The sequence below is a fragment of the Stenotrophomonas sp. YJH_SMC_79 genome, assembly GCF_059367995.1.
Genome location: NZ_JCAFRK010000006.1, coordinates 57672 through 114838, shown reverse-complemented (window position 1 = coordinate 114838; position 57167 = coordinate 57672). Strand labels below are relative to the sequence as shown.

Here is a 57167-nt window from a genome sequence, read left to right as displayed (position 1 = left end):
CGGTGATGCGCCGCGATGGCATGGGCGAGATCGAACGCATCGCCCGTGAAGCCGGCATGCGCACCATGTACGAGGATGGCCTGGCCAAAGCGCTCAGTGGGCAGACCACCATCGAGGAAGTGCTGCGCGTGACCGAGGAAAGCTGATGCGCGCAGGACGCCGGGGCTGACATGCCGAACTACCGCTACAAGGCGCTCAATCCGCACGGCGAGATCTTCGACGGGCAGATGGAAGCAGCCAGCGAGGCCGAACTGGTCGCGCGCCTGCAGGATCAGGGCCACCTGCCGATGGAGACCCAGCTGGCTGATGGCGGCGCGGTTGGCGGCAGCAGCTGGCGCACGCTGCTGCGCCAGCGCCCGTTGCAGGGCGCGGCGCTGCTGCAGTTCACCCAGCAGCTGGCGACCCTGCTTGGCGCCGGCCAGCCGCTGGACCGTGCACTGTCGATCCTGCTCGGTCTGCCGGAAGACGAACGCTCGCGGCGTGCGATAACCGACATCCGCGACGTGGTGCGCGGCGGTGCACCGCTGTCGACCGCGCTGGAACGCCAGCACGGCCTGTTCTCGCGCCTGTACGTGAACATGGTGCGTGCCGGCGAGGCGGGTGGCAGCCTGCACGAGACCCTGCAGCGGCTGGCCGACTACCTCGAACGCAGCCGCGCGCTGCAGGGCAAGGTGATCAACGCACTGGTCTATCCGGCCATCCTGCTGGTGGTGGTGGGCGGTGCACTGCTGTTCCTGCTCGGTTACGTGGTGCCACAGTTCGCGCAGATGTACGAAAGCCTGGACGTGGCGCTGCCGTGGTTCACCAACGCGGTGCTGCAGCTGGGCCTGTTCGTGCGGGACTGGTGGGTGCTGCTGCTGGTGGTGCCCGCAGTGCTGGCACTGTTCTTCGAACGCAAGGTACGGCAGCCGGCGTTCCGGCTGGCGCTGGATGGATGGCTGCTGCAGCGTCGCGGCATCGGCCGCCTGCTGGGTGAGCTGGAAACCGCACGGCTGGCGCGCACGCTGGGCACCCTGCTGCGCAATGGCGTACCGCTGCTTGGGGCGCTGGGCATCGCACGCAACGTGCTGGGCAACCGCGCCTTGGCCGCCGACGTGGAAGCGGCCGCCGATGAAGTGAAGAATGGTGCCGGCCTGTCGCTGGCGCTGTCACGTGGCAAGCGATTCCCACGGCTGGCGCTGCAGATGATCCAGGTCGGCGAGGAGTCCGGCGCGCTCGATACCATGCTGCTGAAAGCTGCCGACACGTTTGAACAGGACAGCGCGCGCCGCATCGACCGTCTGTTGGCGGCGATGGTGCCGGCGATCACCCTGGTGCTGGCCTCGGTGGTCGGCGCGGTGATCGTGGCCGTGCTGGTGCCGCTGTACGACCTGACCAATGCCATCGGCTGATGATGGCTCCCTACGCAACCCCGACACTCCGCAACTGAAAGGACCGACCATGATTGCTTCCCGTCGACCGATCCGCCTTTCCTTCACCGCCGCGCGCAACCAGTCGGGCATGAGCCTGCTGGAGATCATCATCGTCATCGTGCTGATCGGTGCGGTGCTGACCCTGGTCGCCAGCCGCGTGCTGGGTGGTGCCGATCGTGGCAAGGCGAACATCGCCAAGGCCCAGGTGCAGACCGTTGCATCCAAGGTCGACAACTACCAGATCGATACCGGCAAGCTGCCGGGCTCGCTCAACGATCTGGTGACCGCACCGGCCGGTGTCGGCGGCTGGCTGGGCCCGTACGCCAAGCCGGCCGACCTGAATGACCCGTGGGGCCACGCACTGGAGTACCGCGCGCCGGGCGAAGGCCAGCCGTATGAACTGATCAGCCTGGGCAAGGACGGCAAGGCCGGTGGCAGCAGCGTCGATGCCGACATCCGCTACCAGCCGTAACCGGGCATGACGCATTTCCTGCCGCGCCGGCTGCCTCGCCCGCGCCTGCACGGCAGGCGCGCGGCGGGCCTGTCGCTGCTGGAAATGCTGCTGGTGATCGCGCTGATCGCGGCGATCGGCCTGATCACCGCCGCGGGTCTGTCGCGCGGCTTTGCCGGCATGCAGCTGCGCAGCGCCGGCAAGGACATCGCCAACCAGCTGCGCATGGTGCGCGCGCAGGCCATCGCCCGCGGTGAACCGCAGCGCTTTGTCATTGAGCCGGCAAAGCGGCGCTGGGAAGGCGCCAACCGGCGCCACGGTGATGTGCCGGCACAGCTGCAGGTGCAGTTCGAAGGCGCCGCGCAGCTGGCCACCGCGCCAGGGCAGGGCGTGATCGAGTTCCATCCCGACGGCGGCTCCAGCGGCGGCCGCATCCGGCTGCAGCGTGATGATGCCGAATGGCGCATCGACGTGGGCTGGCTGACCGGTGAGGTCCGCTCCGGCCCCTGGCGGGCGCAATGAAGCGGCGCGCCCGCGGCTTCACCCTGCTGGAAGTGATCATCGCCTTCGCCTTGCTGGGCCTGGCGCTGACACTGCTGCTGGGCAGCCTGTCAGGTGGCGCGAAACAGGTCCGCGAAGCCGAGCTGCGCACGCGTGCGGTGCTGCATGCGCAGTCGTTGCTGGCCGAAGCCGGTGTCGCCTCGCCATTGCAGGTCGGCAGCCAGCAGGGCGACTGGGAACAGGGCCGATACCATTGGGAGCTGCAGGTGCAGCCATGGGTCGAGCCGCGTGCCGGCAACGCGGCACAGGTGCAGGCGCAATCGCCGGGGGCTCCCTGGCTGGCCGAGCTGCAACTGCAGGTGCGCTGGGGTGACAGCGAACGCGAACAGCTGCGCTGGCGCAGCCTGCGCCTGCTGCCGCCGGACCTGGAGAGCGCGCGATGAAGCGACGCGCCGCAGGCTTTACCCTGGTGGAAGTGATGCTGGCCACGGTGTTGTTGGCCGGTGGCCTGGCGCTGGCGTTCGCCAGCGTGCGCTCGGCGATGGCGGTCAGCCAGCGCGGCGAGCAGATTGCCGCCGAGAGTGAGCGCATGCGTGCGGTCGAAGCCCTGCTGCGGCGACAACTGGCCGGTGCGCTGCGCACGCCGCTGGAAGTGCCCGATCCCACCCGCGAACCGATCTTCTTCCAGGGCGAAGAGCAGCGCATGCTGTTCGCCGCCGATCTGCCGGGCTACCTCGGCCGTGGCGGAGCCTACCTGCACGCGCTGCAGGTGGACGGACGCGATGGCCAGCAGCGCCTGCTGCTGGACCTGGTGCTGCTGCAGGAAGGCGAGCGCATCGCCGAGAACCCGCCGCGCCCGCCGGAAGTGCTGGTGGAGAACCTGAAGTCGGTACAGCTGCGCTATCGCGGCATCGATGCCAGTACCGGCCAGATGAGCGACTGGATGCCGCGCTGGGACGATACCCGTCGCCTGCCGATGCTGGTGGAGATCCAGATCGTGCCTGCCAAGGGTGCCCCCTGGCCTGCACTGGTGGTCGCTCCACGCGCCGGCGGCAGTGGAGGTGCGCGATGAGCCGGGTGCGAGGGGCAGCGCTGGTACTGGTGCTGTGGCTGATCGCCCTGATGACGGCGCTGGTGGGGGCGTTCGCGTTGAGCGCGCGGGTCGAGCATCTGCAGCAGCGGGTGCTGGGTGATGATGCGCGTGGCCAGGAGCGTGCACGAGCGGGACTGGAGTACGCGTTGACGCGCCTGTCCGCCGATCCGCAGCGGGCGCCCTGGCGCGCCGACGGCCGTGTCTACCGCTGGCAGTTCGATGACGCCAGCATCGAGATCAAGGTGCTGGACGAGAACGGCAAGATCAACCTGAACCTGGCCGACGTGGCCCTGCTGAGCGCCTTCCTGAAGGCACTGGGTGAAGACGAAACCCAGGCCCGCCAGCTGGCCGGCGCGATCGTCGACTGGCGTGACGAGGACAGCCTGCTGCAGCCCGGCGGTGGTGCCGAAGCGCCCGACTATGCCGCAGCAGGCCTGCCCTATGGCCCCCGCAACAAGCGTTTCGAGACGCTGGGCGAGCTGCAGCGGGTACTCGGCATGCGCGGGCCGCTGTACCAGGCCATGCTGCCGCACCTGACCCTGTACAGCCGCCAGGCGCGACCGGATCCGCAGTTTGCCAGCGCACCGGTGCTGACCGCACTGGGCATGGATGCGGACACCGTGCTGGCGCAGCGCGCCCAGCAGGAGCGTGATGCAGATGCCGCTGGCGGTGCGACAACGCTTGCCAGCAGCAGTGGCACCTATAGTATCGAGTCTCGTGCAACGGACGGCAGTGGACGCCGGTCGGTGTTGCAGGCAGTGGTACGCAATGGCTCGGGCGGGGTTCCCGGGCGGTCCTACACAGTGCTTCGCTGGGAGCAGGGAATGACAGCAAGATGACGGCTTGGCAGGACAGTGTGCGGCAGGTGCAGGGCCGGATCGGCCCCGGTGCCGGCCGTTTCCTGCGCTGGTGGCGACAATCGCTGCTGGCGTGGGTGCCGGCCCGTTGGCAGTGGGCGCTGGGCTGGGCGCAGGCCCGCCTGCTGCTGCAGCGCGAAGGCGACCACCTTCAGGTCTGGCGTGAGGCGGGGGAGCGCCGCGAACCGGTGGTACGGCTGCCGTGGCCGCTGTCCCCGGCCGAACTGGATCGCGTGCTGGAAGCCCGCCTGCGCAGCCTGCCGCGGGTGTGGCTGCTGCCTGCCGGCGATGTGCTGCGCCGGCAGCTGCGCCTGCCAGCGGCGGCGGCTGACCGCCTGCGTGCGGTGGTCGGTTTCGAGATCGACCGGCAGACGCCGTTCGAATCCAGCCAGGTCAGCTATGACGTGCGCGAACGTGGCGCGGCGGGCGAGGGCCAGCTGCAGGTGGAACTGGTGGCCTGGCCGTTGCGGCAGCTTGAGGCCTGGCGCAGCGCTGTGGGCCAATGGGCCGATGCACTGTCCGGTGTCGATGCCATTGATGCGCAGGGCAACATCCTGCAGGTGAACCTGCTGCCGCCCGTGCAGCGTCAGCTGCAGGCCGACCCGATGCGGCGCTGGAACCTCCTGCTGGCGGTGGCCTCGGTGGTGATGCTGGTTCTGGCTGGCCTGCAGCTGCTCGACAACCGCCGCGCGGCAGCGGATGAACTGCGTGCCCAGGTGGAGCGCAGCGCGCGCAGTGCGCGTGGCGTGGCCAGCGAACGTGCCCAGCTGCAGGCGCTCATCGACGGTGCTGCGTTCCTGGAAAAGCAGCGCGGCCAGCGCGCGGGTACGGTGGAGATCTGGAACGAACTGACCCGGCGCCTGCCGGAGGGAACGTACCTGGAAAAACTGGCCATCGAGAACAACAACCTGCAGCTGATCGGGCTCAGCCGCGAGGCATCGCAGCTGGTGCAGCTGCTGCAGGATGCGCCACAGTGGCGCAAAGTGAATCTGACCGGCGTGCTGCAGGCCGATGGTGTCGCCAGCGGCCGCGATCGCTTCACCATGACCGCTGAACTGCAGCCGTTGCCGGCGGCAGCCCCGAACCGGGAGGCGGCCGATGCCGATGCCAAGCGCACGCCGTGACCGCTGGCTGGCGCTGGCACTGCTGCTGGCAGTGCTGGGCCTGGCCTATCTGCTGTTGGTGCACCCGTGGTTCACCCAGCCGCTGCGCGAGATCGATGCCGATGTTGCGACGCTGCGTGAGCGCGAATCGCGCGTGCAGGCACAGTTGCAGCAGAAGCCGCAGATCGAGCAGCGCCTGCGAGCCACCCGCGAAGCCCTGCAGCAACGGCCGGGCTTCCTGCGTGAGGCCACAGCCGAGGCCGCCGCCGCCGCACTGGGCGCGAAGCTGCAGGATGCAGTGGCGATGGCCAGCCCGGGCAACCGCAGCTGCACCATCAGCAACCGCACGCCGCTCACCGACAACCGCCGGGACGCCGAGTTCGTGCGCGTGGCCATGCAGGTGCGCCTGCGCTGTGGCGTGGCCGAGCTGGCCACGGTGCTGCACAGCCTGGAAACCGGCAGCCCGCGCTTGTTCGTCGACAACCTCAACCTGATCGCGCAGCGCTTCCAGCAATCGCCGAATGAATCCGGGCTTGGTCTGGATGTGTCGTTCGAGCTGGCCGGCTACCTGCTGCCGGGCGCTGCTGCCGATGGCAGTGCCCCGACACCTGCCGCCGAAACGGTGTCCGCGCCGCAGTCGCCTTCAGCTGCGCCAGCCCCCGCACCGGCTGCGCCGGTCGAGGGACAGGAGGTGGCCGATGAAACTTGAGCAGATCAGCCTGCGTACCGGTTTCCTGCTGGCCCTGGCCGGTTGGGCCGCGGCGGTCTGGTTGGCCACCGGTTTTGGCCTGGGCAGCCAGCTACCCGGTGCCGACGGTGATGCCGATGCGGCGCCTTCGCTGCCGGTGCTGCCGCCGTTGGCCGCAGAACGCATGCCCAGCGCCGACAGCTACAGCGCGATCGGCGAGCGACCGCTGTTCGCCGAGGACCGCAGGCCGAAGCCCTACCTGCTCGGTGGCAGCGAGCCTGCCGCCAGCGCCGCGCTGCGCTTGACCGGCGTACTGCTGACCGGCGACTTCGGCATGGCTACCTTCACCACCGAACAGAATCGTTCGCTGCGCCTGCGCCTCAATGGCGAAGCGGTGGACGGCTGGCAACTGGTGGGGCTGGCGCCGCGCCAGGCCACGGTGATCGGCCCAAGTGGCAGCCAGGTGCTGGAACTGGCCGTGTTCAACGGCCAGGGTGGCGAGCCACCCACCGTACTGCGGGGTGCCAATGGCGCGCCACCGGCGGGCGCGGTCGTTGTGCCGCCGCCGGCGGGCGCAGCGCCGATGCCACCCCCACCTCCGGCTGCTGCAACCGCAACCGCGCAGCCGCAGCCCGCCAGCAGCGTGCCATCAGCCGCCGCCGCGGCACCTCCTGCCAACAACAACGGCCCCAGCGAAGCGCAGATGCAGGCCATCCGCGAACGCATCCAGGCCCGTCGCCGCCAGCTGCAGCAACAACAGCAGCAACAACCGTCGCCGCCCCCGGGCGATGGCACCAACCGATAGAGTGAATGCATGAGCCTGCGTTTTCTTCCCTGGTCCTTTGCCCTCGCGCTGCTGGTCGGCTGCAGCACCGTGTCCGCGCCGCATGTGCAACGCAAGGGCAACCTGTCGCCCACTGCCGAGGCCGGCCAGGCAGCCGAGGTCGCTGCCGATGCCGCCCGTGACGCCCAGGGGGCTCCGCAGGCCGTGATCCGCCGCGGTACCGGCACCATGATCAACCGCGAAGCCGCACGCGCACCGGCACCGGCATTGCATGGCGCCAGCACCGGCGAGGCGACCTTCAACTTCGAAGGCGAGTCCGTGCATGCGGTGGTCAAGGCCATCCTTGGTGACATGCTGGGCCAGAACTACGTGATCGCACCGGGCGTGCAGGGCACGGTCACCCTGGCCACGCCCAAGCCGGTGTCGCCGGCACAGGCGTTGAACCTGCTGGAAATGGTGCTGGGCTGGAACAACGCCCGCATGGTCTACAGCGGTGGCCGCTACAACATCGTCGCCGCCGACCAGGCCCTGGCCGGCACCGTCGCGCCGAGTACCGCACCGGCGGCCAGCGCACGTGGTTTCGAAGTGCGGGTGATCCCGCTGCAGTTCATCTCCGCCACGGAGATGAAGAAGGTGCTGGAGCCGTATGCGCGGCCCAACGCCATCGTCAACGTCGACAGCGGCCGCAATGTGATCACCCTCGGGGGCACCCGCGCCGAGCTGGAAAACTACATGCGCACCGTCGAGATCTTCGATGTCGACTGGCTGTCGGGCATGTCGGTGGGCGTGTTCCCGATCCAGTCGGGCAAGGCCGAGCAGGTCGCTGCCGATCTGGAGAAGGTGTTCGGCGAGGAGAGCAAGACCCCCAGCGCCGGCATGTTCCGTTTCCTGCCGCTGGAAAACGCCAACGCGGTGCTGGTGATCACCCCGCAGGTGCGTTACCTGGACCAGATCCAGCAATGGCTGGACCGCATCGATACCGCTGGTGGCAGTGCACGCCTGTTCTCCTACGAGCTGCGCTACATCAAGGCGCGCGACCTGGCCGAGCGCCTCAGTGAAGCCTTCGCCAGCAGCGGCAATCGTGGCGGTTCCAGCCCCGCATCGCTGGCACCGGGCGCGATTCCATCGCAGCTGGGCAGCGACGGCGAGCGCGGCATGGACAGCAACAACAGCAGCAGCTTCGGTTCGACCCCGGGCAGCAGCTCCGGCAGCGGCAACAGCGGAAGCATGAACCTGCCGCAGCGTCAGTCCGGCAACGTCAGCGTCAGCCTGGAAGTGGAGGGCGATCGCGTGGGCGTGTCGGCGGTGGAGGAAACCAACACCCTGCTGGTGCGCTCGACCCCGCAGGCCTGGCGCTCGATCCGGGAAGTGATCGAGAAGCTGGATGTGATGCCGTTGCAGGTGCACATTGAAGCGCAGGTGGCCGAAGTCGCGCTGACCGGAGACCTGAAGTACGGCGTCAACTGGTTCTTCGACAATGCTGTGCTCGGGCAGAAGCTGACCGGCGCCCTGGGCGGCGTGACCCTGCCTGCCGCCGCTGGCGGTTCCTGGAGCAGCTTCGCCGGTGCCGTAACCGGTGGCGAAGGCCTTGGCTGGGCGTTCACCGGGCACAACGGCGCGGCGGTGGTGAGTGCGCTGGACAAGGTCACCGACGTACGCCTGCTGCAGACGCCTTCGGTATTCGTGCGCAACAACGCCGAGGCCACGCTCAACGTGGGTGACAAGGTGCCGATCAACACCACCACGGTGAACACCGGCATTGGCACCAGCAGCTACAGCTCGGTGCAGTACATCGACACTGGCGTGATCCTGAAGGTGCGCCCGCGCGTGACCCGCGATGGCACGGTGTTCCTGGATATCGTGCAGGAAGTGAGCAGTGCCTCGGACGTTCCGGAGAACTGCAACCCGACCGAGCGCAACTGCAACCCGCGCATCTCCACCAAGAAGCTGTCGACCGAAGCGGCGGTGCAGAGCGGCGATACCATCATGCTGGCCGGCCTGATCACCGATTCGGCCACCGATGGCAGCAGCGGCATTCCCGGCCTGAGCCGAATTCCGGTGGTGGGCGCCCTGTTCGGGCAGAAGACGCGCACCAGCCGTCGTTCGGAAGTGATCGTGCTGCTGACCCCGAGCATCGTGCGCAACGGCCAGGAAGCACGCACGCTGACCGACGAGTACAGCCAGCGCTTCCGAGCGATGGAACCGCTGAACCAGCCGCGCGCAAAGAAGTAAGGGGTTTACGGCCGGGCTGCGCCCGGCACCCGCAGAGGCCAGAGCCAGAGCCGGAGCAACAGCAACAGCAACAGCAACAGCGGGTCTTCTGAGGGATGGCGGGGCACTGTGGGTTTGCGGGGACGCCGTAAACCCATCCATGGGGGCTTGGTCGCCGCATCCATGCGGCTCACACCCCGCAAACCCACAGTGCCCCGCCTTCGACAGTTTCCTGCGGCTGTTGGTAGGTGTCGACCTTGGTCGACACGGTAGATCCACGCCATGCGTGGATGCTTTTCGATTCCAATTCGAAATATTCGATTCCAATGGAGATTCATCCACGCATGGCGTGGATCTACCGCAGCTCGCAGAAATCTGTCGAAGGCGGGGTGGGTCCGGTTGCGGGGGTGTCAGCCGCATGGATGCGGCTGCCAAGCCCCCAAGGACGGGTTTACGGCGTCCCCCGCAACCGGACCCACCCCGCCAACCCCAGGAACCCAGCTTCTGCTTCGGCTGTTGCTGTTGCTCCGGCCCTGGCCTGAAGCGGGTGCCGGGTGCAACCCGGCCGATACCCTCCCAGTGCTAGGCTGTGACCACCGACAACCACGGAGGCGGGATGGGGGCGATCGTGTTGTTGCCGCTGTGCGTGGACGATGCTGCGCTCGATCGCTGCCTGGCCGCACTGGATGCCGGCACCGCGCCGGGCACCGCGGTCTGGCTGGCCGACGACGCACAGACCGGTCCGCGTGCGCAGGCGGTGGTCGAACACTGGCTGGCGCATACGCCACTGCAGGCCGAGTACACCCGCCGCGCGCGGCCGTTGGGCGAGGTGGCCCACCTGGACGAGATGCTGCGCGCCTGCGACGGCCTGGACGTGGCCGTGCTGGCGCCGGACAGCGTGCCGGCACCCGGTTGGCTGCAGCAGCTGCAGGACGCCTTCGCCCGCGATGCCGCCATCGCGACCGCAACCCCGTGGTGCAATGCCGGCGAAACCGCTGCGTGGCCACGGCTGGGCGAGATCAATCCGGAACCGGACGATGCGGCGCTGCTGGCACAGACCTGCGCCGCTTTGCCGGCGCTGCACCCGGAGCTGCCATCGGCGGTCACCCATGCGGTGCTGGTGCGTGGCAACGCGCGCCGTCGCGCCGGTGGCCTGGACGTGGACAGCTACGCCGGCTGGAACGCGGCCCTGGTCGACCTCAGCCTGCGCATGGCTGGTCTGGGCTGGCGCAACGTGCTGTGCGAGACCGCCTTCGTCAGCCGGGCGGGCGAAGCGGTCAGCCGCGATGGCGACCTCGAGGCGCTGGCTGCGCGCTGGCCTGGCTGGGTGCCGCGCCTGGCCGATTTCCTGATGCACGATCCATTGCACGGTCTGCGCGCCGATCTGCAGCAGCGCATGCGGCAGGCGATAATGCCGAAGGAACAGGGCGACCTGTTCGTTCCTTCCGCGCCGGAGCCACCCGCTTGAATGTTGCCATCGCCGCCATCGTCGTCACCTACCAGAGTGGCAGCACCATCGATGCCTGCCTCTCGCGCCTGCGCCAGGCGCAGGACGTGGCCGAGATCCGGGTGATCGACAACGGCTCGCTGGATGGCACGCTGGACATCGTGCAACGGCATGCCAGCCACGATCCCCGTGTGCGTTTTGTCGGCAATCCTGACAATCCCGGCTTTGCCGCTGCCAACAACCAGGGGGTGGCCGATTCGCACAGCCCGTGGCTGGCCTTCATCAACCCGGACCTGATGGTCGAGCCCGATACCCTGGTCGAGCTGCGTAGCCGTGCCGAAGGGTTGGGTGATTGCCTGCTGGGTGTCGAGCAGCTGGACGAGCATGGCCATGCCGACGAGGCGGTGCGCCGTCGTGATCCGGATTTCCTGTTGATGCTGCGTTCGCCCGGCAAAGGCTCGAAGCTGGCGGTCCCGCGCGACCCTCAGCAGTCGCTGCAGCGGGTGCCGGCACTGTCCGGTGCGCTGCTGATGATGCCGCGTGCGCTGTTCGACCGCATCGGTGGCTGGGACGCTGGCTATCGCCTGCACGCCGAAGACCTGGACCTGTGCCGGCGCGCACGTGAGGCTGGCGCGGTGGTGGCGATCGCCAACGACCTGCAGGTCACCCATGTGCGCGGCGTCTCCAGCCGCTCACGACCGTTCTTCGTTGAATGGCACAAGCACAAGGGCCTGTGGCGCTATTTCCAGAAGTTCGAAGCGAAACAGCGTTCGCTGCCGGTGCGGGTGGCGGTATGGGGCGCGATCTGGGCCCATGCGCTGATGCTGGTGCCGCGCCTGCTGCGACGGTCGCTGTAGCGCCGGGTCCACGCTCGGCTTTACCGTTCGGGCCACCCATCCACGCATGGCGTGGATCGACTGGCGGCGCCCCGGTTCACCTCTCCGGGCGCATAATCCGCCCCATGCCTATCATCCAGTCCCTGCTCGACACCGACCTGTACAAGTTCACCATGATGCAGGCGGTGCTGCACCAGCACCCCGGCGCCCAGGTGCAGTACCGGTTCAAGTGCCGCACCCCCGGCATCGACCTGGCCCGCTACATCGACCAGATCGACGAAGAGATCGACCATCTGTGCAGCCTGCGTTTCAGCAGCGCGGAACTGGACTACATGCGTGGGCTGCGCTTCGTGAAGCCCGACTTCGCCGATTTCCTCGGCCTGTTCCACCTGGACCGCAAGTACATCCAGCTGCGTGCGTCGAAAACCGTGCCCGGCGAGATCGAACTGGACATCACCGGTCCGTGGCTGCACACCATCCTGTTCGAAGTGCCACTGCTGGCGATCATCAACGAAGTCTGGTTCCGCAACACCACCACGCCTGACTTCGCCGAAGGCGAGCGCCGCCTGCAGGCCAAGGCCGCGCTGCTGCGCGATACACCCGGTTTCGAACAGTGCCGCATCGCCGACTACGGCAGCCGCCGCCGCTACTCGCGCGACTGGCATGCGCGCCTGCTGCCGCTGCTGCGCGATGCGCTGGGCCCGCAGCTGGTGGGAACCAGCAACGTGCACTTCGCGCGCCTGTACGGCATGACCCCGCACGGCACGATGGCGCATGAGTACCTGCAGGCGTTCCAGGCACTGGGCCCACGACTGCGCGATTCGCAGGTGGCGGCACTGGAATCGTGGGCGCGCGAGTACCGCGGCGACCTGGGTATCGCGCTGTCCGACGTGGTCGGCCTGGACGCGTTCCTGCGCGATTTCGACATGTACTTCTGCAAGCTGTTCGACGGCGTCCGGCATGACTCCGGCGATCCGTTCGACTGGGGCGACCGCATGCTGGCGCACTTCCAGCAGCGTCGGGTCGACCCGCGCAGCAAGGTGCTGGTCTTCAGCGACGGCCTGGACATCGCCAAGGTCATGCGCCTGTACGACTACTTCCGTGGTCGCTGCCAGGTCGCGTTCGGCGTCGGCACCCACCTGACCAATGATCTGGGTCCGACGCCGCTCAACATCGTCATCAAGATGGTCCGCTGCAACGGCCAGCCGGTGGCCAAGCTCAGCGATTCGCCGGGCAAGAGCATGTGCGACGACCCTGGTTACCTGGCCTACCTGCGCCAGGTCTTCGAGCTGCCGCAGCCGGCATAACCCGCCGGCCTTCAGTGCTGCTTACAGGTAGTCGACCACGACCAGGTAGGCGCCCTGCAACGGCTGCTGCTTCGAGGCCTGCACGCTGTAGCGCTCGGAGAAGGCGATATCGCCGGCGCGCATCGCGCTGGCCGACACCGACAGTTTCTGCCCCTGGCGCTTGCCATCGCGCAGCGTTGCGGCCTGGCCATCGGCCAGCGCCGTCACAGCCACCGTCGAGCCCTTGGCCGACGGCGGGCAGGCCGCCAGGCTCAGCTCGCCCTGGGACAGGTTGGTCGTGCAGCCCGGTTCGACGATGCGGCCGCTGAAGCGGATGCTGCCGCTGCTGGCCTGGGCCACGGCACTGAGGGACATCAGGGCCACGCACAGCAGAAGGGAGGTTCTCATGACACGTTCTCTGGTTCGGTGTGTCCTAGTTAGCGACAGCTTCGACCAGCCTTTAATAGGACGATTCCGAATCTGCTAGGCCCATCACCAAGAAAGAGTGATGCGCATCAAAGAAGCCAATTTCGACCTGAAAAAGGCCTGTTTCCGTGCATGCCGAAAGCGCCACCCGAAGCGTCATCCAAGGTCGTTTCCGACCTGATCCGGCGACCGTCAAATTCCCGCACCTGCAAGGCCAACATTTCGCTTAACACGTCACATTTGCTGCGTCAATGAATTGGCGTTCAGAAAAATAATGAGACTTTCATCACAGTTGTGCCTATACTTGCGTCACGGATTCAGGGGAACGTATGTCCGAATCCGGCCACAGGTGAGACGCAAGGATGGGTCTTGTTCGCCCGGCAGTGCTCCTTGCTTCCTCCTCTACTTCCATCTCTTCAGTAGGGTTAGGTAAAAGCGAATGCACAAGATCAACCTCATTGCCGCTCTGATGCTGGCCGCCGCTCCGCTGGCCGCCAGCGCCGCCGACGGCACCATCACCTTCAACGGCAAGGTGACCGACAAGACCTGCACCATCTCGACCCCGGGCGGCAAGGACTTCGCCGTCAACCTGCCGACCGTGTCCAAGAACACCCTGGCCGCCGCCGGTAACGTTGCCGGTCGTACCCCGTTCGCCATCAACCTGACCAAGTGCAGCGCCGGCAACGTCGCGACCTACTTCGAGCCGGGTTCGACCGTTGACTTCAACACCGGCCGCCTGCTGAACCAGGCTTCGGCCAACGCTGCCACCAACGTGCAGCTGCAGCTGCTGGGCTCGAACAACCAGGTCCTGCCGATCAAGGCTGCAGGCGCTGGCCAGGCCCAGACCAACTCGCAGTGGGTCACCGTCGGCACCGACGGCTCGGCCGACCTGAACTACTACGCTGAGTACTACGCCACTGCCGCCGCCACCCCGGGCGACGTCACCAGCAGCGTCAAGTACACGATCATCTACAACTGATCGTAGCCGTACCCGCACTGGCCGGCGTACGCGCCGGCCAGTGCCTCGCGGCCTCTGGCCCCATACCTCGAGCGTAGTACTTCCGATGAAAGCACTCTTTCCCCGGGCGCTGCTGCTGGCAGCGTTCACGCTGCCCTTCTGCCAGGACGCACTGGCCGGCGTGGTGGTCAATGGCACGCGGGTGATCTATCCGGCGCAGGCGCGCGAAGTCACCGTGCAGGTCGACAACGTGGGCGATTCACCGGCGCTGGTGCAGGCCTGGATCGACAGCGGCGACGCCAACCAGACCGCCGATACCAGCGATGCCCCGTTCGTGCTGACGCCGCCGATCGCGCGTGTCGAGCCGGGCCGCAGCCAGGCGCTGCGACTGATCTTCTCCGGCGCGCAGCTGCCGACCGACCGTGAGTCGGTGTTCTGGCTCAACGTGCTGGATGTTCCGCCGTCCCCGGACAACGCCGACAGCGGCGAACAGAATTACCTGCAGGTCGCGTTCCGTTCGCGCCTGAAGCTTTTCTACCGGCCGCAGGGCCTGAAGGGCGTCGCCAACGACGCGCCGGCAGCGCTGCGCTGGACCCGTACGGGCGACCGTCTGCGGGTGGAAAACCCGAGCCCCTTCCACGTCACTCTGGCCGAAGTACATGCCGTGACCGGCAGCAGTGAAAAGGCCGTCGAGGACAAGGGCGCAATGGTCGCGCCGAAGCAGAGCCTGGAGTTCGCCGCACCGGCGGGCACCGACCAGGTCCGCTTCATCACCATCAACGACTACGGCGGCCGGGTGGAACACACCATCCGCCTCGGCAGCACCGGGGGCTGAACGCGCCGCGCTGGCCCCTGGCCTGCGCATCCCGCCACCGCCGCTGTGCGGCGAATTGAAGGAATGTCAGTGTGATCGGAAACAGATTGACATTGTCGATCCATCAGGCGCTTTGCCTGCTGGTTGCTGGCGTGGCCTGCCCAGGATGGGCGCTGGCTGCCCCGGCCAATCTCGGCGAACAGGCGCTGATGGCGCAGAGTGGTGCGGCCAACGCGCGTGCACCGGAATCGGCCCAGTTCAACTCCAGCTTCCTGTCCGGCCAGGCCAAGCAGGTCGACCTGGCGGCCTTCAGCAACGGCAATCCGATGGTGGCCGGCAACTACCGTGTCGACGTGTACGTCAACGGTGCCTGGCAGGGCCGCCGCGACCTGCAGTTCAAGGCCGATGCGCAGGGCCGTGTCGACGCCTGCCTGCCGCTGCCGATGCTGGAAGAAATGGGCGTGGACAGCGAGGCCGTGCTGCTGCAGCAGGATCCGTCCGTGCCTGCCGACAAGACCAGCTGCGTGCCGGTCCAGCAGCGCATGGCCAATGCCTATGGCGTCTATGACAGCGGCAACCTGCGCTACGACCTCAGCATCCCGCAGGTGTTCCTGCGCCGCGAGGCGCGTGGCTACGTCAACCCGGCACTGTGGGACCGTGGCATCAATGCCGGCTTCGTCGGCTACAGCTTCAATGCCATCGACAGCGACAGCCGTGTCGATGGCGGCCAGCGCAACCGCAGCGCCTACCTGGGCCTCAACGCCGGCCTCAACCTGGGCGGCTGGCAGTTCCGCCACGACTCGAACCTGACCTGGTCCGAGGGTGACGGCCGCCATTGGCAAAGCATCGCGACCTACGCCCAGCGCGGCATCCCGCAGGTGCGTGGCATGCTCACCATCGGTGAGGCCTACACCACCGGCGAGCTGTTCGATTCGATCGGTTACCGCGGTGCCAGCCTGGCCAGCGACGACCGCATGCTGCCCGATTCGCTGCGCGGTTACGCGCCGGTCGTGCGCGGTATCGCCGAGACCAACGCGCGCATCGAAGTGCGCCAGAACCAGCAGCTGATCTACTCCTCCACCGTATCGCCGGGCAGCTTCGTCATCGACGACCTGTACCCGACCGGCTACGGCGGCGACCTGGAAGTGAGCGTGATCGAGGCCGATGGCCGCCGCCGCGAATTCAAGGTGCCGTTCGGTTCGGTGCCGCAGATGCTGCGCGAAGGCGTGTCGCGTTACTCGCTGACGGCCGGCCAGGTGCGCAACAAGCTGCTGGCCGATGAGCCGTGGCTGGTGCAGGGCACCTATCAGCGTGGCATCGGCAACCAGTTGACCCTGTACGGCGGCAGCGCACTGAGCGATGGCTACCTGTCGCTGCTGTACGGCGTCGGCCTGTCCACGCCGGTTGGCGCGTTCGCCGCCGACGTCACCCACGCCCGTACGACGTTCGACCACTATGGCAACCACACCGGTGCCAGTGTGCGCCTGAGCTACAGCAACATGATCGGCGAGACCGGGACCAACCTGACCCTGGCCGCCTACCGCTATTCGACCGAAGGCTTCTACAGCCTGCAGGACGCGCTGTACGGTCGTGATTCGGACAAGCGTGGCATCGATCCGACCACCCGCGGCCGCCAGCGCAGCCAGTTCCAGGTGACGCTGAACCAGCCGCTGGGTCGTCGTGGCGGCGCGCTGTACCTGACCGGTTCGGTGCGTGACTTCTACGATCGCCCCGGTACCTCCAAGCAGTACCAGGTCGGCTACAACAACGCCTGGCGCTCGGTGAACTATGGCTTCTCCGCGCTGCGCACCGAAGAGGGCGTGCTGGGCCGTTCCGACACCCAGTACCTGCTGTCGATGAGCGTGCCGCTGGGCCGTGGCACCCACCCGGTGTCGTTCAGCGCCGATCTCGGCGTGCGCGACCGCGGTGGCTACGACAACAGCCGCGTCGGCATCACCGGTTCGGCCGGCGTCGACAACAACTTCAGCTATGGCGCAGCCCTGTCCGACTCGCGCGAGGGTGGCACCACCGCGGTCGGCAACGTCGAGTACCGCAGCCGCTACTCCGCGTTGAACGCCACCTACAGCCATTCGCGTGATTTCCGCCAGGCCTCGGTCGGTGCCAACGGCAGCGTGGTCGTGCATCCGGGCGGCTTCACTTTCACCCCGCAGCGCGGCGACACGATGGTGCTGGTGGAAGCGCCGGGCGCACGCGATGCCATCGTCAGCAACGCCCCGGGCCTGCGCGTGGACGGCCGCGGCTACGCCGTGGTTCCTTATGTCTCGCCGTACCGCCTCAACACCGTCACCCTCGACCCGCAGGGCATGGCCCACGACGTCGAACTGGAGAGCACCAGCCAGGCGATCGCGCCGTTCGCCGGTGCCATCAGCTACCTGCGCTTCGATACCCGCAAGGGCAACGCGCTGCTGATCCAGGTGCGCAACACCGATGGCCGCACCATGCCGTTCGGTGCGCAGGTCAAGGATGAGCAGGGCCAGCCGGTGGGCATGGTCAGCCAGGGCGGCCGCCTGTACGTGCGCAGTGAAAAGAACCAGGGCCGCCTGCTGGTGGAGTGGGGCGCCGGCGCCGACCAGCGCTGCACCGTCGATTACCAGGTTCCGGCGGGCGCTGATGCGTCCAAGACCGGCTTCATCCCGCTGGAGGCAGCATGCCGATGATCTCTTCCCGTGGCCGCAAGGCGCTGAGTGCCCTTGCATTGCTGGGCGGCGTGCTGCTGGCTCAGCAGGCCAGCGCCGCGTGCCGTATCCAGGTCAGTGGATTCGTTGCGCAGGACGTGCAGATGGACATGGGTCAGATCGTCATTCTGCCCAGCACACCGGTCGGCGGCGTGATCAAGGAAATCAGCGTGCCGATCAACCAGCAGAACAGCGTCGCCCGCTGCGACTACTGGTATGGCGGCAGCTCGACCGGCGAGTATGTCAATGCGCCGCAGAAGCGGCCGGTGGCCGGCTTTGCCAACGTCTACGAGACCGGTGTTTCTGGCGTGGGCATCCGACTGTTCCGCGACTCCGGCGCGATCCAGACCTACTACCCGCATTCCATCAACTTCGGCGCCAACTCCACCATCTCGCTGATCGGTGGCCAGTTCCGCATCCAGCTGATCAAGACCGCCGCGCAGACCGGTTCGGGCGTGATCGCACCCAATGGCCGCTTCACCACCTATTACTTCGACGGGGATGGCCCCAGCCGCCCGGTACTGACCTCGACCTTCAGGGGCTCGGGCACCACCGTGGTCAGCCCGACCTGTGAAGTGCAGGCCGGCAGCCGCAACATCGCGGTCGATTTCGGCAGCGTGGCCAATACGACCTTTACCGGTGTTGGTTCCAAGGCCGTCGACCGTGACTTCGAGATCCGCCTGAACTGCCAGGGCAGCAATGTGGCCGCATACCAGAGCAAGATCGGCATCCGCCTGGATGCCGACCAGGACAGTTCGAACATGCCCGGCGTGCTGAAGCTGAGCGCAGCCACCAACAGCGCCACCCGCATCGGCATCCAGATGGTCCAGCGCGACGGCAGCACCGAACGCGAAGTGCGCTTCGGCCAGACCATCAGTGTCGGCACCACCACCACCGGTACCAGTGTCATGAGCCTGCCGCTGCGGGCCCGCTACGTGCAGACCCAGGCCGGTACCGTCGGTGCGGGCACCGCCAACGGGCAGGCGACGTTCACGATCCAGTACGAGTAGTACGCGCTTTCCATTGCTGAGTTTCGAGCCTCACGTCGCCCGTTCTGCGGGCGGCGTTGACTGCGTCTTGATCCCGCAAACGTGAAGATCGGGGCTATCATTGCCGTACAGAAACATGAATGTGATGTACGTCATGGAAATGACCTCCTTTTCACCGCAATGCCTCCACTGCCGGGCTTCCCGCCCGGATGAGGGGCAATGAAAGGATCCGGCGTGCCAGCGACCCACCTTGCCATTGCCGGATTGCCCGCCGAGTTCGTCGAGATGCGCAGCGGAGGCCTGTACTGGGTGGTGGCTGCCGGCAGCGCGCCGACGGACCTGCTTGGTGCCGGCGTGCTGGCCACGGCCGACGCACTGGACGAGGCCGTGCTGGTCACGCTGGGGCGGGGGGCCGAAGCGATGCTGGCGCTGCTGCCTGCCGACCAGGGACCGTCCCGCCTGCGCCTGTTCCAGCGCTCGCACCACGGCATGCAGCAGGCGTTGCGCGGGCTGATCGGCGATCTGCCGCGCACCGCCTCGGCGCGTACCCGGCTCAGCCTGGTGCAGTTCCCGGTGGCGGCGCTGGACGGCTGGGATGATGCCCGCCTGGCGCGCTGGTGCCAGCAGCTGCAGGAATGGGCCGTGCAGGCGCAGCAGGTGCTGCTGTTGCTGTGCCATGGCGAAGTGGCGACGCTTGCGCCACGTCTGCTGGCGTTGAACCGCAGCTGCGCCGGCGTGGCCCAGCTGCATCCGCATCGCGGCGCCCTGCAGCTGCTGCTGCATTACTGGTCCAACAGTCATGGTGTGGTGGCCCAGCGAGCGTTCGGCGTCGAGCAGGAAAGCCGAGGGCTGCGCCATCTGGCCGAGGCCGATGCCGCCGGGACGGCGATCGGTTCGGCCAGCGGCAGTGACCGCGATGTCTACCTGGCCCAGACCGAAGTACTGGAAGGTGCGCCGCCACTATCGGCGGCCTGGCGCCTGTATGACGGCTGGGGCGGATTGCTGCCCGCCGCGCTGCAGGCGCGCGAGGCCACCGTGGTGCTGGCCATCGACGAGAATGCCCAGGTGGATGCACTGGCCCGCCTGCTGCACCGCCTGCGCCGCGAACGCGGCAACGCATTGAAACTGGTGGTGCGCGAGCTGCAGCCCTGCCTGCGCTATGCCGATGAGCGCCTGCTGATGCAGTGCGGCTGCAGCCTGGTGGTGCCCGCCGACACCCCGTTGCCGCGTCTGTTGACCCTGCTGGATACCGTGCAGCGTCAGCGTTGGCAGGGGCAGCTGGCTGAAGATCCAGAGCCGCTGATCCGTGCGCATCGACCGCCTTCGGTGAGTGGCCTGGTCAACGCCGCACGATTCCGTCAGGTCGCAGGTGAACGCATCGATCAGGATGGCAGCGCGGTGGAAAGCGCCGTGCTGGCGCTGCAGCCGGTGGCCGGCCTGCGTGCCGAGCAGACCCTGCAGCAGCTGCGCATCCGCCGCCAGGGCGATCTGGCCTGTGTCTATCGCGGGCAGGTACGGCTGTTCCTGTTTGGCTGCCGGCGTGATGCGGTCGAGCAGGCCCTGGGCAATCTGTTCCGCCTGCCCTGGCGCGAATTGTTCGATGGCTACCAGCGTCTGGCCGAGTACGACATTGCAGCGATGAATGCGCGCAGCAGCGATCCGGAGGCCGAGGTACTGCCTGAAGCCCCTGCGATCCTGCCGGCCGTGGCCCCGGCGCTCGAGGCGCCGGTTCTCACCGCCCCGAGGCCGCTGCGACTGGGAGATCGCGCATGACTACCGACCAGCAACTCTGGACCCTGATCGTCGCCTGCGCACTGGTGATGATTCCCTTCGGTGCCATGCTCGGTACGCTGTGGCGCGGGCTGCGCCGCCGTGTCGCGCGCTGGCTGCCGCCCCGCCACCTGCGCCGTGCCGGTGTGCGCCAGCGCGCACCGCGGAGGGCGGCATGAGTCCGCAGGCAGTTCCCGCATCTCCCTTTGCCTGGGCCGACCTGCGCGGCTGGAACCTGTATTTCCTGTCCAAGGTGGTACTGGCCTGGATGGGCGCGCTGGATCTGAAGATCCTGCCCAACCTGCTGTTCCTGGGCGCGCTGCTGATTCCACTGCGCTGGCGCTGGGCACGCATCGCGCGCACTGTCGTCGCGGTACCGGTAGGCGTGGCCCTGTACTACCAGGACACCTGGTGGCCGCCGTTCCGGCGCCTGTTGGTGCAGCCTGGCGTGCTGGACTTCTCGGCGGACTACTGGCTTGAGCTGGCCCAGCGCTTCATCAACTGGCAGATGGTGGCGGTGCTGGCGATGCTGGTGCTGGCCTACGTACTGCTGAAGCCGTGGCTGCGCATCACCACCCTGAGCGTGCTGGGCATGCTTGGCCTGGCAGTGATGGCGGTACCGGTGCCGGCGGGCTGGAACTGGGGGCAGGGTACCGCCACCGCGGCTACCGCCAGCGCCGGCGGCACCCCAGGTGGCGGCCTGCCGCCGGCCAACAACGAGACGCTCAATGCATGGCTGGCCAGCTTCTACCAGCAGCAGGCCAGCCTGAAGACCAGTTTCCCGGCACCGGGCAGCGGCGCGCCCTTCGACGTCATCATCCTCAACATCTGCTCGCTGGCATGGAGCGATCTGGATGAAGTGGGGCTGCGCCAGAACAACCTGCTCGATCACATGGACGTGGTGTTCGACGACTTCAACTCGGCGACGGCCTACAGCGGTCCGGCGGCGATCCGCCTGCTGCGCGCCAGCTGTGGCCAGACCTCGCATACCGGGCTGTTCGATCCGGTGCCGGCCGAGTGCCAGCTGTTCTCGAACCTGCAGCATCTGGGCTTCCAGAGCGAGCTGGCGATGAACCATGACGGCCACTTCGACGATTTCATCGGTGAACTGCACCAGTATGGCGGGCTGCAGGCGCAGCCGATGGATATCAGCGCATTTCCGACCGCGCTGGTGGCCTTCGACAAGTCGCCGTTGCGCCGCGATGGCGATGTGCTGATGGCCTGGTGGAAGCAGAGGATGGCCGGTTCCAGCCAGCAGGTGGCGCTGTTCTACAACACGATCTCGCTGCACGATGGCAACCGTATCGTTGGTGCCGATGGCCGCTCCAACGCCGCCGACTACAAGGCACGTGCGGAAATGGTGCTGGGCGACATGGCCGGATTCGTCGACGCGGTGGAAAAGAGTGGCCGCCGCGCGATGATCGTGGTGGTGCCCGAGCATGGCGCGGCCCTGCATGGCGACCGCATGCAGATTCCGGGCATGCGTGAGATCCCCAGCCCGTCGATCACCCACGTGCCGGTGGGCGTGAAGCTGATCGGCATGGGCGCACCGGCGGCCGGCGGCCCGCGTCATGTCCCCGAACCGAGCAGTTACCTGGCGGTGTCCGAGCTGGTGTCGCGTGTGTACGCGTTGAACGCCCAGTCGCCGCCGAGCGAGCGCAACTGGGACAGCCTGCTGAAGGGGCTGCCGCAGACGCCGTCGGTATCGGAGAACGAAGGCGCCAAGGTCATCGAGTACGCCGGCAAGCCCTGGCTGCAGCTGCAGGGCAGCCAGACCTGGAGCCCCTACCCGGAGGAGGCCCGCTGATGCCTGCCGACATTCTTGCCGTGCCGGTCACGCTGTCCGTGGAAGAGGACGACATCGACCTGCTGCGCCGCAGCCTGGACATGCCGGGGCTGCCCTATGTGGACTTCTCGGCCCAGCGGGAACGCGCACGGGCACTGGCGCGCTGGCCGTTGCTGGCCGAGCTGGAGCCGCGCCGATGAACACCTTGCTGTCGCTGCAGGGCATCCATGGCGGAACCGGCGTCACCACGGTGCTGGCCGCGCTGGGCCAGGGCCTGCATGCCCAGGGGCAGCGTGTGCTGCTGGTCGAATGCAGCCCGGACCAGATGCTCGGCCTGCACCTCGGCCTGCCTGTCGACGTGGACACCGGCTGGGCGCGCGCACAGCTGGACGGTACGGACTGGCGTGATGCCGCCTACGCCGTCGCAGCAGGACTCGCGGTGCTGCCTTATGGTCGTGTCGACGCCGAGGCCGCGATGCGCATCGAACAGCAGCTGCAGCAGGCACCGGCCACCTGGGCCGAGCGCATTCCGCTGCTGGAGACCCAGTTCGACTGGATCCTGTTCGACCTGCCGCAGCGCCTGCCGGCGCACGCTGCGGCCGTCAACCAGCACGCGCGCTGCACGCTGCCGCTGCGCCTGGCCTGTGTCGATCCGGTCAGCCATGTGTTCCTGCAACGGCAGCCGGATGACACCCGCCTGCTGCTGGCCAACCGCTACGATCCGGTCATTCCGGTGCAGCGCGACCTGATGCAGCTGTGGCTGCACGCGCACGGCGCGCGGCTGGTGCCGCAGCCGCTGCACGAGGATGCGCGGGTGCCCTCCGCACTGGCCAGCAAGCAGCCACTGGGGCGCTATGCGACCGATTCGCTGGCCGCTGCCGATGTCGATGGCCTGGTGCTGTGGTGCCTGGCCGAGGCCGCACGGCGCCAGGCCGCGATGGGGGCACGCTGATGGGCGCCCGCGTCTACTACCTGGGCTGGGGGCGCCTGCGCGAACGCGTGCATGCGTCCTGGCCGACCCGGTCGCTGCTGTGGTTGCTGCAATGCGTGGGCTGGGCATTCCTGCGCCTGGAAGGGCCAGCGTGGCAGGCACAGGCCCCGCGCCTGCGCAACGCCTTCCCGCAGATCCAGGGCGACCGTCGCTGGCGCCCTGGCGATCCACTGCGGTTGCTGATCCAGGCCATGTGGCTGTCGGTGGTGCGGTTGGTACCGCAGCCTTCGCTGAGGCGGCAACGGTTGGCTCAGGCCCGTCGCGAACGCATTGCCGAACTGCGTGGCGCGGCCGGTCGCGGCCGCCTGCGCTATCTGCGCGCGATGCGCGATGCGCCCAGTGAATTCTGGAACAGCCGTGTGGCGGCCTGGTTCGGCCGCAAGGTGGGCAGCCTGTCGCCACGTTCGCGGCATGTGCTGACCCTGCTGGTCGGGTTGGCCACGCTGGGGCTGGCGGCGCTGTGCATCACCCAGCCGTTCACCTATCTCGCGCAGTTCGTGTTCGTCTTGCTGCTGTGGGTCATCGCGCTGCTGGTACGGCGCATGCAGGGGCGCTATGCGACGCTGGTGCTGGTGGTGCTGTCGATCACCGTGTCCTGTCGCTACCTGTGGTGGCGCTATACCGCCACGCTGAACTGGAACAGCACCTTCGACCTGGTCTGTGGCGTGGTGCTGCTGGCGGCGGAAACCTATTCGTGGCTGGTGCTGATGCTGGGCTACGTGCAGGTGGCCTGGCCGCTGCGTCGCCGCCCGGCGCCGCTGCCGGCCGATATCCACCAGTGGCCGACGGTGGATGTGCTGATTCCCACCTACAACGAAGACCTGGCGCTGGTGCGGCACACCGTGTACGCAGCGATGGGCCTGGACTGGCCGGCCGACAAGCTGCGCATCCATATCCTCGATGATGGCAAGCGTGAGGACTTCCGCGAGTTCGCCGAGCGCGCCGGGGTCAACTACATCACCCGCTCGAACAACCATCACGCCAAGGCCGGCAACCTCAACCATGCGTTGACTCTGATTGATGGTGAGCTGGTGGCCATCTTCGACAGCGATCACCTGCCGGTGCGTTCGTTCCTGCAGATCACCTGCGGCTGGTTCCTGCGCGACCCGAAACTGGCGCTGGTGCAGACCCCGCACCACTTCTTCTCGGCCGATCCGTTCGAACGCAATCTGCAGGTGTTCCGCAGCGACCCCAACGAAGGCGAGCTGTTCTACGGACTGGTGCAGGACGGCAACGACCTGTGGAACGCGGCGTTCTTCTGCGGCTCCTGCGCAGTACTGCGGCGTAAGGCCATCGATGCCATCGGCGGGTTTGCCACCGAAACCGTCACCGAAGATGCACACACCGCGCTGCGCCTGCATCGCAAGGGCTGGAACTCGGCCTACCTGCGCATTCCGCAGGCGGCCGGCCTGGCCACCGACAGCCTCGGCGCGCACGTCAACCAGCGCATCCGCTGGGCGCGCGGCATGGTGCAGATCTTCCGCATCGACAACCCGCTGCTGGGCAAAGGCCTGAGCCTGTTCCAGCGCTTCTGCTACGCCAACGCGATGCTGCATTTCCTGGCCGGCATTCCACGCCTGGTGTTCCTCACCGCGCCGCTGGCGTTCCTGCTGCTGCACGTCTACATCATCTATGCGCCGGCGCTGGCCATCCTGCTGTTCGTGGTGCCGCACATGGCCCACGCCAGCCTCACCAACGCACGCATCCAGGGCAAGTACCGGCGGCCGTTCTGGGGCGAGGTGTACGAGACGGTGCTGGCCTGGTACATCGCGCGTCCCACCACCGTGGCACTGTTCAGCCCGGGCCGTGGCAAATTCAACGTCACCGACAAGGGCGGCACCCAGGCCGGCGACCGATTCGACTGGCGCGTGGCGCAGCCCTACCTGGTGCTGGCGCTGCTGAACGTGCTTGGCCTGTGCTTTGCCGTGTGGCGCTTCATGCACGGGCCGCTCGATGAACGCGGCACGGTGGTCGTCAGCTCGCTGTGGGTGCTGTACAACCTGCTGATCATCGGCGGTGCGCTGGCGGTGGCCGCAGAAGTACAGCAGGTGCGGCGCACGCATCGCGTCACCACCCACCTGCCGATGGCGCTGCAGGTGCCTGATGGCCGCCGCCTGCGCGGCGTGCTGCAGGACTATTCCAACGATGGCGTAGGCGTTGAACTCGGCGAAGACGCACAGCTGGCCGAGGGCCAGCGCGTGCAGGTGCTGCTGGGGCGGGGCCGCCGCGAATTCGCGTTCCCGGCGCGGGTGCAGCGCACCGTCGGCCAGCGACTGGGCCTGCTGCTGCTGTTCGAGGACGAACGCCAGCGCGTGGAGTTCGCCCAGTGCACGTTTGCCCGCGCCGATGCCTGGCTCGACTGGCACGCCGGTTACCAACCCAAGAGCCTGCCGCGCAGCCTGTGGAGCGTGCTGGTCCTGGGCTGGCGCGGCTATCGGCGGATGGGTGATTTCGCACCGTTCGACCTTGACCGCCCGGCACACTGGAACCGTCGCCTGCTGCGATGGCTGGCCAGTTTTGCTCCGCAACGTCCGCTTCCTTCCCACCCGGCTGACCCAGCCGCTGATCCAGGGCTTCGTCCATGACCCTTCCGTCCTCTCTGCGCTGGCTGCTGCTGCCCCTGCTGGCCCTGCCCGTGGCGTCAGGCAACGGCGCGCCTGCTCCGGCACCGGTCGCCCCTCCTACCACAGCGCCTGCCGCGCCGCCGGTGCCGAGCGTGCCGGCCGCGCCAGCCACCCCTCCCGCCGCCGGTGCCGAGCCCGCGCTGGCGCAGACCTGGACGGGCAGCGCCTGGCCCTGGCAGCGGCAGAACACCTTCGCGCAGCTGGGGCGTCGCCAGGACACGCTGTTGTCGGGGGTGCGCAACGCCACCACCTTCGAGTTCCAGGTCCGCCGTGACCGCCTGGTCCGCGATGCCGAGCTGGATCTGAGCTTCACGCCGTCACCGTCGCTGTTGCCGACCCTGTCGCACCTGCGGGTCTACCTCAACGACGCGATGATGGGCGTGGTGCCGATCAGCAACGACCAGCTGGGCCGCCCGGTGCAGGCCAAGCTGCCGCTGGACGCGCGCCTGATCGCCGATTTCAACCAGGTCCGGCTGGAGTTCGTCGGCCACTACACCGACATCTGCGAAGAGCCGACGCACAGCTCGCTGTGGGTCAACCTGTCCAGCAACAGCACGCTGCGCCTGGGCGGCCAGCCGCTGGCGATGCAGGACGACCTGGCCAACTTCCCGCTGCCGTTCTTCGATCCGCGCGATACCGCACGGCTGGAACTGCCGGTGGTGTTCGCTGCCGCACCGAGCCTGGCGCAGCAGCGTGCGGCGGCGGTGATGTCCTCGTACTTCGGCAGCCTGTCCGGCTGGTGGCGCCAGGCGCGCTTCCCGGTCAGCTTCGGCACGCTGCCGGACAAGGGCCACGCGGTGGTGCTGGCGGTCAACGGCAGGTTCCCGCCAGTGATCGCCAACCATGCCCCGGTCAAGGGCCCGGTGATCGAACTGATGTCGCTGCCGGAAGACCCGCAGCGCAAGCTGCTGCTGGTGCTGGGCCGCAACGATGACGACCTGCAGAAGGCAGTGGCCGCGATGGCTGCAGGCAACGTGCTGTTCCGTGGCCGCCAGGTCAGCGTCGACGAGATCAAGCCGCTGGCCCCACGCAAGCCGTACGACGCACCGAACTGGGTGCGTACCGACCGCGCCGTCCGCTTGGCCGAACTGCTCGATTACCCGCAGCAGCTGCACGCCAACGGCGTGTCGCCGCAGCCGATCACGGTCAACCTCAACCTGCCGCCGGATCTGTTCATCTGGCGCAACCAGGGCATTCCGCTGAACCTGCGCTACCGCTACACGCCGCCGTTCGGCAGCGATGAATCGCGGCTGGGCGTGGCGATCAACGATCAGTTCATCTCCAGCTTCCCGCTGGTGCGTCGCAACGGCAAGCAGGGCCTGGAGGAAATCCGCCTGCCGGTGCTGGCCGGCGATGCCGGTGCCGACGACGGGCGTCTGCTGATTCCGGCGCTCAAACTGGGCGACCGCAACCAGCTGCGGTTCGATTTCAACTTCGCCAGCGTGATGGGCAGTGCGCAACGCGACCACTGCCAGACCGTGCTGCCGCCCAACCTGCAGGCAGCGATCGAAGAAGACTCGACCATCGACTTCTCCGGCTTCCATCACTACATGGGCCTGCCGGACCTGTCCGCATTCGCGCTCAGTGGTTTCCCCTTCACCCGCATGGCCGATCTGTCCGAGACCGTCGTGCTGGTGCCCTCCAGCGCCAGCGAAGCACAGGTCAGCCTGCTGTTGAACCTCATCGGTGGGCTGGGCGTGCAGAGTGGCTACCCGGCCTATGGCCTGCGCCTGTCCAATGACTGGAAGCAGGCCAGCGCGCTGGATGCGGACCTGCTGATGCTGGGCGCCCTGCCGGCCGAGCTGCGCGGCAGCCAGCAGCTGTCGCTGCTGATCGACGACCAGCGCACGCGTCTACTCAACGGCCAGTCGCCGTCGCCGCAGCAGGCGATGGAACAGGCCCGCCGTGGCAGCCGCGATGGCGACCCGGCGGTGACCGAAGTGGCAGTGAGCGCGCAGGCACCGTTTGCCGCGATCATCGGCATGCAGTCGCCGAAGCATGCGCAGCGCAGCATCGTTTCGCTGGCCGCCAGCAATGCCGCCGACTACGGCCTGCTCGACGATGCGCTCAGCGATACCGGCAAGCGCGAAGCCATTGCCGGTTCGGTGGCGATCCTGCGTACCTCGGGCATTCACAGCCAGTTCGTCGGCGATCACTACTACGTTGGCGCGCTGCCGTGGTGGCTGCTGCTGTGGTACCACCTGGCCGATCACCCGGCGCTGCTGGCGGTGCTGGCCACGGTGGTGGTGCTGATGGTCGCCTTCCTGCTGTGGCGCACGCTGCGCTGGGTCGCGGCCAAGCGCCTGGACCCGGGGCACTGATGATACGTACGCGGCATCCGCTGATCACCGCTTCCGGCCTGGTCCTGTTGGGACTGGCCGGTGCCGGGCCCTGCGCGGCGCAGGCCTTGCCCGATACACCGGGCGGAACCGTCGCCGAGCAGCGCCAGTGGCTGCTGCAGCAGGTGCGCATTGGCGAGGCCACCGGCCGCCAGAGCCTGATCGAAGACGCGCTGGCGCGGCTGCGCATGCTGGCACCGGATGATCGCGGCACGCTGGTGGCGATCCTGGAAGTGCAGCTGTCGCAGCAGAAGCTGCAGGATGCCGAGGCGACCCTGAAGCGCCTGCGCGAGATCGGCACGGGTACCCGTGAACTGGCCGCCGGCGAGCGCCTCTGGCAGGCTTATCGCGGTGACCTGCAGCAGGATCTGCAGCAGGCGCGTCTGTTCGCTGCCGGTGGTCGCAGCGCCGAAGCACTGGCGATCTACCGGCGCCTGTTCAACGATGATCCGCCCGGCCTGCAGCTGGGCCTGGAGTACTGGCGCCTGCGCGGCGCCCAGGCGGATGGGCGTGCACAGGCGATCCGCGCGCTGAGCGAACTGGACCGCAGTTATCCGGGCAATGTGCCATTGCTGCAGGCGCTGTCGCAGATGCTGTTCGCTGCCGGCCGCGATGCCGAGGCGCTGGCCGCGCTGCAGCGCATGGGGCGCAATCCGGAAGCCCGCGGCATGGCGGCGGATGCCGAGTGGGCCTACCTGAAGGATCAGCCGGCCGATGACCGCAGCGTGCGCAGGCTGCAGGACTTCATCACCCGCAACCCGACGTTTGCCGACATCGCGTTGGTGCGCGAGCGCTACACCGACCAGCACAAGCGGGTCAGCGACCCGGCGTGGCGCGCCGGCCTGCGCGGCCAGCAGTTGCTCGATGCCGGCCGCAATGAAGAAGCCGAGCGCGCTTTCCTGCAGGCGCTGCGCGGCTATCCGCGCGAGCCCGACCTGCTGGGTGGGCTGGGCATGGCGCTGATGCGACAGGGCCGCCGCGAGCAGGCCATCAACTATTTCCAGCGTGCGGTCCAGGCCACCCCGGCCGGTGACAGCAACGACAAATGGCGTGACCTGATTGCCAGCACCCGCTACTGGCTGCAGCTGGACCAGGCCGATGCGGCGCTGGCGGCCGGCCGGCTGGACGAGGCCGAGCGACTGTATGCGCAGGCGCGTCGCCAGCAGCCCCGCGACGTCACTGCTGCACTGGGCCTGGTCGACGTGGCCGTGGCCCGCGGCGATGACGCTGCAGCCGAACGCCAGTTGCAGGTTGCCCGTCGGGTGGCGCCCAACGACGCCAACGTGATCCGCAAGCTGGTGCAGCTCTACGGCCGCACCGACCCGCAGCGGTTGGAAGCCTTCATCAACGCGTTGCCTGCCGCCCAGCGCAGGTTGTATGCCGAAGACCTGCGCCAGCTGCAGATCAGTCGACTGCGTGAACGCCGCGAGCAGGCGTTGGCTGCCGGTGATGCAAGCACCGCGATCACGCTGGGACAGCAGCTGCGCGGCGAACTGCCAGGCGATGCATGGCTGGCCTATGCGCTCGGCAACGAGCTGCGCGCCGCCGGCCGGCAGGAGGAGGCCGACGTGGTGGTGGCCGACATGGCCACGCACAACGACAGTGCCGAGGCGCGCTACGCGCAGGCGCTCTATCTGTCGGGATCCGATCGGCTGCCGCAGGCGCTGGCGGTGCTCGATGGGCTGCCGCAGGCGCAGTGGGACGACGACATCCGCGCGCTGTCGGCGCGCCTGCAGCGGCAGCAGCTGGTCGATCATCTGTGGGATCTGCGTGCGCAGGGCAGGGAGGCCGAAGCCATCGCGCTGCTGCAGCAGCAACCGTCCAGCACCGACAATGATCTGCTGATGGCCGAGTGGGCGCGCCTGCGCGGCGATCATGCGCAGGCACTGCACTACTACCAGCGCGTGCTTGTTGCACAGCCGGACAATGTGGATGCGCAGCTGGGCCAGGTACAGGCCTGGATCGGCACCGGCGATCTGGCCAGCGCACGCCGCCAGATGCACGACGCACCGCCGGCAGTGGACGATGCCGGGATCGGCCAGCAGCGCCAGCTCGCCACCATCTGGACCGACCTGCGCGAGGACACGAAGGCCCTGGCGATCCTGCGCGCGCTGCTGGCGCGCAAGGCCGGGCCCGATGCACAGTCCTGGCGTGACGCGGCACGACTGGTGCGCCGCGATGATCCACAGCAGGCGCTGGACATGTACGCGCAGGCGATGGCCGACAACGGCCTGTTGGCTTCCAGCCAGGCCACGCCGCGCGACAACCGCGCGCTGACCCTGGCCAGCCGCGAGACCGCAGGCGACGACTGGTTGCGGCGCAGCCTGCGCAGCGACGTGGAAACCCTGTACCAGCAGGAGAACCCCACCCTGACGGTGATGCAGGATACGGGCCGCCGCAGCGACGGCACACCCGGCATCTCGCGGCTGTCGCGTGATACCCGCATCGCGCATCTCGACGCACCGTTTGCCGGTGGCCTGGGCTGGGCGCGCATCGAACAGGTGAGCTTCGACGCCGGCCGCTTCCAGACCGACGGGAACGGCGCCTACGACGAGGATTTCGGCAGCTGCGACCTGGATCTGCTGCAGGCCGACAACAGCCGCCTGCGCGCACCAGGGTGCACCCGTTTCGTCCATCAGCGGCGCACCTCCGGCGCTGGCTTCGCCGTCGGCTGGCGCACCCTGGACGACCGCTGGAACCTGGATATCGGCCACACCCCATCCAACTACGTGGTCGGCAACTGGCTCGGCGGTGTCACCCTCAATGGCGACCTCGGGCGCTTCGGCTGGGGCGCCACGGTGTCGCGGCGGCCGATGACCAATTCGCTGCTGTCGCAGGCCGGCGCGGTTGATCCGCGCAGTGGCATCAGCTGGGGCGGCGTCACCGCCAACGGCGTGACCTTCAGCCTCGGCTACGACCAGGGCGGCCGTGATGGGGTGTGGTCGAACTGGAGCTGGCATCGGCTGACCGGCCACAACGTGGCCGACAACACCCGCGCACGCGCGATGGTGGGCTGGTATCACAAGCTGATCCAGCGCCCCGACATGCGGCTGGACGTGGGCACTACCGCGATGTACTGGCGCTACCAGAAGGACCTGGGCGGCTACTCGCTGGGCCAGGGCGGTTACTACAGTCCTCAGCGCTATGCGTCGCTGAGCCTGCCGGTCAGCTTCGCCTGGCGCAACGACGTGTGGTCGGTGCGCGTGGATGGCTCGGTCAGCGTGTCCAGCGCGCGCACGTCCTCGATCAGCCGCTTCCCCGACCAGGCCTTGATCGATCGCGTGATCGAGCAGCTGGAGCCGCAGTATGGCCCACTGCGGCTGGACGAGGCCGGCCTGTATACCGGCGACAGCCGGAGCACCGGCACCGGCTACCGTCTGTACGGCGCGGTCGAGCGCCGCCTGGGCGACCACTTCGTGCTTGGCGCCGCCGGCACCCTGCAGCGCAGCCGCGATTTCTCACCAAACTCGTTCCAGCTCTACCTGCGCTACACCTTCAAGCCCTGGCAGGGAAACCTGCCGTTGCCCGTATCGCCACTGGTGCCATATGGCGAGTTCCGCTGACCTGCAGCGACGGCGCCTGCTGCAGGCGGCCGCCACGCTGCCGCTGCTTGGCTGGCGCCACGCGCAGGCCGCGCCCGCAGCGCGCTGGCCGGCCTGGCAGGTACTGGTCGACAGCAGCCTGAGCCGCGACGGACGCATGATCGATCGCAGCCAGGACGATCAGCGCAGCACTTCCGAAGGCCAGTCCTATGCGTTGTTCTTCGCCCTGGCCGACAACGACCAGGCGCTGTTCGACCGCATCCTGGGCTGGACCCAGGACAACCTCGCCGGTGGCGACATGCGCCAGCATCTGCCCGCCTGGTTGTGGGGGCGGGATGACAAGGGAAGCTGGCGGGTACTGGACGGCAACCCGGCCTCGGACTCCGATCTCTGGCTGGCCTACGCGCTGCTGGAAGGCGCGCGGCTGTGGCGGCGTCCCGCGTTGAAGGCCATCGCCGAGGGCATGCTCGCGCAGGTGCGGGCACGCGAGATCGTGGACCTGCCCGGGCTCGGCCCGATGTTGCTGCCGGGCCCACAGGGATTCACCGAAGGGGACGCCACGCGGGTCAACCCCAGCTATCTGCCACTGCCGCTGCTGCGCCGCTTTGCAGTGGAGGATCGTAGCGGGCCGTGGCAGGCGCTGGCGCGCAACAGCGTGCAGCTGTTGCAGCAGACCAGCCCACACGGGTTCGCACCGGACTGGGCGGCGTGGAAAGGCGATCGCTTCGTCGTCGATCCGGTGCGTGGCGCGGTCGGCAGCTACGATGCCATCCGCTGCTACACCTGGGCAGGCATGACCGCACCGCGCGATCCGTTGTTCCGTGCGCAGCTGGCGGCCCTGTCCGGGCCGCTGCAGCGCCTGCGCAGTGGTGCACCGATGTGGGAGAAGATCGACACCCGCAGTGGCCAGGGGCAGGGTGAAGGCAACTACGGATTCCGCGCTGCACTGCTGCCGTATCTGATCGCGCAGGGCGAAGCGGAGCGTGCCGATGCATTGTTGGCCAGTCTGCCCAGTACGGAGCAGCAGCGTGCTGACGCACCGGCCTATTACTCGCAGATGCTGGCGCTGTTCGGTCGTGGCTGGGCCGAAGGACGATGGCGTTTCGCCGCCGACGGCCGCCTGCAGCCCAAGCGCTGAGCGTGCTATCCGCCGGGCATGGCCCGGCACTACCGATGGGATCGGATCCCATTGCGCAGCAATGGGCTCTGACCCTCAGCCAGGCATCACTCCAACGCGTAGCGCAGGGTAAACAGCACCGCCACCAGCCACACCGCCGGATGCACTTCGCGCCAGCGCCCGGTACCGGCCTTCAGCGCGGCATAGGCGATGAAGCCGAACGCCAGGCCGTTGGCAATCGAGTAGGTGAATGGCATCGCCAGCGCACACAGCGCCGCCGGCACCGATTCGGTCAGGTCGCTCCAGTCCACTTCCACCAGTTCGCGCAGCATCAGGCCGGCCACGAACAGCAGCGCCGGCGCGGTGGCATAGCTGGGCACCATCGCTGCCAGCGGCGAGAACAGCAGCGCGGCCAGGAACAGCGCCGACACCACCAGCGCGGTCAGGCCGGTGCGGCCGCCCACCTGCACGCCCGAAGCGCTTTCGGCAAAGGCGGTGGTACTGCTGGTGCCCAGCATCGAGCCTGCAACAATCGCGGTGCTATCGGCCAGCAACGCACGGCCGAAGCGCTTCTGCGCGCCCGGCAGCTTCAGCAGGCCGGCGCGGCCGACCACGCCATACAGGGTGCCGGTGGCATCGAACACTTCCACCAGCACGAACACCAGCACCACCTGCAGCAGCACCGCCAGCGGCGCGCCGCCGTCATGGTGCAGCAGGCCCGGCAGGTCCAGCTGCAGGAAGGTGGGTGCAAGGCTCGGCGGCAGCGAGACCAGGCCCTGGTACTGCACGTCGCCCAGCGCCCAGCCCGCGCCGGTCACAGCCAGGATGCCGATCAGGATCGCACCACGGATGCGCCGTGCTTCCAGCACCGCGATCAGCAGGAAACCGGCCAGGGCCAGCAGCGGCGGTGCCGTGTTCAACGGGCCCAGTGCCACCAGCGTGTCTTCATTGCCGATGATCACGCCGGACTTCTGCAGCGCGATGATCGCCAGGAACAGGCCGATACCGGCCACGATGGCCGAGCGCAGCGATGAGGGAATGCCCGACACCAGCCATGCGCGCACACCGGTCAGCGACAGCACCAGGAACACCAGGCCGGAAATGAACACCGCACCCAGCGCCTGCTGCCACGGCAGGCCGGCCGCGCCCACCACCGTAAAGGCGAAGAACGCGTTCAGGCCCATGCCCGGCGCCATGCCCACCGGGAAATTGGCCGCCAGTGCCATCACTGCCGAACCCAGCGCAGCGGCCAGGCAGGTGGCAACGAACACCGCACCGGCATCCATGCCCGTGGTCCCCAGGATTTCCGGGTTGACGAAGACGATGTAGGACATCGTCAGGAAGGTGGTGACACCGGCCAGCAGCTCGGTGCGCACGGTGGTGCCGTGCTGCTGCAGCTGGAACAGGCGCTCGAACAGGGACATGGGGAAATCTCAACCCGTTGGTCGTGGGTACCGACCGTTGATGGTGGGTACCGACCGTTGGTCGGTACGCCTTCCGTCACCACCAACGGTGGTGACCTACCAGAATGCAGAACGGCCGCGCAGAGCGCGGCCGTTCTTTCTTTCTTTCTTATTTCAGCGCCTTGAAGCGCAGGCGCTTCGGCGCAGCGTCGTCGCCCATGCGGCGGCGCTTGTCCTCTTCGTATTCGCGGTAGTTGCCCTGGAAGAACTCCACGTGCGAATCACCTTCGAAGGCCAGGATGTGGGTCGCGATGCGATCCAGGAACCAGCGGTCATGCGAAATGACGAAGGTGTTGCCCGGGAACTCCAGCAGCGCATCTTCCAGCGCACGCAGGGTTTCGATGTCCAGGTCGTTGGACGGTTCGTCGAGCAGCAGCACGTTGCCACCCTGCAGCAGGGTCTTGGCCATGTGCAGGCGGCCGCGCTCACCACCGGACAGCGAACCGACCATCTTCTGCTGGTCCTGGCCCTTGAAGTTGAAGCGGCCGATGTAGGCGCGCGACTGGATCTCGATGCCGTTGATGTTGAGGATGTCCAGGCCGCCAGCGATTTCCTGGAAGACGTTGTGGTTGCCTTCCAGCGCGTCGCGGCTCTGGTCCACGTAGGACAGCTTCACGGTCGGGCCGACCACGATCTCGCCGGTATCCGGCTTTTCCTGGCCGGTGATCATCTTGAACAGGGTCGACTTGCCGGCACCGTTCGGGCCGATGATGCCGACGATGGCGCCGGCCGGCACCAGGAAGCTCAGGTTGTCGAACAGCAGGCGGTCGCCGAACTTCTTGGAGACATTCTTGAACTCCATCACCGCATTGCCCAGGCGCTCGCCCGGCGGGATGAAGATTTCGTTGGTCTCGTTGCGCTTCTGGTAATCGACCGACTGCAGCTCTTCCAGGCGGGCCAGACGGGCCTTGCCCTTGGTGCGGCCGCCCTTGGCGTTCTGGCGCGACCACTCCAGTTCCTTCTGGATCGCCTTCTGGCGAGCCTTTTCCTGGTTGTCTTCCTGCTTCAGGCGCTCGTCCTTCTGGGTCAGCCAGTCGGTGTAGTTGCCCTTCCACGGAATGCCGCGGCCGCGGTCCAGTTCCAGGATCCACTCGGCGGCGTTGTCCAGGAAGTAGCGATCGTGGGTAACGGCCACCACGGTGCCGGTGTAGCGCGCCAGGAACTGTTCCAGCCATTCCACCGACTCGGCGTCGAGGTGGTTGGTCGGTTCGTCGAGCAGCAGCATGTCCGGCTTCTGCAGCAGCAGGCGGCACAGGGCCACGCGGCGCTTTTCACCACCGGACAGCTTGCCGACCACGGCATCCCACGGCGGCAGGCGCAGCGCATCGGCGGCCACATCCAGCTGGTTTTCCAGCGTGTGTGCATCGCCGGCGGCGAGGATCGCCTCCAGGCGCTCCTGTTCCTTGGCCAGCGCGTCGAAGTCGGCGCCTTCCTCGGCGTAGGCCAGGTACACCGCGTCCAGCGCGGCCTGTGCCTGCAGCACTTCGCCCACGCCTTCCTCGACCGCTTCACGCACGGTCTTGGTCGGGTCCAGCTCCGGTTCCTGTGCCAGGTAGCCGACCTTGATGCCCGGCTGCGGGCGGGCTTCGCCCTCGAAATCGGTGTCCACGCCGGCCATGATCTTCAGCACGGTGGACTTGCCGGCGCCGTTCAGGCCCAGCAGGCCGATCTTCGCGCCCGGGAAGAAGGACAGCGAGATGTCCTTGATGATCTGCCGCTTGGGCGGGACCACCTTGGACACGCGGTTCATGGTGTAGATGTATTGCGAGGACATGCGGTCTCCGTAGGCGCGGCCCTGCGCCCGACCCGTCACGGGAACATCCCGTTACGGCAGCGGGCACAGACTGGAATGGAATACCGCCAATTATAGCCGGAACCGGTTCCGGGCCGCGCCCGGGAGGGGCCCCCGGGCTGGCCGTGGCCTGAATACTTCGTCACAGTCCTGCAGCGGGAAGCGTTTCCAGCCGGAAACGGTTCAGATCGGGTGCGCAATATGGGTTCACCACCCACCCGAGCAGAGGTCTGACATGCGCATCAATCGAGTAATGGCCGGCGCCGTGGCCTCTGTGCTGGCGCTGGGCGCCGTGGCCCCGGCATTCGCCGACAACGACCACCGTGACCGCCGCGAATGGCGGGAGGACCGCCGTGAGTGGCGCCAGGATCGCCGTGACTGGGAGCGCGACCGCCGCGAGGCCCGGCGCGACTACCGCCAGGACCGCCGTGAGTGGCACCGCGACCATGACCGCTACTACCGCCCGGCACCGCCGCGCGTGGTCTATCGCCCGGCACCGCCGCCGCCGCGCTATGGCGGCTACGGTTGGCGGGTCGGTTCGCCCTACCGCGATTACTACCGTGGCCCGGTCTACGTGGTGAATGACTACCCGCGCTACCACCTGCGCCGTCCGCCGTACGGGCACCACTGGATCCGCGATGACCGCGGCAACATGCTGCTGGTGGCCATCGCTACCGGCGTGATCGCCCAGTACGTGCTCAGCGGGCGCTGACCCCGCAACGCCAATCGAAACCATACGGGGCCGGATTCCTTCGGGGATGCCGGCCCCGTCTGTTTCGGCCCCAGCGGGCCGGTGCGGGGCTACAATCGGGGGCTGAGTCGTACCCCTTTTCCCTGCCTGCTGGAGTACCCGATGTTCCCGCGTGACGTCCGCATCGAATCCTACGATCCCGAACTGGCCAAGGCCATCGCCGCTGAGACCCAGCGCCAGGAAGACCACGTCGAGCTGATCGCCAGCGAGAACTACACCAGCCCGGCGGTGATGGAAGCCCAGGGCAGCCAGCTGACCAACAAGTACGCCGAAGGCTACCCGGGCAAGCGCTACTACGGCGGCTGCGAATACGTTGACATCGCCGAGCAGCTGGCGATCGACCGCCTGAAGCAGCTGTTCGGTGCGGACTATGCCAACGTGCAGCCGCACAGCGGCTCGCAGGCCAATCAGGCCGTGTACTTCGCCCTGCTGCAGCCGGGTGACACCATCCTCGGCATGAGCCTGGCCCACGGCGGCCACCTCACCCACGGCGCCAAGGTGAACGCCTCGGGCAAGCTGTTCAACGCCGTGCAGTACGGTGTGAACGACCAGGGCCTGATCGATTACGACGAAGTCGAGCGCCTGGCCCTGGAGCACAAGCCGAAGATGGTCGTGGCTGGCTTCTCGGCCTACTCCCAGGTGATCGACTGGGCGCGCTTCCGCGCAATCGCTGACAAGGTCGGTGCGTACCTGTTCGTCGACATGGCCCACGTTGCTGGCCTGGTCGCCGCTGGCGTCTACCCGAGCCCGCTGGAGCACGCGCATGTGGTCACCTCGACCACCCACAAGACCCTGCGCGGCCCGCGTGGCGGCATCATCGTCGCCAAGGGCGCCGACGAAGACCTGGTCAAGAAGCTGCAGTCGATCGTGTTCCCGGGCATCCAGGGCGGTCCGCTGATGCACGTCATCGCCGGCAAGGCCGTGGCCTTCAAGGAAGCACTGGAACCGGGCTTCAAGGCCTACCAGCAGCAGGTGGTGAAGAACGCCCAGGCGATGGCCAACACGCTGATCGCGCGCGGCTACAAGATCGTCTCCGGCGGCACCCAGAATCACCTGATGCTGGTCGACATGATCGGCAAGGACGTGTCCGGCAAGGACGCGGAGGCCGCGCTGGGCAAGGCCCACATCACCGTCAACAAGAACTCGGTGCCGAACGACCCGCGTTCGCCGTTCGTGACCTCGGGCCTGCGCCTGGGCACCCCGGCGGTGACCACCCGTGGCTACGTCGAACAGGACTGCGTGAACCTGGCCAACTGGATCGCCGACGTGCTTGATGCACCGAACGACGACGCTGTCATCGCCCGCGTGCGCGACGCCGTCAGCGCGCAGTGCCGCAAGTACCCGGTCTACGGCTGATCGAAACAGGGGTCGGATCCCTTCCCGCAGGGAAGGGCTCTGACCCCAGCACCGGAGTGTTCGCGCATGGATGAGCGCCGCCTCAAATATGTGTACGCCGTGCTGGCCGTGCTGTTCGGCCTGCCCAGCCTTTTCATGGGCGGCGTCGGCGCCTGCATCGCCCTGGTCATGGGGGTGATCGGCCTGGTCTCGCTGGATGCTGACAAGCTGTGGTTCGCTGCCGTCATGTGTGTCTGGGGAACGGCCGCGCTTGCCGGCCTGGTGGCCTGGGCCGCGCTCAGCGTCATCTGGTTGCGTGATGGACTGCAGGGCCTGCGCACGGCCTCGCCACGCTGGTGGTGGTTGCTGGGCATGGGCGTGCTGGCGGGCCTGCCGTTGCTGGGATTGGCGATATATACCTTCTCCGGGCTGGGCCCGGCGGTGGTGAGCGGTCTCTTCGCTGGGCCGTCGCTGCTGGTGCCCACCGGCATGCTGATGCTCCTGCGTGCGCGTGCCGATGCCGTGGATGTGCCGCCCGTGCGAGCACGGGTATCGGAGTAACCGCTCATGGATGAGCGTCGCCTCAAATACCTGTACGCCGCGTTGGCGGTACTGCTCGGCCTGCCCAGCCTGGCGATGGGCGGCGCGGTCGCGGTGATGTTCTTGGTTGTTGGCCTGCAATCCTTCGGCGGCAACCGCTCCCCCGATCTGGTGCCACTGCTGTGGGGCCTGGCCGGCGTGGCGGGTTGCCTGGCCTGGCTGTGGATCAGCGCCGGCTACCTGCTGCAGGGCCGGGCCGGCCTGCAGGTGCGCGCGATCTGGTGGTGGCTGCTGCTGGCCGGTGGGCTGGCCGCGCTGCCGGTTCTCTGGATGACCGCATGGTTCGGCTTCCAGCAGGGGGGCGCCGCGTTGGAACTATTGCTGCTGGGGCCGTCGATGCTGGTACCGGCCGCCATGCTGGTGTGGCTCAAGCGCCGCGCCTGACGCGGCCAATCAAAGGGAATGGAACGCATGGATGAGCAGCAGCACAAACGATGGATGGGGATAGCAGGCCTGCTGGTAGGCCTGCCCACCGCGGCGGCAGGAGGCACCGTGGCGGTGCTGGGCCTGATATACGTGGTGGACGGCAAGTACCTGGCCGGCAACGAGTCTACGGTGATCGCGCTGTGGTCGTTGGCCGGACTTCTCGGTCTGTTGTCATGGATGTGGCTGACCGGGCTCTTCCTGTGGCGCGGCCGCGATGGTCTGCGCCAATCCCCGCTTGTCGCTTGGATTGGGCTGCTGCTGGGGACCCTCGCCGCGCTGGGCGTGGTCGCCGCCACGCTGTATTTCACCTTCAAGCATGGTGAGATAACGACGCTGGGCTTCCTCGGGCTTGGCCCGCCGTTGCTGGTGATGGCAGGGCATCTGGTGTGGTTGCGTTGGGCACGCGCGGCCGCGGCGCCGCCGGCACCCGGTTGAGCGCACAGCCCTGGCCGCGCTGAGGGCTCTGTTCGGCTGAAATGCAGGCACTTCCGCGCAGACAGCATTTGCTGCGGGGGCCTTTCTCAGGTACCTTTGCGACGCTGCCATGACCATGGCAATTAGGTTGCCCCCTGAGCCAGGCGTTCCATGCATTGCCCCTTCTGCCAACATGCCGATACCCGGGTCATCGACTCGCGCGTCTCTGAAGACGGCGCGACGATCCGTCGTCGGCGTGAGTGCGAGGCTTGCGGCGAGCGCTTCAGCACCATGGAAACGGTTGAATTGAAGCTGCCGGCCATCGTCAAGAGCGATGGCACCCGCGAGGCGTTCGACCAGCGCAAGGTCCGCGCTGGCTTCGACCGCGCGCTGCAGAAGCGTGCGGTGGCCGAAGACAAGATCGAAGCAGCGGTGCGCGCGGTGGTTCACCAGCTGCGCATCAGCGGCGAGCGCGAAGTGCCCTCGATCAAGGTCGGCGAGTTCGTGATGAACGAACTGCGCAAGCTCGATCATGTGGGCTATGTGCGCTTCGCATCGGTGTACCGCAGCTTCGAGGACGTTGCCGATTTCCGCGAGGAGATCGAGAAGCTGGAACGCGACCTGCCGTCCAGTACCGAACAGCTGCAGCTGCTGGGCGACGTGATTGCCCTGACCAAGAAGAAGAAGGGCTGACCACCTCTGCCCTGGTGGGTGCCAACCTTGGTTGGCACTGATGGCATGGATCAACACCGGCGGCGTTACCATGGCCGCATGAGCACCCCGTTCTCCGTCCTCGACCACCTGCACATGGCCAACGCGCTGCGCCTGGCCGAGCGTGCTGCCTACACCACCCGCCCGAACCCGATGGTCGGCTGTGTCATCGCCCATGGCGAACGTGTGGTCGGGCAGGGCTGGCACCAGCGTGCCGGTGGACCGCACGCCGAAGTGTTCGCGCTGCGCGAGGCCGGCAACGAGGCCCGCGGTGCCACCGCCTATGTCACGCTGGAACCCTGCGCACACTACGGTCGCACGCCACCGTGTGCGCTGGCACTGATCGAGGCGGGCGTGTCGCGCGTGGTTGCCGCGATGCGCGATCCGTTCCCGAAGGTCGATGGCGGCGGCTTCGATCTGCTGCGCAACGCCGGCATCGAGGTCGCCGAAGGACTGATGGCGACACAGGCGCGCGAGATCAACAAGGGCTTCCTGTCGCGTGTGGAGCGCAACCGCCCGTGGCTGCGGGTGAAGCTGGCCGCCAGCCTCGATGGCCGTACCGCGATGGCCGATGGCAGCTCCAAGTGGATCACCGGTCCAGCCGCGCGCGAAGATGTGCAGCATTGGCGCGCGCGTGCGGGCGCGATCCTGACCGGCGCCGATACCGTGCTGGCCGACGACCCGATGCTGACCGTGCGCCTGGCCGACACCGAGGTGATGCCGCCGCTGCGCGTCGTGCTCGATTCGCGCCTGCGTTCGCTTGAATGCAGCCGCGTGCGCGAGGGCGGGGCACCGACGCTGTACCTGCACGATGCAGCGGTGAGCGCCCCGGATGCGGCCGACGCCGAATTCGCCAGCGTGCCCTGCATTGATGGGCGGCTGGACCTGGGCGCGGTGCTGGCGCTGCTGGCCGAGCGTGGCATCAACGAAGTGCATACCGAAGCCGGCGCCACCCTGGCGGGCGCGCTGCTGCGCGGCGGCTGGGTGGACGAACTGCTGCTGTATCAGGCGCCCACGCTGCTGGGCGACAGCAGTCGTCCGCTGCTGGCCGGCCTTGGCATCGAGGCGATGGACCAGCAGCGCCGCCTGCGCGTGGTCGACCAGCGCCAGGTGGGGGATGACCTGCGGTTGCTGCTGCGCCGGTAGTCGAATCCGGTCGTGCCGGGCCATGCCCGGCGGAAGCCATCAGGGATCGCAGGTCTCTTCGGCGCCTTCCGACAGAGGTGCATCCAACCACGAATCGAATGGAAGCAGTCGCCCCAGAATGGTCTGGTACAACTGCTGCGCGCGCTGGGCGTGTTCAGATCCGGACCGCGCCTGGTACCTGCTGATCACCGGAGTGCAGCGCGCCACGTCCGGCGCATTGCGAAGCAGCGACGCCCAGCGCAGGAAGAATGCATCGACGCGCGCCAGCCGCTCACTGTCCGGGGCCGCATGCATCGCCAGATAGTCGCTCCGCAGCGGCTCGATGTCCGGAAGCTGGCACACCAGACGGTACAGGCCGATTTCCGGTGATCCCAATGGGGTGAAGTCCAGCGCAGTACAGCGAACCCTGGTGAGGCGGGCGGCCAATGCTTCCGCAAAGGTCACGGTAGTAGTCACTGCAGGCGTGGGGAAGGCTTGGCGCGAAAGCCATGCAGGCACATCTTCGATGATGGGCTGCCAGTCGATGGCCTGGGAGGGCTCGGCGTGTCCATGCTGCGTCCTGAGCACCTGCCGGGCTTCGGCATCATCCTGCAGGAGCACGTGTGCTTGGAGGGTGTACTCCTGTTCGGGTGACAATGATGCGCCCGAAGCACCGCAAGATATGACGCTCAGGATAAGTGATGCGACCTGCATCCGTGTTGTCGTCCAGCGAGCCGTTGCCCTTGAAATCATCATTGCCACCCTTCCGGTGCCTCTTCACAATGCAGGGACTGAACGGGCACTCTGAAGAGCCACGCTTCGATGGCGGCTCCGACATCGCGCCGCGGTGGGAGTGAATCTCGCATTTGCCTTCTATTGGTGCTGACGGCGCTCGAGCTGCCGGTGCACGAAGGATGCGACGGGGATGTTGCGGTAGTCGACAAGCTGGTCCTCGTCCATGGCGAGAGCAGCCGGACGTTGGCGATCACGATCTTTTCCGAGGCAGGGTCGGTTGCGGATGCCAGTTGAGCGTGAAGTCCGGGGGCCAGGGGTGTCAACGTCAGTATCAGGAAATGACGCGGCCGCACGAACGGGTCCGCGCGTGGACCGCAGCAGAGCATGCAACGATTCAACTCCGGCTGCCATGCAGAACATCCGAAAGCCTGTCAGGTGACAGATGCCGGGGGCTGCTCATCTGCAATCCCGGTTCCACAATGCCTCCACTCTGGGGCGAAGGGCTATGCACTGCTGTACCAGCTCGGTCTCGGAAACCTCCTTGTGCTTTGTGCTCAGTGCCCGGGCCAGTTCGTGGGCGCCGGCCAGTTCCTGCGGCGCGATGCGGGCCATGCAGCGACGATGCCGATCGACAAGGTTGTCGCATTCGTCCAGGCCGGTGGCGTGCATGATGGCGGTGCGCATGGTCTCGTTGGACTGGTCACGAAGTTGCATGATCAGCGCTTCAATCAGCACCTCTCCCACATCGCGTTCGATGCGGCCGTAACGCAGTCGTTCACCCCGGTATCCATCCTGTGCGCTTTGCCAGCCGTGATCGACTGCAGAAGATACAAGCCGGGTGGAGCCGCTGATGGTGCGGTAGGGGCCATCGCGCAATATCGTCATGTACGCCTTCCAGAGTCGTTCCTGGCCTTGATCGGTTCCGCCGAACAGGGCGGCATCAGACAAGGGGCGGAGGCGCTCCACGTCACCCACGCGGCAGGTGAAGTGGACATCGGCCACCCGCGTGCCGGCAATCACGTCGTGCCAGATCTCGCTGCGCTCGGCCCTGCATCGGGAGCCGGCCACAACGTCTGACGCCCAGGTCTGGTGTGCCGAAGCGTCGGCAGCGTCTGGGCCGGTGTTCCGCTTGAGGCTCTCCAGGCGTGTGACCAACAGGCCTGGCAGCGTGAACGTGTCGGTGTCCGCATCGGCTGGCGGCCCGCCCAGCGCCTGCACGGCGCCGGTGTCGTTCTCGTACATTGCCTTGATCAGGAGATCGAACGTCTGCTCGGGCGTCGGCTCCCGCGCTGCTGCCAGGCGCAGGGGCATGGCCAGAACAATGAGAAAGCACAGGGCGTAGCGGCGCATGGTGGCACCATCAAGGCAGGGGCGGAAAGACTGCTGCCCCTGCTCTTGGCGGTCCATGCAATTTATTGCAGATGTCGATGCCGTTGCCGTCAGCGATGTGCATCGCTGACGTTGCCATCGCGTCAGCTTACGCGCACGCGTCGGTCCACATCATCTCGGCGATCGGGCGCAGCGCCTTGCACTCCTGCGTCATCTCGTCGGCCGACTTCACCTGGGCCTTGGCCTTCAGTTCCTCGGCCATCGCGTCCACGCCGCCGATCTGGTCCGGTGCGATCTTCGCCACGCAGCTGCGGTGCTGCTGCAGCAACAGGTCGCAGCCCGGTACGCCGGTTACCTTCGGCGCGTTGGCCGCCTGCGCGTCCTGCATCCAGTCTTCGAACGGTGCCAGCGCGCCGGCCACGATGCCCACCAGGTCATCGAAGTTTCCGCTGTACCAGTAGCCGTTGTCCTTGGCCGGGTACAGGGTGAAGGTGCCGCTGACCGGCACGCGCGCGCCACTCTGCAGTGCCTGGGTGTAGGCATCGGTGAACTGCTTGCGCGCGGCCGGGCTGGCATCGGCGGCCAGGCTGGCGGCGAACAGCGGGCGCACCTTGCCCAGGTCGGGCACCTGGCAGCTGAAACTGATGCGCGCCAGCTTCTGGTCTTCAACGTATTCGTTGTCTTCGATCACGCTCTTGGTCGCGCGGCACTTCGAATCACGCAGCGCCTTGGCATACAGCGCTTCGGTGGCCGCTGCGTCGGCCTGGGCACCGGTGCTGGCAAGTACGGTCTGCCAGGGTTCGGCCAATGCCTTGGCCAGCGCGCCCGGGGTCGGTGTCACCGCGTCCTGGCCTTCAAAGGCGGGTTTCAGCGCGTCGTTGAGCGTGCGGGTAGCAGCAGCGTCGTCTTCCAGCAGGGTACGCGCGTACAGGTCGAAGGCCTGCTCGGGGGTCAGTTGGGCCGATGCAGCGCCGGCCATCAGCGGGGCGCACAGCAGGGCGCTGGCCAGCAGGGTACGGGTGAAGGTCTTCATGACGGTGTTTTCCTGTTCCAGAGGCGCGCAAGCCTAGCGCATCCAGCGGTACTTTCGATGGCGGCCCGAGGTCACATGGCGGTTTACTCCGGCCAAAAAAACGGGCCCCTTGCGGGGCCCGTTCGATCGCACGACGAGGAGCGATCGTTGGATCAGAAGCTGGCGCGCACGCCGACCGAGTACTGGGTGACGTCGCGGTAGCCGGAGATCTCGCCCACCAGGCCCCAGGTCCGGGTGAAGTTGACCTGGCCGCCGACGGTGCCGACCCAAGTGCCCTTGAAGTTGTTGCCGCCATCCATGTAGCCGGCCTTGGCCCAGGCTTCGGTCATGCGCGACGGCTTGCCGCGGATACCCATGGTGATGCGGCCCAGATTGGTGTGGTCCTTGCCGTGGTAACGCACGCCGTCATAGCGCAGGGTCGATTCGGCGTTCTGGCGCACCCAGGCGGCATCGGCGGTGAAGTCCACGCGGTCGCTCCACGGCATGTGGTAGCCAATGCCCAGCTCCGGCTGGTTCAGCTCCAGCTTCAGCGAATCTTCGCCGTAATGGCGGGTCTTGCTGGTGCGCGACCAGCCACCGAACACGTAGACCTGTTCGGCGATGGCCACCGAGCCACGCAGGTAGCCGCCGTCGACCTTGGGGTCGTCCAGTGCGTTGTCGTCAACCTTGACCTGCGTCCAGCCGCCTTCAACGTAGGTGTAGCTCAGGGCGTCGGCCGAAGCCGAGAACGGGGCGGCGGCCAGCAGGGCGGCCACGATCAGCATCTTGCGCATGGGAATTCCTGTGAGTTTCAGTCCTTTGGCGGGCCTGCCCAGTGGGCTGCCCGTGGCGACCTCATGTCGTCCGGGGCAGAATTTTAATGAAAGTTTTACAAATTGCGAGCGACGGCCGTCACAGCTGTGGCATCCGACCCCGTTCAGCCCGGGCTGGTACACTGGCCACGCCGGTTCGCCGGTACACAAACGTCTTCAGGGCGGGGTGCAATTCCCCACCGGCGGTAGGTGCGCAAGCACGAGCCCGCGAGCGCCCCGGCCCACGGCCGGGGGTCAGCAGATCCGGTCCAATGCCGGAGCCGACGGTCATAGTCCGGATGAAAGAAGACGGTGCCACAGGGCTCATGCCCTGTGTGCGCCTGTTTGCCTTGCGGCGTTTTTCGCTCACATTCCGCGGAGAACGTTACTTGTTTACTGGAATCATCGAAGGCGTCGGCCGTCTGGCCGCACGCGAACCCATCGGCGGCGATGTCCGCTTCACCTTCAACGTCGGGAATCTGCCGTTCGACAACGTGCAGATGGGCGAGAGCATCGCCATCAACGGCGTCTGCCTCACCGTCATCGCATTCGACGCCAGCAGCTTCCAGGCCGATGCCTCCACCGAGACCCTGGGCCTGACCACGCTGGGCCAGCTGGGCGAGGGCGCGGTCATCAACCTGGAGCGCGCCATGCGCCCGACCGACCGCCTTGGCGGTCATCTGGTCAGCGGCCACGTCGACGGCCTCGGCCAGGTGCTGTCCATCCACGAAGATGCGCGCGCCCAGCGCTGGCGTTTCGCCGCACCAGCCTCGCTGCGCCGCTACATCGCCAGGAAGGGCTCGATCTGCGTGGATGGCGTCAGCCTCACCGTCAACGAAGTGGACGATGAAGGCTTCGAAGTCGCCCTCATTCCGCACACCGTCGCCAACACTGCGTTCTCCGCCACCGGCGTGGGCAGCGCGGTCAACCTTGAAATCGATCTGGTCGCCCGTTATGTGGAGCGGCTGATCAGTGTGCCGACCAACGGTCAGCACCCACAGGGAGATGTCGCATGAATTTCGCCCCGATTCCGGAAATCCTGGAAGACATCCGCCAGGGCCGCATGGTGGTCATCGTCGATGACGAGGACCGCGAGAACGAAGGCGACCTGATCATGGCCGCCGAGCTGGTCAAGGCCAGTGACATCAATTTCATGGTCACCCATGGCCGTGGCCTGGTGTGCCTGCCGCTGAACCGTACCCGCGCCGCCGATCTCGGCCTGGCGCCGATGGTGCAGGCCAATACCGCCCAGTTCCAGACCAACTTCACGGTCAGCATCGAGGCCGCCGAGGGCGTCACCACCGGCATTTCGGCGCATGACCGCGCCCACACCATCCGCACCGCGGTGAAACCCAATGCCAAGCCGTCGGACCTGCACCAGCCGGGCCACATCTTCCCGCTGATTGCCCAGCCGGGCGGCGTGCTGACCCGCGCCGGCCACACTGAAGCCGCCGTGGACATGGCCATGCTGGCCGGGCTGGAACCGGCCGGCGTGCTGGTGGAGATCCTGAACCCGGATGGCAGCATGGCGCGCCGCCCGGAGCTGGAAGTGTTCGCCCGCGAGCACGGCCTGAAGATGGGCTCCATCGCCGATCTGATCGCCTACCGCCTGGCCACCGAAAAAACCGTTGAACGCGTGGACGAGCGCGAGATCGACACCGAATTCGGCCCGTTCAAGCTGGTCACCTACCGCGACCGCATCGCCCACGACCTGCATTTCGCCCTGGTCCGCGGCACCCCGGATGCGGAAACCCCGACCCTGGTGCGCGTGCAGGTGGAAAACCCACTGGCAGACCTGCTGCACTGGCGCCGTGACGACTTCGGCGTGGCCGCCACCGATGCCCTGCGCGCAATCGATGCCGAAGGCGCCGGCGTGATGGTGGTGCTGCAGGCCCCGCGCGACGGTGAGTCTCTGCTGGCCCGCCTGCGCCAGCAGCCGGCGCCGGTGGTGCCGGGCAAGGACAAGGATGTGAGCCAGTGGCGCCGCAACGGCGCAGGCGCGCAGATCCTGTCGGACCTGGGCCTGGGCAAGCTGCGGGTGCTGGGCACCCCGCGCCGCCAGATCGGCCTGGCCGGCTATGGCCTGGAAGTGGTGGAGACGGTGACCCTGTAATGGGTAGTGCCGGCCGCTGGCCGGCAACCGCATCCCCGGGATTGCCGGCCAGCGGCCGGCACTACCACACCTCCGCCAACGGTGGGTGCCGACCCTTGGTCGGCACGCCCTGGGCCCCGCCGATCACCGCCGGGGCCCATCCACGCTAGAATTACCCCCTTATCGAGTCCCCCAAGCCGCATATGAGCCACTACGAAGGCGATCTTCGCACTCCCGAGTCGGCGCGCTTCGCCATCCTGGCCAGCCGCTGGAACGCCCGCATCACCGATACGCTGGTCGCTGGCGCCCGCCAGAGCCTGGCCGGCAATGGCATCACCGAAGCCAACATCGACGTGATCCGCGTGCCGGGTGCCTGGGAACTGCCGCTGGTCGCCGCGCGCCTGGCCGCCGCCCACGAACATGCCGCCATCCTCACACTGGGCTGCGTGATCCGTGGCGATACCCGCCACTACGAACACGTGGCCGACCGCTGCGCCGAAGGCCTGATGCGCGTGCAGCTGGACTTCGGCGTGCCGGTGCTGAACGGCGTGCTGGCGGTGGAACGTGTTGAAGACGCCGAGGCCCGCGCAGGCGGCAGCCACGGCAACAAGGGCGAGGAAGTCGCACTCGCCGCATTGGAAATGGTCAATCTTCTGGAGCAGCTGCCATGAACAAGAACACCCAGGGCAAGCCCTCCGGTAAACCCGTCCGCCGCGATGGCGTCGATCCGGTGCTGCGCTCGCGCGCCCGCCGTCGTGCCGTGCAGGCCATCTACGCCTGGCAGATCTCCGGCGGCAACGCACAGTCGCTGATCGCCCAGTTCGCCCACGAGCAGGCCCGCGAAATCGCCGACCTGGCGTACTTCGAGGCGCTGTTGCACGGCGTGCTCGACAACCGTCGCGACATCGACGAAGCGCTCGGCCCGTATCTGGACCGTGGCATCGAAGAAGTGGACGCGATCGAACGCGCGGTGCTGCGCCTGGCCGGCTACGAGCTGCATTACCGCCTGGACGTGCCGTACCGCGTGGTCATCAACGAAGCCATCGAATCGGCCAAGCGTTTCGGTTCCGAACATGGCCACACCTACGTCAACGGCGTGCTGGATCGTGCCGCCGTGGAATGGCGCAAGGTCGAATCGGGTCACTGACCCGATTCCTGTAGAGCCGAGCCATGCTCGGCTCACCGTGCAGCGCACGGTTGCGTCCGGCAGTGCGGCGCGTGATCGAACTGCAGCCGAGCATGGCTCGGCTCTACATGAAAGCAGAACGCCCCCATGTCCCTGGCCGAATTCGCCCTCATCGACCGTATCCGCGCCCGTACCACCGAGCGCGACGACATCCTGCTCGGCATCGGCGATGACGCCGCGCTGCTGCAGCCGCGTGCGAACGAACAGCTGGTGGTCACCGCCGACACGCTCAACAGCGGCGTGCATTTCCCAGCTGAAACCCCGGCCTTCGACATCGGCTGGAAGACCCTGGCGGTCAATCTTTCCGATCTGGCCGCGATGGGCGCGCGCCCGGCGTGGTGCACGCTGGCGCTGTCATTGCCGGAAGCATCCGAAGACTGGATCGATGCCTTCGCCGATGGCTTCTTCGCCCTGGCCGACCAGCACGACATCGCGCTGATCGGTGGCGATACCACGCGTGGCCCGCTATCGCTGACCGTCACCGCGATGGGCCAGGTCGGCCGTGGCCAGGCGTTGCGCCGCGACCGCGCGCAGGTGGGTGACGATATCTGGGTCAGTGGCACCCTGGGCGATGCCGCCGGTGCACTGCGCCTGTGGCAGCAGGGCGCATTGAACGTGGCCACCGCCACCCTGCTTGCCGATTACGAAAGCCTGCGCCAGCGCCTGCTGCGGCCTACGCCGCGGGTGACCCTGGGCCTGCGCCTGCGTGCCTTCGCCCATGCGGCGGTGGATGTGTCCGACGGCCTGCTGGCCGACCTGGGCCACATCGCCGCGCGCAGCAGCGTCGCTGCAGAGGTCGATGCCGACCTGCTGCCCATCTCGCACGCGCTGCGCGAACTGCTGGGCCGTGACGACGTCCGCGACTGCGCACTGCGCGGCGGCGATGATTACGAACTGTGCTTCACCGCCGCCGCCAGCCAGCGCGACGCGCTGCACTACTTGGCCGAATCGCTGGAGATTCCGCTCACCCGCATCGGCCGCATTACCGAAGGGCAGGGCGTGCAGGTGGATGGCGAAGCCAGCCACGGCGGCTACCAGCACTTCACCCGTTAGGGCCACGCCATGGGCGGGTGAGCCCTCCGGCCATGCGGGAGGCTTTTTCCCGCAAATCTGCAAGTTATTGCATGGGAAGCGGGCTGCTGCGCCCCTAGTCTGGAACGCTACGATACGTCGGAGTTCTTCCATGGGCCGCCCTCATTCCGCCCCTTGGCCCATGTGGCCTGTGCTGCTTTCGCTGGCTGTTCCCTCCATGGCCATCGCATGTCCGGTGCAGGTGCCCGATGGGTTGCTGGATCGCGTATTCGACGTCCAGTACACCGACGTGCCGGATGTGCGGCTGGCAACTGCATGGGGTGCTGCCTATGTGGAACTGGGGCGCTGCAATGGCGACATCGATCTGGACACCGTGCCACAGTTCGCCGGGCTTCAGTACGTCCGGCACATCGGTGGGGCGCCAGCCTATGCCTTCGTCGGCTCACCCGGTGCACCGCTTGTCACGATGGAGCTCGATGTCTATGGCCCAATGGACAGTCCGGATGAGGAAGGCGTGGGCTTCACGACATTCATCTCCGCCCATGTACCCAGTTCCTTCAGAATGTGGGTGCCGGGGCCGAACATGCAGCTGCGCTTGAACATCGTACTTTATTCCCCGGGCGGGCCTGTGCGCGGGGTCGCCTCCACCGATCTTGGATCATTCACCCATACGGTCCGTCAGCAACCGGGCAGCCAGCTGCGTCAGCGCCTGCAGTTGGGCGTCAACGTGCAGGGTCCTACCTGCACGCTGTCCGATACCAGCGTCACGCTCGATCCGGTTTCTGCCGATGAACTGCAGGGTGGCGGCAGCACTGCCGGTGCCAAGCCCTTCGATGTGCTGATGAACTGCCCCTTCGCCGGCACGCCGGTCAAGCTGACCGTGACCGATGTGAACCAGCCCGGTAACCGCACGACGGGGCTGCTGCCCGCACCCGGCAGTACTTCCGGTGGCGTACGTGTGCAGCTGCGCCGGGGCGGCACGCCCATCACGGTTGGGCAGCAATGGGATCACGGGGTCTCCGAGGCCGGAACCAACCGGATTCCGCTGGAAGCGCGCTACCTGCGCACCACCGGCACGCTTACCCCGGGTGAGCTGACGGTGCAGGGCGTGTTGACCGCGGACTACCGCTGACACATGAAAAGGCCGGGAAACCCACAGGTTCCCGGCCGCATCATGCTTCAGTGAACGATGGTTGCCTGCGCATCGCGTGCGGTGCCGTAGTCGTCCAGCCATTGGAACGACAGGGTCGCCGGGGCAGGATCGCCCGCAGGCATCGGCAGTTGCAGCACGGCGCCGGGCGCGACCATGTCTGCGTCCAGCGTGCGGCCATCGGCCAGGGTCACCTTGCCCAGCGTCACGTGGTAAGCCGTCGGATTGTAGGCGTGCAGCGCGCCCGCCTGCAGGCGCCACTGCAACTGCGCGGCGGCCTCGTCGGGCCGGCCCGGCAGGCCCGCGGGCCGGTGGAACAGCTTCACGCGGGTGCGCACGGCAAACTGCAGCAGGTTGCTGCCGTCGCTGCCGACAGGCTTGGGTGGCACATCCAGCAGATTGAAATAGAAGACCGACTCACGGCTCGAAGGCAGCGCCGGATCCGAGGGGCGCGGCGCATGGGTGATGCGGTAGGCCTGGCTTTGCTGCGCCTGAAGCAGACGTGGCTCGGCCGGCGTCAGCCGGAAGGGCGTACGCACGTCTTCAGGCCGTGCATGGCTGTCGCCGGCATCGATCCAGACCTGGGTCAGTGCAGGTGACGTGCCGACATTGGTGGCCTTCACCGTGACATCCCGGCCTTTGCCGGCATCGTGGACGATGCGGGTACCTTGCAGCGTTACTGCCGCAGCGGTGGAAAAAGAAAGCGCGGCGGCCAGCGGTGCGACCAGCCACGCGGTGGCGCGACGATTCATGGGCATTCCTGGAAGAGGGCGGGAAGCCGTTGTGCACGGGCTTCCCGCCGGTGGCCTTACTTGTAGATCACCACGAAATCGCCGGATGCATTGGCGGTACCGGCCGTGGCGTTCTGCGCCGGCGATGCATACCAGGCGCTGTAATCCAGCTGGCTGCTGCCGCCGGCCGGGATGGTGACGGTATAGGTCGGGTCATCGCCGATCTTCTGGTGGTTGCCCACGGCGTCATACAGCGCGACACCCACATTGGTGGCCGCCGATGCTGCGGTCAGTGCCAGGTTGCCGGTGCTGCCGTGCGGGGTGCCGCCGAAGCGCACACCGACTTCCTGCGCTGCACCCGAACCGGTGCAGTCCAGCTGGATGCTGAAGTTCTTCTGGCCCGCACGGGTATTGGCGTTGACCGACACCAGGTCGACCTTGCCCATGGGTACGGTCACGGTGCCGCCGGTGGACTGCACTGCGCAGGTGGAGGTCATCAGTTCGCCGGTGATCTCCAGCTTTTCAGCCATTGCCGACGGCGATGCAGCGGCGGCGACCAGGCCAGCCAGCAGCACGGAATGCGTGATTTTCATTTTGTTTTCTCGATGGATGAATGGAACTCGATGCACGCCGGGCCGATACCCGACCGCAACGATGCGCAAGTTTCCGTTCGGCTGCCTCCAGCGGGAATGCAACTAATTGCAATTGAGGGATTGGGCGCTGGGTCGTGCGCCCTGCCGTGGTGGGAGCGCTGCTTCTGCAACTTCTTGCATGGTCGGCCGCCGGGCGCCTTCCTAGACTTCCGCCTCCGGACGCTCCCTGCCGTGCTCCTGCAGACCCATGATTTCCTCCAAGCCCCGTCTCCCGTGCATGGTGCGCCTTGCATCGGCCATCGCAGCTTCGCTTGCACTCACTCCCACCCACGCGGCCCCGGTCGCGGATGTGGAGTTCAGTGACGGCTTCCTGCTGGGCGGCAGTGCCATCGATGTCTCGCGGTACGCGCAGGGCAATCCCGTCGTGGCTGGCGAATACGCCGTGGACGTGCTGCTCAATGATGCATTCCTGCAGCAGGCCGACATTGCCTTCATTGCAGGCGATGACCCACTCAATGCGCAGGCCTGCCTGCCTGCATCGCTGCTGCCGCTGCTGGGCCTGGGCGCTCGGTATCTTGAAGCGGGTGCCGAAGAGCAGGGCCCCTGCGTGGACCTGCCCACCCGCGTGCCGGGTGCCACGGTCACCTTCGACAGCAGCACCCTGCAGCTGCGCCTGACCGTGCCGCAGGCGGCGCAGGAGCGCCTGCCGCGCGGGCATGTACCCGCAGCGCACCGCGATGCGGGTGTCAGCGCGGCCTTTGTCGATTACGCCGCCAACCACTACAGCAGCCAGGGGCGGCAGCATGGCCATCTGGGCCTGCGTGCAGGCGTCAATCTGGGCCATTGGCGGCTGCGCCACCGCGCCTCCATCACCCAGGGCGCCGCTGGACTACGTTCCCGCACCCTGGGCAGCGACCTGCAGCGTGATCTTCCCGGCTGGAACAGCCAGCTGCTGCTCGGCCAGGGCAGCACCGGGGGCGAACTGTTTGAAAGCCTGCGCTTCACCGGCGTGCGCGTGGCCACCGACGAACGCATGCTGCCCGATTCGCTGCGCGGCTTCGCACCGGTCGTGCAGGGCATCGCCGAAGGCAACGCAGTCGTCAGCATCCGCCAGAACGGCACCGTCATCCACGAAAGCACGGTGGCTCCGGGCCCGTTCGTCATTGACGATCTGTATCCCACCAGCTTCGGCGGCGATCTGCAGGTGACCGTCACCGAAGCCGATGGCCGCAGCCAGCGCTACACGGTCAACTTTTCAGCGGTTCCGCAGGCACTGCGCGCCGGTTCATCGCGCTTCAGCGCCACCGCCGGCCACCTGCGTGATGACGGCGCGCGCCTGCGCAGGCTGCCGTTCGCCGAAGGCACCTACGCCCATGGCATCAGCAATCACCTGACGCTGCTGGGCGGCGCCCAAGTGGCGCAGCACTATCAGGCCGCCCTGCTGGGCGCGGCGGTGAATACGCCAGTGGGTGCGTTCGGCGCGGACATCACCCACTCGCGTGCGCGGCCTGGCACGGGCGAGCAGGTGCACGGCAACAGCTACCGGCTGAATTACCAACGCTACCTGGCCAGCAGCGGCACCCATGTCGGCCTGGCCGCCTACCGCTTCAGCACGCGCGGGTTCCGCACCTTGAACGACACCGCTACGCGGGCGGATGACGCGTGGGTCGATACCGGGCGCACGCGCCAGCGCTACCAGATGAATCTCTCCCAGCGGCTGGGCGAACGCACCTCGCTGCAGTTGAGCGGTGGCCACGTGGCCTACTGGGACAGCGGACAGCGCCGCAACGACGTGCAGCTGGCGCTGCAGACATCCTGGCGGCGTGCGAATGTGGGCGTGTCGGTGCAGCGCTACCGTTCCGAACGCGGCGACCAGGACACGCGCTATGCCTTGAATGTCAGCGTGCCACTGGGTACTGCACCGCAATCGCCGCGCCTGAGTACCCAGCTGAGCCATTCACCACGCACGGACCAGGCCCAGCTGTCGTTGAATGGCACGCTGGGCGCACAGCGCAACACCCACTACAGCCTGTCGGCCGGCCACGGCAGTGATGGCGTCCGCAACCAGAGCGCCTATGTGGGGCACCAGGGCGCACATGGACACTTCAACGCCGGCTACAGCCATGCCGCAGGCCAGCGCAGCCAGACCCTGGGTGCCAGCGGCAGCGTGGTGCTGCACCGGGGCGGGGTGAACTTCGGCCCGCCGCTGGGCAATGGCTTCGCGCTGGTGCAGGCCAAGGGCGCCGAAGGCGCGCGTATCGGCGCCGGCCACAGCGTGCGTGTTGGCCGCAACGGCTATGCGCTGCTGCCGCACATCACGCCGTACCGATGGAACCAGATCGACCTGGACCCGGCAGGCCTGCCGCTGGATGTGGACGTGCTGCAGACCTCGCACCGCATTGCGCCCACCGCGGGCGGCATCGTGCGTGTTGCGTTCGAGGTGCGCCGCGAACGCACGCTGTTCATCGATGCCACCGATGCGCTGGGCCAGCCCTTGCCTTTCGCCGCGCGCATCGTCGATGACGCCGGCCAGCCGCGCGGTGCCGTGGGGCAGGGCAGCGTCATCCAGTTGCGCGGTGCGCAGGAGGCCGGTGCGCTGATTGTCGACCCGGAAGGCCCCGCGCGCTGCCGCCTCGATTACCAGCTGCTGGACGCCCCCGACGCCTACGGCCTGTCGTGGACCCAGGCGCAGTGCCTGCCGCACCCGCCGCTGCCCGCCGCGCTGCAGGTCAATGCCCGGCAACTGCACGCCGAACCCACCGACCACGATGGCCAAGCGGCCACCCCCCGATGACTGGAGCCCGAATGAAACACGCCCTGCTTGCACTGTTGCTGCTGACCCCCGCTGCGGCCTTTGCCGATACCGCCACCCTGACCATCAGCGGGCGGGTGCTGCCCGGCACCTGCACGCTGGCCGCGCCGGCCATCACCCTGGACCCGGTGAAGGCGGATGAGATGACCGCGGCCACGCCCAGCAAGCTGAAGACCGGCGCGCTCAACTTCACCGGTTGCGTGGGTGTTTCGCGCGCACGCCTGTCGTTCGACGGTACGGCTGCCGACGGTGATGCGCAGCGCTGGAAGAATACCGCCACCGCCACACCCGCCACCGGGGTATCCATCGCGCTTTTGTCCGGTACCAGCGGCAACACCTATCTGAAGAAAGGTGATGCCGATATCCCCGTGGCCGTCACCGGTGCAACTGCCAGCTTCGCGCTGCGTGCGGGCTATTACATCACCACCACCAGCGGGATCAATGCCGGCAACATTTCGACCGAGATCGTGGTCACCGCCGCCTACGACTGAGGCCAGTGTCAGCGCAGGGCCTCAATCGCGTCCACGCTGGCCGTGGTCAGTGCGATGGCCTCGGCAACGCATGCCATTGCCGCCGCATCGGCGGTACCGCAGGTGCGTAGTGCCTGCTCGGCCTGCTGGCAACGCTGCGCGGCCTGCGCCTGCCCCAGGAAGACCAGTGCGCCGCTGAAGCTGTGCAGCAGATCGATCATCGCCGTGCCATCGCCCGCTTCCAGCGCCCGGCGCAGTGCAGCCAGATCCGTGCGTGCCGTTTTCAGGAACGCTGCGCGCATCTGCGCCTGTACTGCCTCGCTCATCAGCGGTGCAGCTGCCGCCGCCGTGGCCGGATCCGGTTCAAGGGAATGCAGCACGCGCTGCAGTGCGCCCAGGTCCAGCGGCTTCAACAGCAGCTGGGTCATGCCGGCCGCCCGTACCCGCTCTGCGTCGTTGGGCAACGCACTGGCGGTCAGTGCCACGATGGGCACGCGGGCGTTGTCCGCGCGCAGCCTGCGAGCAAGCGCATGGCCATCCATGCGCGGCATGTTCAGGTCGGTCAGGACGATGTCGAATCGGCCCTGGCACCAGCGCTCCCACGCCTCATTGCCGTCTGCGGCGGTGGTCACCTGCCAGCCCAGCGCCTGCAGCTGCGCCAGCGTCACATCGCGGCTGATCACGCTGTCATCCACCAGCAGAGCATGGCCGCCCGGCGGTGGCCTGCTTGCAGCAGTATCCCCACCGGGCACATCCGCATCCACGACAGTGGCACGTTCTACAGGAACGTCCACGTGGAAGCGGCTGCCCGCCCCAGGTGTGCTGTGCACGCCCACCGTGCCACCCATCAGTTCGGCAAAGCGCCGGCACAGCGCCAGGCCCAGCCCGCTGCCTCCCTGTTCGCGGCCGGCATGGGCCTGCACGAAGGGTGAGAACAGCGTGGCCTGGTCTTCGGCAGCGATGCCAGGCCCGGTGTCGCAGACCTCGAAGTACAGGTGTTCGGTTCCTTCGGGTCGAACACGGGCATCCACGCGGATCGTGATCGTTCCCGCAGTGGTGAACTTCACTGCGTTGCCGACGAAGTTGTGCAGAATCTGCGCGAGCCGGCGTGCGTCGGCTGTATAGGCCGGTGCCATCGCATCGCCTGCCTGTACCACCAGCTGCAGGCCTTTGTCGGCGGCCTGCGGCCCGAACAGCGTGGCGGTCTGCTGCAGCAGCGCGCGTGGATCAAACGCCACCGGCTGCAGCTGCATCAGGCCGGCCTCCATGCGCGACAGGTCCAGGGTATCGTCCACCAGCCCCTGCAGCACCCCGGCGGCGCTGCGCGCGCGTGCCGTGTGCGTCTGTGCCGACGCCGACATGGGCTGCCGTGCCAGCAGTTCCAGATGGCCCAGCACGCCGCTCAGGGGCGTGCGGATTTCATGGCTGATCATCGCCACGAAGGCGCTCTTGGCCTGGTCGGCCGCTTCTGCCGCATGGCGGGCGTCCAGCAGCCGTTGCCGGGTTTCTTCCTGTGCGGTCACATCGGTCACCGCGCACACCCAGATCGCTCGCCGCTGGTAGCGCGAAGGAGCCACGATGGCGCGCAGGAAGCGCGGCGGGGTGGTGCCATCGGCGGCGGCAACCGCGAAGGGTTGGCCGGGCTCTGGCGCGCCCACATCCTGCACCAGCCGCTGCACCACGGATGCCAGACCGGGCGCCGTGCCACCGGCCAGCTGTTCCAGTGCCTGGTTGTGCAGGATCAGCTGCCCGCTCTGCTGGTCCAGCAGGCACAGGCCCACCGGCGAGGTTTCGATCAGGGTGCGGCTCAACGCCTCGCTTTCATGCACGCGTGCGGCCTGTTCCAGCGCCGGCCGCAACACGCGCCGGTCCACC

Annotated in this window: 52 protein-coding genes and 1 riboswitch (2 of these 53 cut by a window edge); of the genes, 42 read left to right on the top strand and 10 right to left on the bottom strand. The window is 67.4% G+C overall.

Annotated features, from left to right (window positions below):
* From gspE to pncB, 14 genes are all read left to right on the top strand, one after another.
* A protein-coding gene (gene gspE, locus AC5P57_RS20000; protein ID WP_005408024.1) for a type II secretion system ATPase GspE crosses the window boundary here: on the top strand, window positions 1-146 show its 3' portion. It extends 1576 nt beyond the left edge of the window; 146 of the gene's 1722 nt are visible here — the last part of the coding sequence; the start codon falls outside the window, past its left edge; its stop codon occupies window positions 144-146.
* 24 nt (window positions 147-170) lie between these two features.
* Window positions 171-1391: a type II secretion system protein XpsF gene (gene xpsF, locus AC5P57_RS19995; protein WP_099553795.1), complete on the top strand. Its 1221-nt coding sequence runs from the start codon at window positions 171-173 to the stop codon at window positions 1389-1391.
* A gap of 49 nt (window positions 1392-1440) precedes the next feature.
* On the top strand, window positions 1441-1884 hold the full coding sequence (gene gspG, locus AC5P57_RS19990; RefSeq protein WP_004142831.1) for a type II secretion system major pseudopilin GspG: 444 nt from the start codon (window positions 1441-1443) through the stop codon (window positions 1882-1884).
* Window positions 1885-1890: 6 nt separating this feature from the next.
* Window positions 1891-2385 carry a type II secretion system protein XpsH gene (xpsH, locus tag AC5P57_RS19985; protein ID WP_142807221.1) on the top strand — a complete coding sequence of 165 codons (495 nt, stop codon included), beginning with the start codon at window positions 1891-1893 and terminating at the stop codon, window positions 2383-2385.
* Window positions 2382-2807 carry a type II secretion system protein XpsI gene (gene xpsI / locus AC5P57_RS19980; RefSeq protein ID WP_099553791.1) on the top strand — a complete coding sequence of 142 codons (426 nt, stop codon included), beginning with the start codon at window positions 2382-2384 and terminating at the stop codon, window positions 2805-2807. The genes xpsH and xpsI overlap by 4 nt, the downstream gene beginning before the upstream one ends.
* On the top strand, window positions 2804-3436 hold the full coding sequence (locus AC5P57_RS19975; protein WP_262234521.1) for a type II secretion system protein J: 633 nt from the start codon (window positions 2804-2806) through the stop codon (window positions 3434-3436). Before xpsI ends, AC5P57_RS19975 begins: the two co-directional genes overlap by 4 nt.
* Window positions 3433-4296 (top strand): type II secretion system minor pseudopilin, encoded by an 864-nt coding sequence (locus tag AC5P57_RS19970; protein WP_262234523.1) that lies wholly within the window; start codon window positions 3433-3435, stop codon window positions 4294-4296. The genes AC5P57_RS19975 and AC5P57_RS19970 overlap by 4 nt, the downstream gene beginning before the upstream one ends.
* Window positions 4293-5438: a PilN domain-containing protein gene (locus AC5P57_RS19965; protein ID WP_262234524.1), complete on the top strand. Its 1146-nt coding sequence runs from the start codon at window positions 4293-4295 to the stop codon at window positions 5436-5438. Before AC5P57_RS19970 ends, AC5P57_RS19965 begins: the two co-directional genes overlap by 4 nt.
* Complete coding sequence (gspM, locus tag AC5P57_RS19960) at window positions 5413-6126, top strand: type II secretion system protein GspM (RefSeq protein WP_430542847.1); 714 nt, start codon at window positions 5413-5415, stop codon at window positions 6124-6126. Before AC5P57_RS19965 ends, gspM begins: the two co-directional genes overlap by 26 nt.
* Window positions 6116-6910 carry a type II secretion system protein, XpsN-like gene (locus AC5P57_RS19955; RefSeq protein ID WP_142807226.1) on the top strand — a complete coding sequence of 265 codons (795 nt, stop codon included), beginning with the start codon at window positions 6116-6118 and terminating at the stop codon, window positions 6908-6910. The genes gspM and AC5P57_RS19955 overlap by 11 nt, the downstream gene beginning before the upstream one ends.
* A 9-nt stretch (window positions 6911-6919) precedes the next feature.
* Complete coding sequence (gspD, locus tag AC5P57_RS19950; protein ID WP_099553779.1) at window positions 6920-9121, top strand: type II secretion system secretin GspD; 2202 nt, start codon at window positions 6920-6922, stop codon at window positions 9119-9121.
* A 595-nt stretch (window positions 9122-9716) separates the two neighbouring features.
* A complete protein-coding gene (locus tag AC5P57_RS19945) occupies window positions 9717-10568 on the top strand; it encodes a glycosyltransferase family 2 protein (RefSeq protein ID WP_099553524.1) in 852 nt (283 codons plus the stop codon).
* Window positions 10565-11404 (top strand): glycosyltransferase family 2 protein, encoded by an 840-nt coding sequence (locus AC5P57_RS19940; RefSeq protein WP_099553526.1) that lies wholly within the window; start codon window positions 10565-10567, stop codon window positions 11402-11404. The genes AC5P57_RS19945 and AC5P57_RS19940 overlap by 4 nt, the downstream gene beginning before the upstream one ends.
* A gap of 104 nt (window positions 11405-11508) precedes the next feature.
* On the top strand, window positions 11509-12690 hold the full coding sequence (gene pncB / locus AC5P57_RS19935) for a nicotinate phosphoribosyltransferase (RefSeq protein WP_049402409.1): 1182 nt from the start codon (window positions 11509-11511) through the stop codon (window positions 12688-12690).
* Between the two features lie 21 nt (window positions 12691-12711).
* Here the strand turns inward: pncB and AC5P57_RS19930 are convergent, their stop codons facing one another.
* Window positions 12712-13077, bottom strand: coding sequence for a hypothetical protein (locus tag AC5P57_RS19930; RefSeq protein WP_099553528.1), 366 nt, complete (start codon window positions 13075-13077; stop codon window positions 12712-12714).
* Between the two features lie 457 nt (window positions 13078-13534).
* On the opposite strand from AC5P57_RS19930, the gene AC5P57_RS19925 reads away from it, so the two are divergent.
* From AC5P57_RS19925 to bcsZ, 13 genes are all read left to right on the top strand, one after another.
* On the top strand, window positions 13535-14074 hold the full coding sequence (locus AC5P57_RS19925; RefSeq protein WP_262234525.1) for a fimbrial protein: 540 nt from the start codon (window positions 13535-13537) through the stop codon (window positions 14072-14074).
* Window positions 14075-14159: 85 nt separating this feature from the next.
* Entirely contained in the window at window positions 14160-14888 is a 729-nt protein-coding gene (locus AC5P57_RS19920) for a fimbrial biogenesis chaperone (protein ID WP_099553531.1), read from the top strand.
* A 92-nt stretch (window positions 14889-14980) separates the two neighbouring features.
* A complete protein-coding gene (locus AC5P57_RS19915; protein ID WP_315974195.1) occupies window positions 14981-17545 on the top strand; it encodes a fimbria/pilus outer membrane usher protein in 2565 nt (854 codons plus the stop codon).
* Entirely contained in the window at window positions 17536-18573 is a 1038-nt protein-coding gene (locus AC5P57_RS19910) for a fimbrial protein (RefSeq protein WP_262234527.1), read from the top strand. The genes AC5P57_RS19915 and AC5P57_RS19910 overlap by 10 nt, the downstream gene beginning before the upstream one ends.
* A 198-nt stretch (window positions 18574-18771) precedes the next feature.
* Entirely contained in the window at window positions 18772-20325 is a 1554-nt protein-coding gene (locus AC5P57_RS19905) for a cellulose biosynthesis protein BcsE (RefSeq protein WP_262234528.1), read from the top strand.
* Complete coding sequence (gene bcsF / locus AC5P57_RS19900; RefSeq protein ID WP_033836073.1) at window positions 20322-20501, top strand: cellulose biosynthesis protein BcsF; 180 nt, start codon at window positions 20322-20324, stop codon at window positions 20499-20501. The genes AC5P57_RS19905 and bcsF overlap by 4 nt, the downstream gene beginning before the upstream one ends.
* Window positions 20498-22129: a cellulose biosynthesis protein BcsG gene (gene bcsG, locus AC5P57_RS19895; RefSeq protein ID WP_099553542.1), complete on the top strand. Its 1632-nt coding sequence runs from the start codon at window positions 20498-20500 to the stop codon at window positions 22127-22129. Before bcsF ends, bcsG begins: the two co-directional genes overlap by 4 nt.
* Window positions 22129-22308, top strand: coding sequence for a cellulose biosynthesis protein BcsR (bcsR, locus tag AC5P57_RS19890; RefSeq protein ID WP_049451376.1), 180 nt, complete (start codon window positions 22129-22131; stop codon window positions 22306-22308). Before bcsG ends, bcsR begins: the two co-directional genes overlap by 1 nt.
* Window positions 22305-23060, top strand: a complete 756-nt coding sequence (gene bcsQ, locus AC5P57_RS19885; protein ID WP_099553544.1) for a cellulose biosynthesis protein BcsQ — start codon at window positions 22305-22307, stop codon at window positions 23058-23060. Before bcsR ends, bcsQ begins: the two co-directional genes overlap by 4 nt.
* On the top strand, window positions 23060-25684 hold the full coding sequence (bcsA, locus tag AC5P57_RS19880) for a UDP-forming cellulose synthase catalytic subunit (RefSeq protein ID WP_049451378.1): 2625 nt from the start codon (window positions 23060-23062) through the stop codon (window positions 25682-25684). The genes bcsQ and bcsA overlap by 1 nt, the downstream gene beginning before the upstream one ends.
* On the top strand, window positions 25681-28044 hold the full coding sequence (gene bcsB, locus AC5P57_RS19875) for a cellulose biosynthesis cyclic di-GMP-binding regulatory protein BcsB (RefSeq protein WP_262234529.1): 2364 nt from the start codon (window positions 25681-25683) through the stop codon (window positions 28042-28044). The genes bcsA and bcsB overlap by 4 nt, the downstream gene beginning before the upstream one ends.
* Window positions 28044-31625, top strand: coding sequence for a cellulose synthase complex outer membrane protein BcsC (bcsC, locus tag AC5P57_RS19870; protein WP_495219762.1), 3582 nt, complete (start codon window positions 28044-28046; stop codon window positions 31623-31625). The genes bcsB and bcsC overlap by 1 nt, the downstream gene beginning before the upstream one ends.
* Window positions 31609-32742, top strand: a complete 1134-nt coding sequence (bcsZ, locus tag AC5P57_RS19865) for a cellulose synthase complex periplasmic endoglucanase BcsZ (protein ID WP_142807232.1) — start codon at window positions 31609-31611, stop codon at window positions 32740-32742. The genes bcsC and bcsZ overlap by 17 nt, the downstream gene beginning before the upstream one ends.
* A gap of 86 nt (window positions 32743-32828) precedes the next feature.
* On the opposite strand, the gene AC5P57_RS19860 is transcribed toward bcsZ, so the two are convergent.
* On the bottom strand, window positions 32829-34145 hold the full coding sequence (locus tag AC5P57_RS19860; RefSeq protein ID WP_099553550.1) for an NCS2 family permease: 1317 nt from the start codon (window positions 34143-34145) through the stop codon (window positions 32829-32831).
* Window positions 34146-34293: 148 nt separating this feature from the next.
* A complete protein-coding gene (gene ettA / locus AC5P57_RS19855) occupies window positions 34294-35958 on the bottom strand; it encodes an energy-dependent translational throttle protein EttA (protein WP_005412220.1) in 1665 nt (554 codons plus the stop codon).
* Between the two features lie 253 nt (window positions 35959-36211).
* On the opposite strand from ettA, the gene AC5P57_RS19850 reads away from it, so the two are divergent.
* The 7 genes from AC5P57_RS19850 to ribD all read left to right on the top strand — a co-directional run bounded on the left by AC5P57_RS19850 (window position 36212) and on the right by ribD (window position 41359).
* Complete coding sequence (locus AC5P57_RS19850) at window positions 36212-36688, top strand: RcnB family protein (RefSeq protein ID WP_262234532.1); 477 nt, start codon at window positions 36212-36214, stop codon at window positions 36686-36688.
* 141 nt (window positions 36689-36829) lie between these two features.
* Window positions 36830-38083: a serine hydroxymethyltransferase gene (gene glyA, locus AC5P57_RS19845; RefSeq protein ID WP_099553554.1), complete on the top strand. Its 1254-nt coding sequence runs from the start codon at window positions 36830-36832 to the stop codon at window positions 38081-38083.
* Window positions 38084-38149: 66 nt separating this feature from the next.
* Window positions 38150-38623 (top strand): hypothetical protein, encoded by a 474-nt coding sequence (locus AC5P57_RS19840; RefSeq protein ID WP_099553557.1) that lies wholly within the window; start codon window positions 38150-38152, stop codon window positions 38621-38623.
* A gap of 6 nt (window positions 38624-38629) precedes the next feature.
* Complete coding sequence (locus tag AC5P57_RS19835; protein ID WP_099553559.1) at window positions 38630-39046, top strand: hypothetical protein; 417 nt, start codon at window positions 38630-38632, stop codon at window positions 39044-39046.
* A 27-nt stretch (window positions 39047-39073) separates the two neighbouring features.
* Window positions 39074-39523 carry a hypothetical protein gene (locus AC5P57_RS19830; RefSeq protein WP_099553692.1) on the top strand — a complete coding sequence of 150 codons (450 nt, stop codon included), beginning with the start codon at window positions 39074-39076 and terminating at the stop codon, window positions 39521-39523.
* A gap of 150 nt (window positions 39524-39673) precedes the next feature.
* The gene (gene nrdR, locus AC5P57_RS19825) at window positions 39674-40195 is read left to right on the top strand and encodes a transcriptional regulator NrdR (RefSeq protein ID WP_004143350.1); all 522 of its coding nucleotides are present in this window, start codon (window positions 39674-39676) and stop codon (window positions 40193-40195) included.
* A gap of 78 nt (window positions 40196-40273) precedes the next feature.
* Complete coding sequence (gene ribD / locus AC5P57_RS19820) at window positions 40274-41359, top strand: bifunctional diaminohydroxyphosphoribosylaminopyrimidine deaminase/5-amino-6-(5-phosphoribosylamino)uracil reductase RibD (protein ID WP_262234533.1); 1086 nt, start codon at window positions 40274-40276, stop codon at window positions 41357-41359.
* Window positions 41360-41398: 39 nt separating this feature from the next.
* Here the strand turns inward: ribD and AC5P57_RS19815 are convergent, their stop codons facing one another.
* The 4 genes from AC5P57_RS19815 to AC5P57_RS19800 form a co-directional block, all read right to left on the bottom strand.
* Window positions 41399-42094 (bottom strand): hypothetical protein, encoded by a 696-nt coding sequence (locus AC5P57_RS19815; protein ID WP_262234534.1) that lies wholly within the window; start codon window positions 42092-42094, stop codon window positions 41399-41401.
* Between the two features lie 435 nt (window positions 42095-42529).
* Window positions 42530-43423 (bottom strand): hypothetical protein, encoded by an 894-nt coding sequence (locus AC5P57_RS19810; protein WP_143567679.1) that lies wholly within the window; start codon window positions 43421-43423, stop codon window positions 42530-42532.
* A 127-nt stretch (window positions 43424-43550) separates the two neighbouring features.
* Window positions 43551-44435 carry a hypothetical protein gene (locus AC5P57_RS19805; protein WP_262234535.1) on the bottom strand — a complete coding sequence of 295 codons (885 nt, stop codon included), beginning with the start codon at window positions 44433-44435 and terminating at the stop codon, window positions 43551-43553.
* 152 nt (window positions 44436-44587) lie between these two features.
* Entirely contained in the window at window positions 44588-45208 is a 621-nt protein-coding gene (locus tag AC5P57_RS19800; RefSeq protein WP_099553569.1) for an outer membrane beta-barrel protein, read from the bottom strand.
* Between the two features lie 187 nt (window positions 45209-45395).
* Window positions 45396-45541, top strand: a riboswitch (FMN riboswitch).
* Window positions 45542-45615: 74 nt separating this feature from the next.
* Here AC5P57_RS19800 and AC5P57_RS19795 point away from each other — a divergent pair.
* The 6 genes from AC5P57_RS19795 (at window position 45616) to AC5P57_RS19770 (ending at window position 50668) form a co-directional block, all read left to right on the top strand.
* On the top strand, window positions 45616-46242 hold the full coding sequence (locus AC5P57_RS19795) for a riboflavin synthase (protein WP_099553694.1): 627 nt from the start codon (window positions 45616-45618) through the stop codon (window positions 46240-46242).
* On the top strand, window positions 46239-47339 hold the full coding sequence (gene ribB / locus AC5P57_RS19790; protein WP_099553571.1) for a 3,4-dihydroxy-2-butanone-4-phosphate synthase: 1101 nt from the start codon (window positions 46239-46241) through the stop codon (window positions 47337-47339). Before AC5P57_RS19795 ends, ribB begins: the two co-directional genes overlap by 4 nt.
* A gap of 182 nt (window positions 47340-47521) precedes the next feature.
* Complete coding sequence (ribH, locus tag AC5P57_RS19785; protein ID WP_010481977.1) at window positions 47522-47989, top strand: 6,7-dimethyl-8-ribityllumazine synthase; 468 nt, start codon at window positions 47522-47524, stop codon at window positions 47987-47989.
* Window positions 47986-48465, top strand: coding sequence for a transcription antitermination factor NusB (gene nusB / locus AC5P57_RS19780; protein ID WP_262234537.1), 480 nt, complete (start codon window positions 47986-47988; stop codon window positions 48463-48465). Before ribH ends, nusB begins: the two co-directional genes overlap by 4 nt.
* Before the next feature lie 126 nt (window positions 48466-48591).
* The gene (thiL, locus tag AC5P57_RS19775) at window positions 48592-49557 is read left to right on the top strand and encodes a thiamine-phosphate kinase (RefSeq protein WP_262234538.1); all 966 of its coding nucleotides are present in this window, start codon (window positions 48592-48594) and stop codon (window positions 49555-49557) included.
* Between the two features lie 196 nt (window positions 49558-49753).
* A complete protein-coding gene (locus tag AC5P57_RS19770; protein WP_262234539.1) occupies window positions 49754-50668 on the top strand; it encodes a fimbrial protein in 915 nt (304 codons plus the stop codon).
* Window positions 50669-50715: 47 nt separating this feature from the next.
* Here the strand turns inward: AC5P57_RS19770 and AC5P57_RS19765 are convergent, their stop codons facing one another.
* Together AC5P57_RS19765 and AC5P57_RS19760 are read right to left on the bottom strand one after the other, a co-directional pair.
* Window positions 50716-51438 carry a fimbrial biogenesis chaperone gene (locus AC5P57_RS19765; RefSeq protein ID WP_099553576.1) on the bottom strand — a complete coding sequence of 241 codons (723 nt, stop codon included), beginning with the start codon at window positions 51436-51438 and terminating at the stop codon, window positions 50716-50718.
* Between the two features lie 56 nt (window positions 51439-51494).
* Window positions 51495-52010 (bottom strand): fimbrial protein, encoded by a 516-nt coding sequence (locus AC5P57_RS19760; protein WP_142807243.1) that lies wholly within the window; start codon window positions 52008-52010, stop codon window positions 51495-51497.
* A gap of 277 nt (window positions 52011-52287) precedes the next feature.
* Between AC5P57_RS19760 and AC5P57_RS19755 the strand changes: the two genes are divergently transcribed.
* Both AC5P57_RS19755 and AC5P57_RS19750 read left to right on the top strand, forming a co-directional pair.
* Entirely contained in the window at window positions 52288-54804 is a 2517-nt protein-coding gene (locus tag AC5P57_RS19755; protein ID WP_495219761.1) for a fimbria/pilus outer membrane usher protein, read from the top strand.
* 11 nt (window positions 54805-54815) lie between these two features.
* Window positions 54816-55313 carry a fimbrial protein gene (locus tag AC5P57_RS19750; protein ID WP_262234541.1) on the top strand — a complete coding sequence of 166 codons (498 nt, stop codon included), beginning with the start codon at window positions 54816-54818 and terminating at the stop codon, window positions 55311-55313.
* Between the two features lie 8 nt (window positions 55314-55321).
* On the opposite strand, the gene AC5P57_RS19745 is transcribed toward AC5P57_RS19750, so the two are convergent.
* On the bottom strand, window positions 55322-57167 hold the 3' portion of the coding sequence (locus AC5P57_RS19745) for a hybrid sensor histidine kinase/response regulator (RefSeq protein ID WP_262234542.1). Its footprint extends 1073 nt past the window's final position; only the last 1846 of its 2919 coding nucleotides appear in the window; its start codon lies off the right edge, out of view; the stop codon is at window positions 55322-55324.

Coding starts and splice junctions, on each gene's coding strand:
- AC5P57_RS19925 (WP_262234525.1), top strand. CDS start 13,535: ATGCACAAGATCAACCTCATTGCCGCTCTGATGCTGGCCGCCGCTCCG.
- xpsF (WP_099553795.1), top strand. CDS start 171: ATGCCGAACTACCGCTACAAGGCGCTCAATCCGCACGGCGAGATCTTC.
- AC5P57_RS19760 (WP_142807243.1), bottom strand. CDS start 52,010: ATGAAAATCACGCATTCCGTGCTGCTGGCTGGCCTGGTCGCCGCCGCT.
- bcsF (WP_033836073.1), top strand. CDS start 20,322: ATGACTACCGACCAGCAACTCTGGACCCTGATCGTCGCCTGCGCACTG.
- gspM (WP_430542847.1), top strand. CDS start 5,413: ATGCCGATGCCAAGCGCACGCCGTGACCGCTGGCTGGCGCTGGCACTG.
- AC5P57_RS19765 (WP_099553576.1), bottom strand. CDS start 51,438: ATGAATCGTCGCGCCACCGCGTGGCTGGTCGCACCGCTGGCCGCCGCG.
- AC5P57_RS19835 (WP_099553559.1), top strand. CDS start 38,630: ATGGATGAGCGTCGCCTCAAATACCTGTACGCCGCGTTGGCGGTACTG.
- glyA (WP_099553554.1), top strand. CDS start 36,830: ATGTTCCCGCGTGACGTCCGCATCGAATCCTACGATCCCGAACTGGCC.
- gspD (WP_099553779.1), top strand. CDS start 6,920: ATGAGCCTGCGTTTTCTTCCCTGGTCCTTTGCCCTCGCGCTGCTGGTC.
- AC5P57_RS19770 (WP_262234539.1), top strand. CDS start 49,754: ATGGCCATCGCATGTCCGGTGCAGGTGCCCGATGGGTTGCTGGATCGC.
- AC5P57_RS19975 (WP_262234521.1), top strand. CDS start 2,804: ATGAAGCGACGCGCCGCAGGCTTTACCCTGGTGGAAGTGATGCTGGCC.
- bcsR (WP_049451376.1), top strand. CDS start 22,129: ATGCCTGCCGACATTCTTGCCGTGCCGGTCACGCTGTCCGTGGAAGAG.
- ettA (WP_005412220.1), bottom strand. CDS start 35,958: ATGTCCTCGCAATACATCTACACCATGAACCGCGTGTCCAAGGTGGTC.
- AC5P57_RS19945 (WP_099553524.1), top strand. CDS start 9,717: ATGGGGGCGATCGTGTTGTTGCCGCTGTGCGTGGACGATGCTGCGCTC.
- bcsB (WP_262234529.1), top strand. CDS start 25,681: ATGACCCTTCCGTCCTCTCTGCGCTGGCTGCTGCTGCCCCTGCTGGCC.
- bcsC (WP_495219762.1), top strand. CDS start 28,044: ATGATACGTACGCGGCATCCGCTGATCACCGCTTCCGGCCTGGTCCTG.
- AC5P57_RS19930 (WP_099553528.1), bottom strand. CDS start 13,077: ATGAGAACCTCCCTTCTGCTGTGCGTGGCCCTGATGTCCCTCAGTGCC.
- nusB (WP_262234537.1), top strand. CDS start 47,986: ATGAACAAGAACACCCAGGGCAAGCCCTCCGGTAAACCCGTCCGCCGC.
- AC5P57_RS19905 (WP_262234528.1), top strand. CDS start 18,772: ATGAAAGGATCCGGCGTGCCAGCGACCCACCTTGCCATTGCCGGATTG.
- AC5P57_RS19750 (WP_262234541.1), top strand. CDS start 54,816: ATGAAACACGCCCTGCTTGCACTGTTGCTGCTGACCCCCGCTGCGGCC.
- AC5P57_RS19830 (WP_099553692.1), top strand. CDS start 39,074: ATGGATGAGCAGCAGCACAAACGATGGATGGGGATAGCAGGCCTGCTG.
- AC5P57_RS19840 (WP_099553557.1), top strand. CDS start 38,150: ATGGATGAGCGCCGCCTCAAATATGTGTACGCCGTGCTGGCCGTGCTG.
- AC5P57_RS19965 (WP_262234524.1), top strand. CDS start 4,293: ATGACGGCTTGGCAGGACAGTGTGCGGCAGGTGCAGGGCCGGATCGGC.
- pncB (WP_049402409.1), top strand. CDS start 11,509: ATGCCTATCATCCAGTCCCTGCTCGACACCGACCTGTACAAGTTCACC.
- AC5P57_RS19920 (WP_099553531.1), top strand. CDS start 14,160: ATGAAAGCACTCTTTCCCCGGGCGCTGCTGCTGGCAGCGTTCACGCTG.
- AC5P57_RS19815 (WP_262234534.1), bottom strand. CDS start 42,094: ATGATGATTTCAAGGGCAACGGCTCGCTGGACGACAACACGGATGCAG.
- bcsZ (WP_142807232.1), top strand. CDS start 31,609: ATGGCGAGTTCCGCTGACCTGCAGCGACGGCGCCTGCTGCAGGCGGCC.
- gspG (WP_004142831.1), top strand. CDS start 1,441: ATGATTGCTTCCCGTCGACCGATCCGCCTTTCCTTCACCGCCGCGCGC.
- nrdR (WP_004143350.1), top strand. CDS start 39,674: ATGCATTGCCCCTTCTGCCAACATGCCGATACCCGGGTCATCGACTCG.
- AC5P57_RS19860 (WP_099553550.1), bottom strand. CDS start 34,145: ATGTCCCTGTTCGAGCGCCTGTTCCAGCTGCAGCAGCACGGCACCACC.
- ribB (WP_099553571.1), top strand. CDS start 46,239: ATGAATTTCGCCCCGATTCCGGAAATCCTGGAAGACATCCGCCAGGGC.
- AC5P57_RS19805 (WP_262234535.1), bottom strand. CDS start 44,435: ATGAAGACCTTCACCCGTACCCTGCTGGCCAGCGCCCTGCTGTGCGCC.
- AC5P57_RS19970 (WP_262234523.1), top strand. CDS start 3,433: ATGAGCCGGGTGCGAGGGGCAGCGCTGGTACTGGTGCTGTGGCTGATC.
- xpsH (WP_142807221.1), top strand. CDS start 1,891: ATGACGCATTTCCTGCCGCGCCGGCTGCCTCGCCCGCGCCTGCACGGC.
- bcsQ (WP_099553544.1), top strand. CDS start 22,305: ATGAACACCTTGCTGTCGCTGCAGGGCATCCATGGCGGAACCGGCGTC.
- ribH (WP_010481977.1), top strand. CDS start 47,522: ATGAGCCACTACGAAGGCGATCTTCGCACTCCCGAGTCGGCGCGCTTC.
- bcsA (WP_049451378.1), top strand. CDS start 23,060: ATGGGCGCCCGCGTCTACTACCTGGGCTGGGGGCGCCTGCGCGAACGC.
- xpsI (WP_099553791.1), top strand. CDS start 2,382: ATGAAGCGGCGCGCCCGCGGCTTCACCCTGCTGGAAGTGATCATCGCC.
- AC5P57_RS19850 (WP_262234532.1), top strand. CDS start 36,212: ATGCGCATCAATCGAGTAATGGCCGGCGCCGTGGCCTCTGTGCTGGCG.
- AC5P57_RS19910 (WP_262234527.1), top strand. CDS start 17,536: ATGCCGATGATCTCTTCCCGTGGCCGCAAGGCGCTGAGTGCCCTTGCA.
- AC5P57_RS19755 (WP_495219761.1), top strand. CDS start 52,288: ATGGTGCGCCTTGCATCGGCCATCGCAGCTTCGCTTGCACTCACTCCC.
- thiL (WP_262234538.1), top strand. CDS start 48,592: ATGTCCCTGGCCGAATTCGCCCTCATCGACCGTATCCGCGCCCGTACC.
- AC5P57_RS19810 (WP_143567679.1), bottom strand. CDS start 43,423: ATGCGCCGCTACGCCCTGTGCTTTCTCATTGTTCTGGCCATGCCCCTG.
- AC5P57_RS19955 (WP_142807226.1), top strand. CDS start 6,116: ATGAAACTTGAGCAGATCAGCCTGCGTACCGGTTTCCTGCTGGCCCTG.
- ribD (WP_262234533.1), top strand. CDS start 40,274: ATGAGCACCCCGTTCTCCGTCCTCGACCACCTGCACATGGCCAACGCG.
- bcsG (WP_099553542.1), top strand. CDS start 20,498: ATGAGTCCGCAGGCAGTTCCCGCATCTCCCTTTGCCTGGGCCGACCTG.
- AC5P57_RS19800 (WP_099553569.1), bottom strand. CDS start 45,208: ATGCGCAAGATGCTGATCGTGGCCGCCCTGCTGGCCGCCGCCCCGTTC.